The sequence below is a fragment of the Escherichia sp. HH26CH genome (assembly GCF_009820205.1).
GTDB classification, from domain to species: Bacteria; Pseudomonadota; Gammaproteobacteria; order Enterobacterales; family Enterobacteriaceae; genus Escherichia; species Escherichia coli_F.
This window is the reverse complement of sequence record NZ_VNXM01000064.1, coordinates 112,435-170,105: the sequence shown is the minus strand read 5'-3', so window position 1 is coordinate 170,105 and position 57,671 is coordinate 112,435. Positions and strand designations below refer to the sequence as shown.

48 protein-coding genes, 1 tRNA gene and 2 pseudogenes (2 of these 51 only partly in view) are annotated in these 57,671 nt (G+C 46.2%); 27 read left to right on the top strand and 24 right to left on the bottom strand.

The annotated features are described in order from the left end of the window. Positions 1-15, bottom strand: the 5' portion of a protein-coding gene (locus FQ015_RS20345) for a RidA family protein (RefSeq protein ID WP_039021195.1). Its footprint begins 381 nt before the window's first position; the window shows 15 of its 396 coding nt (coding positions 1-15); its start codon is at positions 13-15; the stop codon falls past the left edge of the window. Positions 16-145: 130 nt separating this feature from the next. Further along, complete coding sequence (gene bdcA, locus FQ015_RS20340; protein ID WP_032185781.1) at positions 146-859, bottom strand: SDR family oxidoreductase; 714 nt, start codon at positions 857-859, stop codon at positions 146-148. Positions 860-929: 70 nt separating this feature from the next. Here bdcA and FQ015_RS20335 point away from each other — a divergent pair, with 70 nt between their 5' ends. The 3 genes from FQ015_RS20335 to FQ015_RS20325 all read left to right on the top strand — a co-directional run bounded on the left by FQ015_RS20335 (position 930) and on the right by FQ015_RS20325 (position 3,841). Beyond that, positions 930-1,523: a TetR/AcrR family transcriptional regulator gene (locus FQ015_RS20335; RefSeq protein ID WP_160524426.1), complete on the top strand. Its 594-nt coding sequence runs from the start codon at positions 930-932 to the stop codon at positions 1,521-1,523. A gap of 144 nt (positions 1,524-1,667) precedes the next feature. Further along, positions 1,668-2,120 (top strand): toxin-antitoxin biofilm protein TabA, encoded by a 453-nt coding sequence (tabA, locus tag FQ015_RS20330; RefSeq protein ID WP_001315168.1) that lies wholly within the window; start codon positions 1,668-1,670, stop codon positions 2,118-2,120. A 122-nt stretch (positions 2,121-2,242) separates the two neighbouring features. After that, positions 2,243-3,841 (top strand): DNA-binding protein, encoded by a 1,599-nt coding sequence (locus FQ015_RS20325; RefSeq protein WP_160524425.1) that lies wholly within the window; start codon positions 2,243-2,245, stop codon positions 3,839-3,841. 57 nt (positions 3,842-3,898) lie between these two features. Here the strand turns inward: FQ015_RS20325 and argF are convergent, their stop codons facing one another. Continuing rightward, the gene (argF, locus tag FQ015_RS20320) at positions 3,899-4,903 is read right to left on the bottom strand and encodes an ornithine carbamoyltransferase (RefSeq protein ID WP_000012907.1); all 1,005 of its coding nucleotides are present in this window, start codon (positions 4,901-4,903) and stop codon (positions 3,899-3,901) included. Between the two features lie 161 nt (positions 4,904-5,064). Here argF and rraB point away from each other — a divergent pair, with 161 nt between their 5' ends. Next, complete coding sequence (gene rraB, locus FQ015_RS20315) at positions 5,065-5,481, top strand: ribonuclease E inhibitor RraB (RefSeq protein WP_000002953.1); 417 nt, start codon at positions 5,065-5,067, stop codon at positions 5,479-5,481. Between the two features lie 146 nt (positions 5,482-5,627). On the opposite strand, the gene FQ015_RS20310 is transcribed toward rraB, so the two are convergent. Continuing rightward, positions 5,628-6,131: a GNAT family N-acetyltransferase gene (locus FQ015_RS20310; protein ID WP_001059402.1), complete on the bottom strand. Its 504-nt coding sequence runs from the start codon at positions 6,129-6,131 to the stop codon at positions 5,628-5,630. Positions 6,132-6,323: 192 nt separating this feature from the next. On the opposite strand from FQ015_RS20310, the gene FQ015_RS20305 reads away from it, so the two are divergent. After that, positions 6,324-7,520, top strand: a complete 1,197-nt coding sequence (locus tag FQ015_RS20305; RefSeq protein ID WP_000079650.1) for a YjgN family protein — start codon at positions 6,324-6,326, stop codon at positions 7,518-7,520. Between the two features lie 53 nt (positions 7,521-7,573). Here the strand turns inward: FQ015_RS20305 and valS are convergent, their stop codons facing one another. The 3 genes from valS to pepA form a co-directional block, all read right to left on the bottom strand. After that, on the bottom strand, positions 7,574-10,429 hold the full coding sequence (valS, locus tag FQ015_RS20300; protein WP_160524424.1) for a valine--tRNA ligase: 2,856 nt from the start codon (positions 10,427-10,429) through the stop codon (positions 7,574-7,576). Further along, on the bottom strand, positions 10,429-10,872 hold the full coding sequence (holC, locus tag FQ015_RS20295; RefSeq protein ID WP_000786399.1) for a DNA polymerase III subunit chi: 444 nt from the start codon (positions 10,870-10,872) through the stop codon (positions 10,429-10,431). Before holC ends, valS begins: the two co-directional genes overlap by 1 nt. Before the next feature lie 259 nt (positions 10,873-11,131). Then, positions 11,132-12,643 carry a leucyl aminopeptidase gene (gene pepA, locus FQ015_RS20290; RefSeq protein WP_000397144.1) on the bottom strand — a complete coding sequence of 504 codons (1,512 nt, stop codon included), beginning with the start codon at positions 12,641-12,643 and terminating at the stop codon, positions 11,132-11,134. Between the two features lie 153 nt (positions 12,644-12,796). Between pepA and ytgA the strand changes: the two genes are divergently transcribed. The 3 genes from ytgA (at position 12,797) to lptG (ending at position 15,092) form a co-directional block, all read left to right on the top strand. Beyond that, a complete protein-coding gene (gene ytgA / locus FQ015_RS24395; protein WP_211180521.1) occupies positions 12,797-12,847 on the top strand; it encodes a protein YtgA in 51 nt (16 codons plus the stop codon). 62 nt (positions 12,848-12,909) lie between these two features. Further along, the gene (gene lptF / locus FQ015_RS20285) at positions 12,910-14,010 is read left to right on the top strand and encodes an LPS export ABC transporter permease LptF (RefSeq protein ID WP_000584114.1); all 1,101 of its coding nucleotides are present in this window, start codon (positions 12,910-12,912) and stop codon (positions 14,008-14,010) included. Continuing rightward, positions 14,010-15,092 carry an LPS export ABC transporter permease LptG gene (lptG, locus tag FQ015_RS20280; protein ID WP_001295681.1) on the top strand — a complete coding sequence of 361 codons (1,083 nt, stop codon included), beginning with the start codon at positions 14,010-14,012 and terminating at the stop codon, positions 15,090-15,092. The genes lptF and lptG overlap by 1 nt, the downstream gene beginning before the upstream one ends. Before the next feature lie 160 nt (positions 15,093-15,252). Here lptG and FQ015_RS20275 read toward each other — a convergent pair whose 3' ends face one another. From FQ015_RS20275 to idnD, 5 genes are all read right to left on the bottom strand, one after another. Next, complete coding sequence (locus FQ015_RS20275; RefSeq protein WP_160524423.1) at positions 15,253-16,755, bottom strand: helicase HerA-like C-terminal domain-containing protein; 1,503 nt, start codon at positions 16,753-16,755, stop codon at positions 15,253-15,255. A 77-nt stretch (positions 16,756-16,832) separates the two neighbouring features. Next, a complete protein-coding gene (gene idnR / locus FQ015_RS20270) occupies positions 16,833-17,831 on the bottom strand; it encodes a DNA-binding transcriptional regulator IdnR (protein ID WP_001422765.1) in 999 nt (332 codons plus the stop codon). Between the two features lie 66 nt (positions 17,832-17,897). Next, the gene (gene idnT / locus FQ015_RS20265) at positions 17,898-19,217 is read right to left on the bottom strand and encodes a gnt-II system L-idonate transporter (protein ID WP_001128336.1); all 1,320 of its coding nucleotides are present in this window, start codon (positions 19,215-19,217) and stop codon (positions 17,898-17,900) included. Positions 19,218-19,281: 64 nt separating this feature from the next. Then, the gene (gene idnO, locus FQ015_RS20260; RefSeq protein ID WP_000998700.1) at positions 19,282-20,046 is read right to left on the bottom strand and encodes a gluconate 5-dehydrogenase; all 765 of its coding nucleotides are present in this window, start codon (positions 20,044-20,046) and stop codon (positions 19,282-19,284) included. A 23-nt stretch (positions 20,047-20,069) separates the two neighbouring features. Beyond that, on the bottom strand, positions 20,070-21,101 hold the full coding sequence (gene idnD / locus FQ015_RS20255; RefSeq protein ID WP_001197418.1) for an L-idonate 5-dehydrogenase: 1,032 nt from the start codon (positions 21,099-21,101) through the stop codon (positions 20,070-20,072). Between the two features lie 216 nt (positions 21,102-21,317). Here idnD and idnK point away from each other — a divergent pair, with 216 nt between their 5' ends. Further along, a complete protein-coding gene (gene idnK / locus FQ015_RS20250) occupies positions 21,318-21,881 on the top strand; it encodes a gluconokinase (RefSeq protein ID WP_000896738.1) in 564 nt (187 codons plus the stop codon). A gap of 3 nt (positions 21,882-21,884) precedes the next feature. On the opposite strand, the gene ahr is transcribed toward idnK, so the two are convergent. Continuing rightward, positions 21,885-22,904, bottom strand: a complete 1,020-nt coding sequence (ahr, locus tag FQ015_RS20245; RefSeq protein ID WP_015364387.1) for an NADPH-dependent aldehyde reductase Ahr — start codon at positions 22,902-22,904, stop codon at positions 21,885-21,887. A 195-nt stretch (positions 22,905-23,099) separates the two neighbouring features. On the opposite strand from ahr, the gene FQ015_RS20240 reads away from it, so the two are divergent. Together FQ015_RS20240 and FQ015_RS20235 are read left to right on the top strand one after the other, a co-directional pair. Continuing rightward, positions 23,100-23,184 (top strand) — tRNA-Leu (locus FQ015_RS20240). A gap of 200 nt (positions 23,185-23,384) precedes the next feature. Beyond that, positions 23,385-24,653, top strand: coding sequence for a tyrosine-type recombinase/integrase (locus FQ015_RS20235; RefSeq protein WP_105279024.1), 1,269 nt, complete (start codon positions 23,385-23,387; stop codon positions 24,651-24,653). A gap of 369 nt (positions 24,654-25,022) precedes the next feature. Here the strand turns inward: FQ015_RS20235 and FQ015_RS20230 are convergent, their stop codons facing one another. From FQ015_RS20230 to FQ015_RS20210, 5 genes are all read right to left on the bottom strand, one after another. Next, a complete protein-coding gene (locus tag FQ015_RS20230; RefSeq protein WP_233991484.1) occupies positions 25,023-26,288 on the bottom strand; it encodes a hypothetical protein in 1,266 nt (421 codons plus the stop codon). Between the two features lie 152 nt (positions 26,289-26,440). After that, a complete protein-coding gene (locus tag FQ015_RS20225) occupies positions 26,441-29,722 on the bottom strand; it encodes a DEAD/DEAH box helicase (RefSeq protein ID WP_160524422.1) in 3,282 nt (1,093 codons plus the stop codon). A gap of 6 nt (positions 29,723-29,728) precedes the next feature. Continuing rightward, a complete protein-coding gene (locus tag FQ015_RS24655) occupies positions 29,729-30,901 on the bottom strand; it encodes a restriction endonuclease subunit S (RefSeq protein WP_105275530.1) in 1,173 nt (390 codons plus the stop codon). Then, on the bottom strand, positions 30,898-32,532 hold the full coding sequence (locus tag FQ015_RS20215; RefSeq protein WP_105279022.1) for a type I restriction-modification system subunit M: 1,635 nt from the start codon (positions 32,530-32,532) through the stop codon (positions 30,898-30,900). Before FQ015_RS20215 ends, FQ015_RS24655 begins: the two co-directional genes overlap by 4 nt. A gap of 63 nt (positions 32,533-32,595) precedes the next feature. Next, positions 32,596-36,009 carry a DEAD/DEAH box helicase family protein gene (locus FQ015_RS20210; protein ID WP_160524421.1) on the bottom strand — a complete coding sequence of 1,138 codons (3,414 nt, stop codon included), beginning with the start codon at positions 36,007-36,009 and terminating at the stop codon, positions 32,596-32,598. Between the two features lie 575 nt (positions 36,010-36,584). Between FQ015_RS20210 and FQ015_RS20205 the strand changes: the two genes are divergently transcribed. Genes FQ015_RS20205 through FQ015_RS20195 form a run of 3 tightly spaced genes read left to right on the top strand, consistent with a single transcriptional unit; the run spans position 36,585 to position 39,118 of the window. Next, the gene (locus FQ015_RS20205) at positions 36,585-37,268 is read left to right on the top strand and encodes a WYL domain-containing protein (RefSeq protein ID WP_105279020.1); all 684 of its coding nucleotides are present in this window, start codon (positions 36,585-36,587) and stop codon (positions 37,266-37,268) included. A gap of 38 nt (positions 37,269-37,306) precedes the next feature. After that, the gene (locus FQ015_RS20200) at positions 37,307-38,320 is read left to right on the top strand and encodes a GTPase family protein (RefSeq protein ID WP_160524420.1); all 1,014 of its coding nucleotides are present in this window, start codon (positions 37,307-37,309) and stop codon (positions 38,318-38,320) included. Positions 38,321-38,332: 12 nt separating this feature from the next. Further along, positions 38,333-39,118 carry a hypothetical protein gene (locus FQ015_RS20195; protein ID WP_032161349.1) on the top strand — a complete coding sequence of 262 codons (786 nt, stop codon included), beginning with the start codon at positions 38,333-38,335 and terminating at the stop codon, positions 39,116-39,118. 202 nt (positions 39,119-39,320) lie between these two features. Here FQ015_RS20195 and FQ015_RS20190 read toward each other — a convergent pair whose 3' ends face one another. After that, the gene (locus FQ015_RS20190) at positions 39,321-39,539 is read right to left on the bottom strand and encodes a helix-turn-helix transcriptional regulator (protein ID WP_001064742.1); all 219 of its coding nucleotides are present in this window, start codon (positions 39,537-39,539) and stop codon (positions 39,321-39,323) included. Between the two features lie 117 nt (positions 39,540-39,656). After that, the gene (locus FQ015_RS20185; protein ID WP_000772910.1) at positions 39,657-40,271 is read right to left on the bottom strand and encodes an inovirus Gp2 family protein; all 615 of its coding nucleotides are present in this window, start codon (positions 40,269-40,271) and stop codon (positions 39,657-39,659) included. A 592-nt stretch (positions 40,272-40,863) separates the two neighbouring features. Between FQ015_RS20185 and FQ015_RS20180 the strand changes: the two genes are divergently transcribed. From FQ015_RS20180 to yjhR, 9 genes are all read left to right on the top strand, one after another. After that, positions 40,864-41,817: a hypothetical protein gene (locus FQ015_RS20180; protein ID WP_105279017.1), complete on the top strand. Its 954-nt coding sequence runs from the start codon at positions 40,864-40,866 to the stop codon at positions 41,815-41,817. Positions 41,818-42,052: 235 nt separating this feature from the next. Beyond that, positions 42,053-42,871 (top strand): DUF932 domain-containing protein, encoded by an 819-nt coding sequence (locus FQ015_RS20175; protein ID WP_105279016.1) that lies wholly within the window; start codon positions 42,053-42,055, stop codon positions 42,869-42,871. A 29-nt stretch (positions 42,872-42,900) separates the two neighbouring features. After that, positions 42,901-43,374, top strand: a complete 474-nt coding sequence (gene radC, locus FQ015_RS20170) for a RadC family protein (protein WP_105279015.1) — start codon at positions 42,901-42,903, stop codon at positions 43,372-43,374. Next, positions 43,374-43,709, top strand: coding sequence for a type IV toxin-antitoxin system YeeU family antitoxin (locus FQ015_RS20165; RefSeq protein ID WP_000939437.1), 336 nt, complete (start codon positions 43,374-43,376; stop codon positions 43,707-43,709). The genes radC and FQ015_RS20165 overlap by 1 nt, the downstream gene beginning before the upstream one ends. A 30-nt stretch (positions 43,710-43,739) precedes the next feature. Further along, positions 43,740-44,081, top strand: coding sequence for a TA system toxin CbtA family protein (locus tag FQ015_RS20160; RefSeq protein ID WP_086629380.1), 342 nt, complete (start codon positions 43,740-43,742; stop codon positions 44,079-44,081). Between the two features lie 114 nt (positions 44,082-44,195). Further along, a complete protein-coding gene (locus tag FQ015_RS20155) occupies positions 44,196-45,029 on the top strand; it encodes a DUF4942 domain-containing protein (protein WP_105279014.1) in 834 nt (277 codons plus the stop codon). Between the two features lie 69 nt (positions 45,030-45,098). After that, a complete protein-coding gene (locus FQ015_RS20150) occupies positions 45,099-45,494 on the top strand; it encodes a DUF6088 family protein (protein WP_000152739.1) in 396 nt (131 codons plus the stop codon). After that, positions 45,487-46,434 carry a nucleotidyl transferase AbiEii/AbiGii toxin family protein gene (locus FQ015_RS20145; protein ID WP_059327950.1) on the top strand — a complete coding sequence of 316 codons (948 nt, stop codon included), beginning with the start codon at positions 45,487-45,489 and terminating at the stop codon, positions 46,432-46,434. Before FQ015_RS20150 ends, FQ015_RS20145 begins: the two co-directional genes overlap by 8 nt. 498 nt (positions 46,435-46,932) lie before the next feature. Beyond that, positions 46,933-50,448: a helicase YjhR gene (yjhR, locus tag FQ015_RS20140; RefSeq protein WP_105279013.1), complete on the top strand. Its 3,516-nt coding sequence runs from the start codon at positions 46,933-46,935 to the stop codon at positions 50,446-50,448. Positions 50,449-50,715: 267 nt separating this feature from the next. Here yjhR and FQ015_RS24380 read toward each other — a convergent pair. Further along, a pseudogene (locus FQ015_RS24380) lies at positions 50,716-50,921 on the bottom strand (phosphorothioated DNA-binding restriction endonuclease); the annotation flags it as partial. Between the two features lie 92 nt (positions 50,922-51,013). Here FQ015_RS24380 and FQ015_RS24775 point away from each other — a divergent pair. Beyond that, on the top strand, positions 51,014-51,112 hold the full coding sequence (locus FQ015_RS24775) for a hypothetical protein (protein ID WP_420106935.1): 99 nt from the start codon (positions 51,014-51,016) through the stop codon (positions 51,110-51,112). Positions 51,113-51,444: 332 nt separating this feature from the next. Here the strand turns inward: FQ015_RS24775 and FQ015_RS24770 are convergent. The 3 genes and pseudogenes from FQ015_RS24770 to nanC form a co-directional block, all read right to left on the bottom strand. Next, positions 51,445-51,789: pseudogene (locus tag FQ015_RS24770) on the bottom strand (sialate O-acetylesterase); the annotation flags it as partial. 286 nt (positions 51,790-52,075) lie between these two features. Continuing rightward, positions 52,076-53,182 (bottom strand): N-acetylneuraminate epimerase, encoded by a 1,107-nt coding sequence (gene nanM, locus FQ015_RS20130; RefSeq protein ID WP_105279011.1) that lies wholly within the window; start codon positions 53,180-53,182, stop codon positions 52,076-52,078. Positions 53,183-53,201: 19 nt separating this feature from the next. Continuing rightward, a complete protein-coding gene (gene nanC, locus FQ015_RS20125) occupies positions 53,202-53,918 on the bottom strand; it encodes an N-acetylneuraminic acid outer membrane channel NanC (RefSeq protein ID WP_001295734.1) in 717 nt (238 codons plus the stop codon). Positions 53,919-55,347: 1,429 nt separating this feature from the next. Between nanC and fimB the strand changes: the two genes are divergently transcribed. The 3 genes from fimB to fimA all read left to right on the top strand — a co-directional run. Next, the gene (fimB, locus tag FQ015_RS20120; RefSeq protein ID WP_000790582.1) at positions 55,348-55,950 is read left to right on the top strand and encodes a type 1 fimbria switch DNA invertase FimB; all 603 of its coding nucleotides are present in this window, start codon (positions 55,348-55,350) and stop codon (positions 55,948-55,950) included. Between the two features lie 477 nt (positions 55,951-56,427). Continuing rightward, entirely contained in the window at positions 56,428-57,024 is a 597-nt protein-coding gene (fimE, locus tag FQ015_RS20115; protein ID WP_000044721.1) for a type 1 fimbria switch DNA invertase FimE, read from the top strand. 479 nt (positions 57,025-57,503) lie between these two features. Further along, a protein-coding gene (gene fimA, locus FQ015_RS20110) for a type 1 fimbrial major subunit FimA (protein WP_160524419.1) crosses the window boundary here: on the top strand, positions 57,504-57,671 show its beginning. 381 nt of this gene lie beyond the right edge of the window; the window shows 168 of its 549 coding nt (coding positions 1-168); it begins with the start codon at positions 57,504-57,506; the stop codon falls past the right edge of the window.

The window sequence follows — 57,671 nt, the reverse complement described above, 5'->3', positions numbered from 1 at the left end:
GATTCTTTCTACCATTTGGTTATCCTCAAGATTTACGACATGAACAGAAGATTTATATTTACCGGGAGCCGCTTTTAGGGGACGACGTGAGTAAACAAAACCCAGACATCATGGATAATGGCTGGGCTTAATTGAGCGTAGTCGGTTATGCGCCAAACGCGCCATCAATGGTATGCATCGCACCGGTAACAAAACTGGCTTCTGACCCTGCTAACCATGCGACCATACCAGCGACCTCTTCCGGTTGCCCATGTCTTTTGATAGCCATAAAACCATGCAACATATCGCGCATTGGCCCGTTGGCGGGATTCGCGTCGGTATCAATTGGCCCTGGCTGGACGACGTTGATGGTGATCCCACGCGGTCCAAAATCACGGGCCAGCCCGCGCGCCATACCTTGCAGGGCAGATTTACTGGCGGCATAAGCAGCCATGCCTGCAACAGGCATACGATCGCCATTCACGGAGCCGATGATTAAGATGCGCCCGCCTTCGGGCATCTGCCGGGCGGCTTCAACAGAGGCATGGTAAGGAGCATGAATATTGATTTTGAAAAGGCGATCAATATCGTCGGCATTTAATTCCAGGGCATCGCCAAAGACGCCAATACCTGCATTTACCACCAGGATATCCAATGCGCCGCTCTTACGAACGACATCAATGACAGCGTCTCTGTCAGCACTATCTGTGAATACTGCTGTCGCTCCCGTCTCTTGTGCCAGGCGTTCAGCGGCATCTTTCGACCCCGCATAGGTGAATCGTACATTGGCCCCATCGGTGACGAAACGACGTACGATAGCAGCACCGATTCCACGACTGCCACCGAGGATGAGAACTGTCTTACCTGTAAAAGCGCCCATAAGGACTCCTTGATTTATTATGTAACATGCATTACAAAACTGTTTTAACTTTCTGTCAACAAGTTTTGTAATGGTCACTAAAAAACAATCTCGTGTTCCTGGTCGTCCCAGACGTTTCGCTCCTGAGCAGGCAGTCTCTGCGGCAAAAGTGCTTTTTCACCAAAAAAGTTTCGATGCTGTCAGTGTTGCTGAAATCACTGATTATCTTGGTATTAACCCCCCGAGCCTCTACGCGGCTTTTGGCAGTAAGGCTGGGTTATTTAGCCGTGTACTCAATGAATATGTCGGTACGGAAGCTATTCCGCTTGCCGATATTCTTCGTGATGATCGTCCGGTAGGCGAGTGCCTGGTTGAGGTATTAAAAGAAGCGGCGCGCAGATATAGCCAAAACGGCGGCTGCGCTGGCTGTATGGTTCTTGAAGGTATTCATAGTCATGATCCACAAGCGCGTGATATTGCCGTTCAATATTATCACGCCGCAGAAACAACCATTTATGACTATATCGCCAGGCGGCATCCACAAAGCGCACAATGTGTGACTGATTTTATGAGTACCGTGATGTCAGGGCTTTCTGCGAAGGCACGAGAGGGGCACTCCATCGAACAACTCTGTGCAACAGCTGCCCTGGCGGGGGGAGCGATAAAAACTCTTCTCAAGGAGTGATGCTGGCCTTGATCCGAAAGGCGGGAACGCGCCTGCCGATAAGTTGTGATAAGACAATAATTCACGCGTTAAGGCTGGCGGAATTGATCATCTTTTCGTATAACGATAGAAATGAAACATTGTTTTAATTAAGGAGTGGAAAAGATGATCATCGGAAATATTCATAATCTTCAGCCGTGGCTACCCCAGGAGTTACGCCAGGCGATTGAGCATATCAAAGCAAACGTTACGGCAGAAACGCCCAAGGGCAAGCACGATATCGAAGGCAATCGTCTGTTTTATCTTATCTCGGAAGATATGACCGAGCCGTACGAAGCTCGCCGTGCGGAGTACCATGCCCGCTATCTCGACATTCAGATTGTGTTAAAAGGTCAGGAAGGCATGACCTTCAGCACGCAACCTGCAGGCACCCCGGATACCGACTGGTTAGCAGACAAAGACATCGCATTTTTGCCGGAAGGCGTTGATGAGAAAACAGTTATCCTTAATGAAGGTGATTTTGTTGTGTTTTATCCGGGGGAAGTGCATAAACCGCTGTGCGCAGTGGGCGCGCCAGCCCAGGTTCGCAAAGCAGTAGTGAAGATGCTGATGGCGTGATGACTTTTCGCCGTAAATAACTCCAGGTTTACGGCGAGTTTGTGAAAAGAGCGTTTTTTGATATTTTTTTGTGAGTAAAATTTGTAATGCTTAGACGTTCTTATTAACTCAAGGAGTTCGTCATGAGCAAAATATCGCATTCGGATTATTTTCACTACGTTGCTTCCTGCAGGAATTTTAAACCAAAACATGATGTTTTAAATAGCTGGTGTGTGGGAATCAATAATTTTTCCCGTATTGCCGAGGGGCAGCATAACAAAAGAAATATCCTTTCTCCTAAGGCATTTTTGGAGTTTCTGGCATGGATATTTACCTTGGGACATGTAGATTTTAGTGAAAGCCGCAATGAAGCGGGAAGAAAAATGATGGGTAATATAAAATCCTCATCTTATTTAAAAAAAGATGATGGTAGTGAAATAATGCGATTTTACATGAATAATCCTGAAGGGTGGGAAGATGATATACGCCCGGTTATTTTAGAAGTTAGACTTACCCCTCCCTCTGTGAATGGGGCTCGTCAAGGGCGTACAGCCATTATATTTGATGATGTAACAGAATCTGGTAAGTCAATTTTTCGTTTTGAAGGGACGGATTTTGAAACAAAAGATGAGAGTTCATTACTACTGATTACTAATAAAGTTCTGGCGTGTTACCAGCGTGAAATTAACAACGAAATAGCACTTCAGTTAAATAATAACCAGATGAATTGGCAAGCCCAGGACTATAAAGATTTTTTTAAAGATGCCTTGGCTACAACATTGTCAACAATAAAGCAAGAGCATCTGCTAATAATGCCTCATGTATGTAATGAAATTATTCCAGACTTACTGGGCGAAGAAGGCATACTTGAAGAGATAGATAATCTCAGCGCGTCTGACGATGCCTTTACTAATAATAAAAAAAGTAATGATGAAATTAATAAGATCAAAATTGATCTATCGCATATTCTTATTGATTCCTTAGATGATGCGCCGGTTGACCTCTCACCGGTCATCCGTTCGATGTTAGAAACTTTTTTAAAATCGCCATATATGAGTGATGTAAAAATACTGGAGTGGTGTTTTAATAAAAGTATCGAATATTTTAATGCTGCTGCAAAGATAGATTATGCATGCGACGTGATAAAAAATATTAAGTCTGGTTGTGATCAGTCTAAAAGAGCTGAGGCATTATTTTCCCTTCTCGATAAAGAACCCTATAAAAATAGCCGTAAATTACAGGAATTTATTTGGGATAAGTTGGTTGCATATGTCAATGATTTTAACTTAAGCAATCAAGAAAAATCACGCTTAATACTAAAGTTATTTGATGATGTTAAGTTGCTATTTAATGAAGTGCCTGTCAGCATTTTAGTAAATGATATTTTTTTGAAGGGTTTTTTCATGAAGCAACCTGATTTTGCTAAGTGGTACTTCTATCAATTACTTAAGTGTTATGAGGGCGAACAGCTGTATCTTAATGAGTTAGGATATGTTTATGGTGATGAAGAAAAAACAAAAGAAATTGTAAATAAACTTCCGGGTTATGTCGTTAAGATTTTTGAAGAAAAGATGGTTAATGAATTAAAAATTAGAACAAGAATGATGGAAGTCCTCCGGGATGGGAAAATCAATATATATAATTATATTAATGAAAAACAGTTAGAAAAATTAAATCCTCCGGAAAATTTACGAACAGTAATAGAAAAATGGGGGTGGAAGAATAGAACTCACACTGCATAAAATAATATGATGCCGGGATATTTTTTGTATTTCCCGGCATCTTTATAGAGATGTCAATTATTTACTGAGCGTCGCGACCATCACCGCTTTGATGGTATGCATGCGGTTTTCCGCCTGATCAAATACAATGCTGGCGGCAGATTCGAAGACCTCATCAGTCACTTCCATTCCGCCATGTAGGCCAAACTCTTCCGCCATTTTTTTGCCAAGCGTCGTTTGGTCGTCATGAAACGCGGGCAGGCAGTGGAGGAATTTGACCTCCGGGTTACCGGTCAACTGCATCATCTTGCTGTTCACCTGATAATCACGCAGTAATGCAATGCGTTCAGCCCATTTTTCTTTTGCTTCACCCATCGACACCCATACATCGGTATAGATAAAGTCAGCACCTTCAACTCCTTTAGCTACATCTTCCGTCAGCGTAATATTCCCGCCATTTTGTTGTGCCAGGGCGCGGCATTCCGTAACCAGCGCAGCTTCTGGCCAGCACGCCTGTGGCGCGACCAGACGCAAATCCAGACCGGTAAGCGCTGCAGCTTCGAGCATCGAATTGCCCATGTTGTTACGTGCGTCACCTGCATAGACCAGCGTCATTTCGTTGAACGCTTTGCCGGGCAAATGCTCCTGCATGGTGAGGAGATCCGCCAGCAGCTGCGTGGGGTGAAACTCATTGGTCAGGCCGTTCCATACCGGCACGCCAGCGTATTCCGCCAGTGTTTCGACAATCTCCTGACCATAGCCGCGATACTGAATACCGTCATACATGCGACCAAGCACGCGGGCAGTGTCTTTAATCGACTCTTTATGACCAATTTGGCTGCCGCTTGGACCGAGATAAGTAACGCGAGCACCCTGGTCATATGCGGCAACTTCGAAAGAGCATCGGGTACGGGTCGAGTCTTTTTCGAAGATGAGCGCGATGTTTTTACCAGTGAGTTTGGCTTCTTCTTTACCGCTTTTCTTATCGGCTTTCAGCTTCGCGGCTAACTGCAGCAGGCTGTTAAGTTCAGCTGGCGTGAAATCGAGTAATTTCAGGAAATGCTTATGATAAAACCCGGACATAGATCCCTCCTGTGGCTAACGCCTAAATGAATTAAAATTCAATTTATATGTATGGTTATTCATTTGCAAGTCTAAAGCATAAATCTTTATCACAAAGGTGGAGGCAATGTCAGTGGTGTGTGACAATAAGAGTATCGGCAGGACATTAAGAGGAATGAGCCATGGCAAACCCGGAACAACTGGAAGAACAGCGTGAAGAAACACGTTTGATTATTGAAGAATTACTGGAAGATGGCAGCGATCCGGACGCGCTGTACACCATCGAACACCATCTTTCCGCAGACGATCTGGAAACTCTGGAAAAAGCGGCAGTTGAAGCGTTTAAACTCGGTTACGAAGTGACCGATCCAGAAGAGCTGGAAGTTGAAGATGGTGATATCGTGATTTGCTGCGACATCCTCAGCGAGTGCGCGTTGAATGCCGATCTGATCGATGCCCAGGTTGAACAACTGATGACGCTGGCGGAGAAATTTGACGTTGAGTACGACGGTTGGGGCACTTACTTTGAAGATCCTAACGGCGAAGATGGCGACGATGAAGATTTTGTCGATGAAGACGATGACGGAGTTCGCCACTAATTAAGCGTAGCGCATCAGGCCCAGGTAGTTCCTGCAACCTGGTGAATTTGTTGCCCGGATAAGGCATTCATGTCACATCCGGCATAAACAAAACGTACGTTGTTAATGTTCGAATGCCCGCGAGTTGAACACGCGGGCATTTTTTTTTAGAGTTCGCGCAACATCCGCACTTCACAATCGACATGGCCCGTGCAGCCAAGCGCATAGTCGATATGCTCAAAGCCCAAATGCTCATAAAGCGCAATGGCTTCCTTTAAAAAAGCTGTCGTTTCCAGATAGCAGCGTTTGAAACCCATCTCTCGCGCCTGCTCCATCGCCATTAAGGCCAGTTTTTTTGCCAGCCCTTTGCCGCGGATAGCCGGAAGAAAATACATCTTTTGCAGTTCGCAAATGTCCGACTCACTCCCGGTTAATGGCGCTATCCCACCGCCGCCGACCACTTCACCCTCGTACTCAACTACCCAATATGCATGGCCAGGCTGACTATACACTTGATACAGCTCGTCAAGATTCGGATCGGCGACGGTGTAGCCTTTATCAGCGGTAAGACCGTATTCGGCGGATACCTGACGAATGACGCGGGCGATAGCAGGATTATCCTGCAGCGTCAGGCGACGCATTACAGGTGATTGCGGCGCAATGTTATTCATAGTTTAACCCAATAAAAATAAAGTAATTATACATTTGTTTAATACCACTCTCTTCTTACGTGCGCAAGCGACTTATAAAGTAATAAAGTTTTTGCCAGCCTATTACTGATAAGAGTATTGTAACGTGGCAGAACATTTTACTGTCTGTATATATAAGTTATATCAATGGATTTTTTAATTCAGGGATTTTTTATGGCTCAAGTTATTAATGAAATGGATGTTCCGTCCCATTCGTTTGTTTTTCATGGTACAGGTGAGAGGTATTTTCTTATTTGTGTGGTGAATGTGTTGTTAACGATTATAACGTTAGGTATCTATTTACCATGGGCGTTAATGAAATGTAAGCGTTATCTTTATGCTAATATGGAAGTTAACGGACAACGATTTTCTTATGGAATTACCGGTGGGAATGTTTTTGTTAGTTGTCTTGTTTTTGTTTTTTTCTATTTCGCAATCTTAATGACAGTGTCAGCAGATATGCCGCTTGTTGGTTGTGTTTTGACTTTGTTACTGTTGGTTTTGCTTATATTTATGGCAGCAAAAGGACTGCGTCATCAGGCCTTAATGACCAGCCTCAACGGCGTAAGATTTAGTTTTAATTGCTCTATGAAAGGGTTCTGGTGGGTGACCTTTTTCTTGCCGATTTTAATGGCCGTTGGGATGGGGACTGTTTTCTTTATCTCGACAAAGATGCTACATGCCAATAGTTCAAGTAGTGTTATTATATCTATGGTTCTGATGGCAATAGTTGGTATTGTTTCCATTGGTATTTTTAATGGTACTTTATATAGTCTGGTAATGAGTTTTCTCTGGAGCAATACCAGTTTCGGTATACATCGTTTCAAGGTGAAATTAGATACTACGTATTGTATAAAATATGCCATTCTCGCATTTTTAGCTTTATTGCCTTTTCTCGCTGTTGCTGGTTATATTATCTTCGATCAAATATTAAATGCGTATGATAGTTCTGTATATGCAAATGATGACATTGAGAATTTACAGCAATTTATGGAAATGCAACGTAAAATGATAATCGCGCAGTTAATCTATTATTTTGGGATTGCTGTTAGCACCAGTTATTTAACGGTGTCGTTGCGAAACCATTTTATGAGCAACCTGTCACTGAATGATGGGCGTATTCGTTTTCGCTCAACTTTAACGTACCACGGTATGCTTTATCGCATGTGTGCGTTGGTGGTGATATCCGGGATTACGGGCGGTCTGGCTTATCCACTGTTGAAAATATGGATGATTGACTGGCAGGCAAAAAATACGTATTTGCTGGGCGATTTGGATGACCTTCCTTTAATTAATAAAGAAGAACAACCAGATAAAGGCTTCTTAGCCAGTATTTCTCGGGGAGTTATGCCTTCTTTACCATTTCTGTAAGAGATAAAAAAGGCCGGAGCATGCGCCGGCCTTCGTTTTCATCACTGTGTTGATTACAGCGCAGCGATAACCGCCTGCTGTTCAATCAGCTTGGCTTTCGCTTCTGCATAGCCTTCCAGCTTCTCACGCTCTTTCGCGATGACCGCTTCCGGTGCGCGGGCGACAAAGCCTTCGTTCGCCAGTTTGTTCTCGATACGGCTGATTTCACCTTCAATCTTCGCCACTTCTTTCGCCAGACGCGCCAGCTCATCTTCTTTGTTGATGAGGCCAGCCATCGGGATCAGCAGCTCTGCACCGTCGATGATCTTCGTAACGGAAACCGGACCTTTGTCATCGGCAGGCAGCACGGTGATACTTTCCAGACGCGCCAGCGTTTGCAGGAAGCCACGGTTTTCATTTACGCGACGTTCTGCATCCGCGCTGCAACCACGAAGCAACAGTTCCAGCGGTTTGCCCGGCGCGATGTTCATTTCTGCACGGATGTTACGTACCGCAACGATCGCCTGTTTCAGCCATTCGGTGTCGGCCAGTGCGGCTTCATCAACCTGAGATGCATCGTACTGCGGGAACGGCTGCAGCATGATGGTGTCGGCAGTGATACCGCAAATTACTTTCACACGCTGCCAGATGGTTTCGGTGATGAACGGAATGATCGGATGCGCGAGGCGCAGCAGACCTTCCAGTACAGTCACCAGCGTATGGCGAGTACCGCACAGTTCGGCTTCTGTTCCACCGTTCATTACCGGCTTGGTCAGCTCCAGATACCAGTCACAGAACTGGTTCCAGGTGAACTCATACAAAATGCCTGCGGCGATATCGAAGCGGAAGCTGTCCAGCGCTTCGCGGTACGCTTTGATGGTCTGGTTGAACTCCGCCAGAATCCAGCGGTCCGCCAGCGACAGCGTCATTTCGCCGCCGTTGAAGCCGCAATCCTGACCTTCTGTGTTCATCAGCACAAAGCGGCTGGCGTTCCACAGCTTGTTACAGAAGTTACGGTAGCCTTCCAGACGCTTCATATCCCAGTTGATGTCACGACCGGTAGAAGCCAGCGCCGCCAGGGTGAAGCGCAGCGCGTCAGTACCGTGCGGCTCAATGCCGTTCGGGAACTGCTTCTCGGTGCGCTTACGGATTTTGTCCGCCAGCTGCGGCTGCATCATATTACCGGTACGTTTTTCCAGCAGTTCCGGCAGCGAAATACCGTCAACCATATCCAGCGGGTCGATAACGTTACCCTTGGATTTGGACATCTTCTGGCCTTCGTCATCACGAATCAGGCCGGTCATGTAAACGGTGTGGAACGGCACCTGCGGTTTGCCATTTTCATCTTTGATGAAGTGCATGGTCATCATGATCATGCGGGCAATCCAGAAGAAGATGATGTCGAAGCCGGATACCATCACGCTGGTTGGGTGGAACTGGCGCAGTGCGTCGGTGTTTTCCGGCCAGCCGAGCGTGGAGAAGGTCCACAGCGCGGAGGAGAACCAGGTGTCGAGAACGTCTTCGTCCTGACGCAGGGCAACGTCGGCACCGAGGTTATTTTCTTTACGCACTTCGTCTTCGTTGCGGCCAACATAAACGTTACCCGCGTCGTCGTACCATGCCGGGATACGGTGACCCCACCACAGCTGACGAGAGATACACCAGTCCTGAATATCGCGCATCCAGGAGAAGTACATGTTTTCGTACTGCTTCGGTACGAACTGAATGTCGCCGTTCTCAACCGCTTCAACTGCCGGTTTCGCCAGTACATCGGCACGCACGTACCACTGGTCGGTCAGCATCGGTTCGATAACTACGCCGCCACGGTCGCCGTAAGGAACGGTCAGGTCGTGCGGTTTAATTTCTTCCAGCAGGCCGAGTGCATCAACCGCAGCAACGACGGCTTTACGCGCGGCAAAACGCTCCAGTTTCTGGAACTCTGCCGGGATCTCGCTGGAATAAACGTCAGATTCGTTACCTTTGGTATCGAACACCTGGGCGCTTTCACGGATATCGCCGTCAAAGGTCAGGATGTTGATCATCGGCAGGGCGTGACGTTTACCGACTTCATAGTCGTTAAAGTCGTGCGCCGGAGTGATCTTCACGCAGCCGGTGCCTTTTTCCATATCGGCGTGTTCGTCGCCAACAATCGGAATACGACGGTTAACCAGCGGCAGAATGACATATTTGCCAATCAGATCTTTGTAACGCGGATCTTCCGGGTTAACGGCTACGCCGGTATCGCCCAGTAGGGTTTCCGGACGGGTAGTCGCAACCACCAGATAATCTTTACCATCTGCGGTTTTCGCGCCGTCAGCCAGCGGATAGCGGATGTGCCACATCGAACCTTTCGATTCGCGGTTTTCCACTTCCAGGTCAGAGATAGCGGTGCGCAGTTTCGGGTCCCAGTTTACCAGGCGCTTGCCACGGTAAATCAGGTCTTCTTTATACAGACGAACGAAAACTTCTTTCACCGCATTGGACAGACCTTCGTCCATGGTGAAGCGTTCACGCTCCCAGTCCACGGAGTTGCCGAGACGGCGCATCTGACGGGTAATGGTGCCGCCGGATTCCGCTTTCCATTCCCAGATTTTGTCGATGAAAGCTTCGCGGCCGTAGTCGTGACGGGTTTTACCTTCTTCTGCGGCAATCTTGCGCTCAACGACCATCTGGGTAGCGATCCCTGCGTGGTCAGTACCGACCTGCCACAGGGTGTTTTTGCCCTGCATGCGCTGATAGCGGATCATGGTATCCATGATGGTTTGCTGGAAGGCGTGACCCATATGCAAACTGCCGGTGACGTTCGGCGGCGGGATCATGATGCAGAAACTTTCCTGGCTTTCATCGCCATTAGGCTTAAAGTAGCCCTGCTTTTCCCAGTGCTCGTAAAGCGGCTGTTCGATATCTTGTGGGTTGTATGTCTTTTCCATTATTTCCAGGTTGCCGTATTCAGGTTGAAACCAGCCACGCGGTAGGCTTTATAGCGTTCGCGCGCCAGTTGTTTCAGAGAATCTTCATAAGGAACGAAGTCTACCACTTCTGTGAAAGCGGTGGCAAAATCTGCAAAGCTTGTTCGCAGACTAATCAATATATCGCGCGGGCTGCTGCTGCGTTTTTGCGGCCAGGCGATCTCCACCGGCGCGCCGCCGCGCGGTCCTTCTCCCGCTAAATTATGCGGAACAAAGCTTTCTGCCGGACGCGCCCACAGGGCTTCATCCAGTCGGTAAGCCTGCTTTTCATCTTCACAGGCGATGAGTACGCGCTTACCACTGCGCCAACGTTCTGCGGCAATTTCACACACCAGTTGCTCAACGGCGCTTAAGCCATCGACGGTTGTGTCATTGTCCAGAAGGTAGAACGTCGCGTTTTTCATAAATGGGGCTTCTTGTGGTGGATTTAAATACACATCAGATAAACGCCGAATTGCCTGATGCGACGCTGTCGCGTCTTATCAGGCCTATGGGTCCGGTACTCTGTGTAGGTCGGATAAGGCATTCACGCCGCATCCGACAATAACAACATTGCCAGATGCGACGCTGTCGCGTCTTATCAGGCCTACGGGTCCGGTGCTCTGTGTAGGTCGGATAAGGCGTTCACGCCGCATCCGACAATAACAACACAGCCTGATGCAATTACTCTTCGCCGTTAAACCCGGCGCGGTTTAACAGGAACTGTGCCAGCAACGCCACCGGGCGACCGGTTGCGCCTTTCGCCTTACCAGAACGCCAGGCGGTACCGGCGATATCCAGGTGTGCCCAGTTGTACTTACGGGTAAAGCGCGACAGGAAGCAACCTGCGGTAATCGCCCCGCCAGGACGACCGCCAATGTTCGCCATATCGGCAAAATTGGACTCCAGCTGTTCCTGATACTCGTCACCCAGCGGCAAACGCCATGCGCGGTCACCGGATTGTTCAGACGCGGCAATCAGCTCATGGGCCAGTGGGTTATGGTTCGCCATCAGGCCGGTAATGTGATGACCCAGCGCGATAACGCAGGCACCGGTCAACGTCGCCACATCAATCACCGCTTCCGGCTCAAAACGCTCAACGTAAGTTAACACGTCGCACAGTACCAGACGGCCTTCGGCGTCGGTGTTCAGCACTTCAACGGTTTGACCGGACATGGTGGTTAACACATCGCCCGGACGATAGGCACGTCCGCCAGGCATGTTTTCGCAGCCTGCCAGCACGCCAATAACGTTAATCGGCAGTTGCAGCTCCGCGACCATACGCATCACGCCGTAAACCGCCGCCGCGCCGCACATATCGTACTTCATCTCATCCATGCCTTCTGAAGGCTTGATGGAGATACCGCCGGAGTCGAAGGTTAAACCTTTACCCACCAGCACGATTGGGCGAGCATCTTCCGACGCGTTGCCTTTGTACTCAATCACCGACATCAGCGATTCGTTCTGCGAACCCTGACCGACCGCCAGATAGGAATGCATCCCCAGCTCTTTCATCTGCTGTTCGCCGATAACGCGGGTGATGACATTCTTGCTGTAGCTGTCAGCCAGCTGGCGCGCCTGAGAGGCGAGATAAGCGGCGTTACAGATATTCGGCGGCATATTACCGAGATCTTTCGCTGCTTTTATCCCGGCGGCAATCGCCAGACCGTGCTGGATCGCGCGCTCACCGCTAGTCAGTTCACGGCGGGTCGGCACGTTGAACACCATCTTACGCAGCGGGCGACGCGGTTCGCTCTTATTCGTTTTCAACTGATCGAAACTGTAGAGCGTCTCTTTTGCTGTCTCGACAGCTTGACGCACTTTCCAGTAGTTGTTACGGCCTTTAACGTGCAGTTCAGTCAGAAAGCAGACCGCTTCCATCGAGCCAGTATCATTCAGCGTATTAATGGTTTTCTGAATAACCTGCTTGTACTGACGCTCATCCAGTTCACGTTCTTTGCCGCAACCAATAAGGAGAATTCGTTCGGAAAGTACATTCGGAACATGGTGCAGCAACAGTGTCTGCCCCGGTTTTCCTTCCAGTTCGCCCCGACGCAGCAGGGCGCTGATGTACCCATCGCTGATTTTATCGAGCTGTTCTGCAATCGGAGAAAGGCGACGTGGTTCGAAGACGCCCACGACGATGCAGGCACTCCGCTGTTTCTCCGGGCTACCGCTTTTTACACTAAACTCCATGCACTACGCTCCTGAATCTTAAAGACAACGGCGGTGGCTACAGATAGAATTGCAAGCTTTCGTAACTCATGTCCGCTGTTGCGATGACTTCGTGTTAATCTTAACGTTATTACGGCATTGGCACGTCAGAACAAAATCTGAGAGGTGAATCCGTTGAGTATAATTATCTTAGCGACGATTTCGACGACTCAAGAGAATAAATGACGTTTAAGCCATGAAACAAGCTAAAATCCTGCAAAAGACGAGTTTTTACGGGCGTATTTAAAGTGATAATCATAAGATATCTGGTGCGGGAGACGCTCAAAAGCCAGCTGGCGATACTCTTCATCTTGCTTTTGATCTTCTTCTGTCAAAAGTTAGTGAGGATCCTCGGCGCAGCGGTTGACGGCGATATTCCGGCGAATCTGGTGCTCTCCCTTCTCGGGTTGGGCGTGCCGGAAATGGCGCAGCTTATCCTGCCATTAAGCCTGTTCCTCGGGCTGCTGATGACGCTGGGCAAACTGTATACCGAAAGTGAAATTACGGTAATGCATGCCTGCGGCTTGAGCAAAGCGGTTCTGGTGAAAGCGGCAATGATCCTTGCGGTATTCACGGCAATCGTCGCGGCGGTTAACGTGATGTGGGCGGGACCGTGGTCATCGCGTCATCAGGATGAAGTGTTAGCAGAAGCGAAAGCGAACCCTGGCATGGCGGCGCTGGCGCAAGGGCAATTCCAGCAAGCGACTAATGGCAGCTCGGTGCTGTTCATCGAAAGCGTTGACGGCAGCGATTTCAAAGATGTGTTCCTCGCGCAAATTCGACCAAAAGGTAATGCACGTCCTTCTGTGGTGGTGGCCGATTCCGGACATTTAACCCAGCTGCGTGACGGCTCCCAGGTCGTCACTCTCAACCAGGGAACGCGCTTCGAAGGCACTGCACTGTTACGCGATTTCCGCATTACGGACTTCCAGGATTATCAGGCGATCATTGGTCACCAGGCGGTGGCGCTCGACCCGAACGATACCGACCAGATGGACATGCGCACATTGTGGAACACTGACACCGATCGTGCCCGCGCAGAACTGAACTGGCGTATCACGCTGGTATTCACCGTGTTTATGATGGCGCTTATGGTCGTTCCGCTGAGCGTGGTTAACCCGCGTCAGGGGCGCGTACTGTCGATGCTGCCAGCCATGCTGCTGTATCTGTTGTTCTTCCTGATCCAGACCTCCCTGAAATCGAACGGCGGTAAAGGTAAGCTGGACCCGACGCTGTGGATGTGGACCGTAAACCTGATTTATCTGGCTTTGGCGATTGTTCTCAACCTTTGGGACACCGTGCCGGTCCGCCGCCTGCGCGCCAGTTTTTCGCGTAAAGGAGCAGTGTGATGCAACCTTTTGGCGTACTTGACCGCTATATCGGTAAAACTATTTTCACCACCATCATGATGACGCTGTTCATGCTGGTGTCGCTGTCGGGCATTATCAAGTTTGTCGATCAGCTGAAAAAAGCCGGGCAGGGGAGTTACGACGCGTTAGGCGCAGGAATGTATACTTTGCTGAGCGTGCCGAAAGATGTGCAAATCTTCTTCCCGATGGCGGCCCTGCTGGGCGCATTACTTGGGTTGGGGATGCTGGCACAGCGCAGCGAACTGGTGGTCATGCAGGCTTCTGGTTTTACCCGTATGCAGGTGGCGCTGTCGGTGATGAAAACCGCCATTCCGCTGGTCTTGTTGACGATGGCGATTGGCGAATGGGTCGCACCGCAGGGTGAGCAGATGGCGCGTAACTACCGCGCGCAGGCGATGTACGGTGGCTCGTTGCTCTCTACCCAGCAAGGTTTATGGGCAAAAGATGGCAACAACTTCGTCTACATTGAGCGGGTTAAAGGTGACGAAGAGTTAGGTGGCATCAGTATCTATGCCTTTAATGAGAATCGTCGTCTGCAATCTGTACGCTATGCCGCTACCGCGAAGTTTGACCCGGAACATAAAGTCTGGCGTCTGTCGCAGGTTGATGAATCTGATCTGACCAATCCGAAACAGATCACTGGTTCACAGACGGTGAGCGGTACCTGGAAAACCAACCTCACGCCGGACAAACTGGGCGTGGTGGCACTGGACCCGGATGCCCTCTCCATCAGTGGTTTGCACAACTATGTGAAGTATCTGAAGTCGAGCGGTCAGGATGCCGGACGTTATCAGCTCAACATGTGGAGCAAAATCTTCCAGCCGCTATCCGTGGCGGTGATGATGCTGATGGCGCTGTCGTTTATCTTTGGCCCACTGCGTAGCGTACCGATGGGCGTGCGTGTGGTCACCGGTATCAGCTTCGGTTTTGTCTTCTACGTACTGGACCAGATCTTCGGCCCGCTGACGTTGGTTTACGGCATCCCGCCGATTATCGGCGCGTTGCTGCCAAGCGCCAGCTTCTTCTTAATCAGCCTGTGGCTGTTAATGAGAAAATCGTAACCTGATGAACGAATAAAGGGAGCGAAAGCTCCCTTTATTATTGTTAGCAAAGTGTGCTTTGTTCATGCCTGCAAAATCATGCAAATTCAATATATTGCAGTGGTGTAGGTATGATAAGACGCGCCAGCGTCGCATCAGGCAAAGACAAATCGCACCTGGCTTACCTTTTTCTTCCCCCCAGCAAACTCCCCAACATCCCGCGTACAATCTGATTCGTCACCTGGCGGGCGGCGCTTTTCGCCATTGTCTGCACCACTCCATCTTTCTTCCCGCCGCGCGGTCCGGTAGTGCCAAACAAAATATCCTTCAATCCACCAAGAATACCGTCATCCACCGCCACCTCTTTCCCTTTCGCGGGAGGATTATTTTGCTGCTCGGTACTGGCCTGAAAGCCTTTTTGCAACATCTCATAGGCGGATTCCCGGTCCACGTCATCCTCGTACTTGCCATACACCGGGGAGTGATTAATCAGGCCGTTACGCTCATCTTCCGTCACCGGCCCCATTCGCGAACAAGGCGCGATAACCATCGCCCGTTCCACCACTGAAGGACTTCCTTTCACATCGAGAAACGAGATTAACGCCTCGCCGGTCCCCAGTTCCTGGATTGCCTTTTCGGTATCAAACGCCGGATTGGCCCGCATGGTTTGCGCTGCCGCTTTTACCGCTTTCTGATCTTTAGGCGTAAAAGCACGCAAAGCATGTTGAACACGATTACCGAGCTGCCCGAGCACATTATCCGGAATATCCGACGGGTTTTGCGAAACGAACCAGACCCCAACGCCTTTTGAGCGAATAAGCCTTATCACCTGCTCAATCTTATCCAGCAGTACCTGCGGTGCATCGTTAAACAGCAGATGTGCTTCGTCGAAGAAAAACACCAGTTTCGGTTTTTCCAGATCGCCTACTTCCGGCAATTGTTCATACAACTCTGAAAGCATCCACAGCAGGCTGGCGGCATACAGTTTCGGCATCTGGTAGAGCTTCTCGGCGCTGAGGATATTGATAACCCCTTTACCATTGGCATCGGTGCGCATCCAGTCTTTGATATCCAGCATCGGCTCACCAAAGAAGTGTGCTGCGCCTTGTTGTTCCAGCGATAACAGCCCGCGCTGGATGGCACCAACCGATGCGCTACTGATATTACCGTACTGATTCTGGAAGGATTTGGCGTTATCGCCGATGTACTGGGTAATCGCCCGCAAATCTTTAAAGTCGAGCAGCAACAATCCCTGATCGTCCGCAATGCGGAAGATAATATTCAGCACGCCAGATTGCACATCGTTGAGATTCAACAGTCGCGCCAGCAGCAGCGGCCCCAGGTCTGAAACCGTCGCCCGCACCGGATGGCCTTTCTCGCCAAAGATATCCCACACCACCACCGGATTAGCATGTGATTGCCAGTCATTGACGCCGATATTTTTAAGCCTTGCGAGCAGTTTTTCCGAAGATGTACCTTCCTCCGCTACTCCCGTTAAATCACCTTTCACATCGGCCATAAACACCGGAACACCGATTTCCGACAATGACTCTGCCAGTTTTTGCAGCGTAACGGTTTTACCCGTCCCCGTTGCGCCAGTAATCAGCCCGTGACGGTTAGCCATTCCCGGCAGTAAAAACAGTTCTGTGTCCGGCGTGCGGGCAATTAACAGGGGTTCGCTCATGAGATTTCCTCCAGTTTCCTGCCTGGAGTATAGGCAACGTCCGGCAAAGAGAATACGTGTAATGAAGAGAAAATAACCTAAAGCGTGTTACCGTGATAAATCTGATACCCGAGGTCAACAGTGTTGTGGTTGTGATCGTTATTTTTAATTTTGCTCAGCAACATTTGGGCGGCCATCCGACCAATATCAAAACGGGGAGTAATTACGCTGGCGAGGCTTGGGATCATTTGCCTGCCAATCTCCAGCCCATGAAAACCCGCAATGGAAATTTGTTCTGGCACGGCGAGGTTTCGCTCGCGGCACAGCAGAAGCGCACCCATCGCAATATCGTCATTGGTGCAAAATACACCGTCTAAATCCGGGTTTGCGCTAAGGGCATCACGCATTAATTGCATTCCTAAATGAATGGATGAGATGGCGCGTGGATTCATGCGTAACGGGGAAAGATTATGCAGCATCATCGCATCGCAATACCCCTGATAACGCTGTTCATCGCGGGTGTCATCTTTGGAACCGAGATACAGAATTTTGCGCCTGACTCGCTTATCCAGCATGGTACACACCATGTCAAAAGCGGCCTGCCGATTATCAAAACCGACCTCCATATCCAGCCGTTCTCCCTGTACATCCATCAATTCCACGACCGGAATGGTGGCTGAACGCAGAAATTTCACCGTCCTGATGGTGTGATATTTTTCCGAAAGAATAATCCCGTCAATGTTATAAGAGAGCAGGTTAATCACCGACTCTTCTTCGGAATCGCGATCGTAATTGTAATTAGCAATAAGGGTCTGATAATTATGCTCAGAGGTGACGGATTCTATTCCCGCGAGAATGTCAGCGAAGAGTTGATTTTGAAATGACGGAATCAAGATACCGAGGGTATAACTTTGTGCATTCAACAACATGCCGGGAGCGCGATTAGGGATATAATTGATCTCTTCCATAATTTTGGCGATGCGCTCGCCTGTTTCCTTTGCCACCTTTTTCGGCGAGCGGATATAACGACTCACGGTCATTTTTGTTACGCCAGCCAGCGTAGCGATATCCTGTAAAGAAATTCTGTGATTGCGCATAACTTCTCCCAACGTCGGGGGAATCTTCAATCTTCCCCCGAAACTACATCACAATATTTTATTCTTTCAGTGCAATACGGCGTTAATGGCTAACACGCCCAGCAAACCCATAATAGAAATAAGGGTTTCCATCACCGTCCAGGTACGCAACGTTTCACCAACCGTCAGATTAAAATACCCTTTAAATAGCCAGAAACCAGGGTCGTTTACGTGTGACGCGATCACGCTGCCCGCACCGGTTGCCAGTACCATTAAAGCGGGATCGGCATGGGTAACGTTGATAATCGGCAACACCACACCCGCGGTGGTAATGGCCGCGACGGTGGCAGAGCCCAGAGCGATACGCAACAGCGCCGCAACAGTCCAGCACATCAATAACGGCGAAAGCGTAGTTCCGGTCATTAAGTGTGAAATATACTGCCCGACACCGCTATCTACTAATACCTGCTTAAACGCGCCGCCGCCAGCGATAATAAACACAATCATCGCGATAGCGCCTATAGAATCCCCAATGATATCCATGATTTGCTCGATGGTGCGTCCATTACGTCGGCCCAGTGTGAAAATCGCAATAACAATGGCAATAAACAGCGCAACGGCAGGGTTACCGACAAATTCAAAGAAGAGGCGCACGGTGTTAGTTTTCGGTAACGTAATTTCACAAACGGCGGCGATAGCCATCAGGATGACCGGGATCACGGCAGCGAAAATACTGTTCCAGAAGGAGGGCATCTCCTCTTCGCTAAACAGATGAGGATTAAATAAGCCTTCCGGTGGTGCTTTCTCAAAGCGAGTTAGCAGTTTAGAAAACAGCGGTCCTGCGACAATAACTGTCGGAATGGTAATGATAAATCCATACAGTAGAGTCGTTCCGAGATTAGCCTCAAAGATAGTCGCGATGGCAGTAGGACCAGGATGTGGCGGCAGAAAACAGTGGGTTACAGAGAGCGCTGCTACCATTGGTACGCCAACATACAACAGGGGTAATCCTGATGATGCTACGATGGTAAATACCAACGGCAACAGCAGGACAAAGCCCACTTCAAAAAACATGGCGAGGCCCACAACCAGACCGGTGATCACTAGCGCCCATTGCACGCGTTTTTTACCAAAAGTAGCAATCAGCGTAGTGGCGATACGTTGTGCCGCGCCCGTATCAGAAATCAGCTTGCCTAACATGGCCCCGAAACCGAGGATCATTGCCAGCCCGCCGAGCGTGCTGCCGATACCATTTTGTATAGAGTGCAGGACGGCCTGTGCATCCATCCCTTCGGCAAATCCGACGACGGCAGCTACCAGAACGAGGGCAATAAAGCCGTTAACTTTAAAGCCGATCATCAGGATAAGAAGCAGCGCGACGCCTGCCGCAATAATGATTAATGGCATAGTCTTTATCTCTTATTAGTGCCAGAAAAGCAGCGCTTTCGCGCTGCACGCAGGGTAGTGGCTGTTAAACAGCCACCAACATGCCGCCATCAACAAACAACAGGTGGCCGTTTACGAAATCAGAGGCTTTTGAAGAAAGGAATACCGCAGCACCAATCAGTTCCTGCGGATCGCCCCAGCGTGCGGCGGGGGTCCGTTTGCACAACCAGGCGGTGAAGGCTTCGTCCTCAACCAGTGCTTTAGTCATTTCTGTTTTGAAATAGCCCGGCGCAATACCGTTGACCTGAATATTGTGGCGCGCCAGCTCGACGCACATGCCGCGGGTGAGCATTTTTACCGCTCCTTTCGATGCGGCATAAGGGGTGATGGTGTCACGTCCCAGTTCGCTTTGCATCGAGCAAATATTAATAACTTTACCCGCCTTGCGTTCAACCATGTGACGAGTTACCGCTTGCGACACCAGGAACACGGCGGTCTGGTTTACTGCGATCACATCATTCCACTCTTGTTCAGGGAACTCAGTAAAAGGATGACGGCGCTGGATACCGGCGTTATTCACCAGCACATCAATGGGGCCGATGTCCTTTTCGATATGTTCAACGGCGGTATCAATTTCATGTTTATGGGTAACATTAAAAGGTGCGGCAACGGCCCGAATACCCTCCTGGCGGAGTTTTTCTACAGCAAGTTCTGCGCGTTCGGCAGTAATATCATTAATAATTATTTGTGCGCCATATTTACCCAGGCCGGTTGCCAGTAAAAAGCCAATGCCCTGTGCTGAACCGGTAATCAAGATATTTTTTCCTGCCAGTGAAAATAGATCGTTCATTGTATTATTCCTTTATTTATCTCTTAGAAAACAAGCTGGACTTTTGCTGCCTGGGTTTTATCACCGGCGAAACGTAGCGCCTCTTCCAGGTCAGTGAAGGGATATTCAGCACTCAGTAAAGGCAGTGGATTGATAACGCCATTCGCCAGCCATGACACTGCGGTATTAAATTCGCTGGTAAAACGGAAAGAGCCTTTGAGTGAAATCTCCTTACCAATCAACGTCATCATTGGGAATTCTGCCATCGCGCCTCCCATACCTACCTGCACCATTACGCCGCGTGCACGAGTGACCTCCAGACAGGTATTCACTGATGAAGGATGACCGGACACTTCAAAGCTGACATCGAAATAGCCTTTTTCCGCTTTCCAGTGATCCATGTCGTCGTTTTGTGGGTTTACGAGCACATCCGCCCCCATCTCTTTGGCCAGCAAAAGGGAACGGGGACTCACATCGGCACAGACAATTTCCGAGGCCCCCAGTGTTTTCACAGCACTGACAATCAGGCAGCCAATGGGCCCAACACCGGAAATAAATACTCGCTTGCCCTGTAACTCGCCGGCCTGATGTGCGGCATGAATCGCGACGGCTAAAGGTTCGGCAAAAGCCATAACCTTTTCGTCAGCTTTGGCCGGATAAGGGACACATTGCGACGTTTCGACCATTTTATAACGGGTAAAGCCACCATCAACATGAGGGAAATACATGGCACTGCCAAAAAAACGCATCTCTGTACACTGATTCTCGTTATGTTCAATGCAGTATTTGCAGTGACCGCAAGGTTTAGACGGATTAATGGCTACCGTTTGCCCTTCATGTAATTCTGATGAGTCGCTATGAATAACTTTACCGATAACTTCATGACCTAACACCATCGGTGCCTTTATCATGAAATTACCTACTTTTCCTTCCTGATAATAATGTAAATCGGAACCGCAAATTCCACCTCGGGTTATTTGTACTAATGTTCCATTATTATTCCAATCTATCGTCTGCTCGGTAACGGCAACAGTTTTCTTGCCCGCAACAACGCAGGACTGTGTTTTCACTTGCATAAATTCCTCACTGGTCAGGTAGACACCTCGGAAGCATTTAAGCGGTTTTAATTGTCATTATTTGTGATGAAGATCACGTCAGAAAATTGTTACATTACTATGTTACGCATAACGTGATGTGCCTTGTAATTCTTATCAACAGAAATAAAAAAACGTGAAATTATTATGCCGCCAGGCGTAGTATCGCCGCAGGTAAGATGATTCAGGAGATTTTAAATGGCGGGTGAAAGCTTTATTTTGATGGGCGTATCAGGGAGTGGTAAAACATTAATTGGTAGCAAGGTTGCCGCGTTATTGTCTGCGAAATTTATTGATGGTGACGATCTTCATCCAGCCAAAAATATAGATAAAATGTCGCAAGGCATTCCATTATCTGATGAAGATCGACTTCCCTGGCTGGAACGCTTAAATGATGCTTCATACAGTCTTTATAAAAAGAATGAAACAGGATTTATTGTCTGTTCATCATTAAAAAAACAGTATCGTGATATTTTACGCAAGGGTAGCCCCCATGTTCATTTCCTCTGGTTAGATGGCGATTATGAAACTATTCTCGCGCGAATGCAGCGTCGGGCTGGGCATTTTATGCCGGTAGCGTTACTAAAAAGTCAGTTTGAGGCGCTGGAGCGACCACAAGCAGATGAACAGGATATTGTGCGCATTGATATCAACCATGATATTGCCAATGTCACCGAACAATGTCGGCAGGCTGTGCTGGCGATAAGACAAAACAGAATATGTGCGAAAGAGGGCAGCGCCTCAGATCAGCGCTGCGAATGATTTTCAAAAATCTGCTTTCAACACCACGCGGTAGCGCGCTTTACCATCGCGTACATGCTGAATGGCGTCGTTAATTTTCGACATCGGGAACAGTTCGGTAGTCGGCGCAACCTTGCTGCGGGCGGCAAAGCGCATCAGCTTACGCAGCTCATGAGGTGTACCGGTTGCTGAACCAGAGACGCTGCGGTCGCCCGCAATTAACGTAAAGGCCGGAACAGACAGCGGCGTGAGGACCGCGCCGACTGTATGGAAATTACCGCCATACGTCAGCGCCTCAAAATAAGGCTGCCAGTCGAGGCTGACGTTGACGGTGTTGATAATGAGATCAAACTGCCCCGCCAGAGCCTTCAGTGCCTGCGGATCGCGGCTATTCACCACTTTATCGGCACCCATCGCCAGCACCTCCTGCTCTTTCGCCGGATTCGAACTAAAGGCCGTCACCTCGCATCCCATTGCGTGCAGAAGTTTTATAGCGATATGCCCCAGCCCGCCAATACCAATTACCCCAACGCGGCTGGTGGCAGTGATATGGTGCATCAACAGTGGTTTAAAGACCGTGATACCGCCGCACAACAGTGGCCCGGCAGATTCAATGTCGATATTTTCTGGCAGTGGAATCACCCATTGCCAGTCCGCACGCAACTTCTCAGCAAAGCCGCCACGATTCATAATCGTCGGCACCGCACCTTGCTCACAGTTGATCTGATTACCGCTAATACAGGCGTCGCAGTGACCACAGCTACGCGCCGTCCAGCCAATCCCGACACGCTGACCGACCTGCAAACCTTTATCCTGCGCGGCGCTCCCGAGCGCCACCACGCGCCCAATCACCTCATGCCCGGCAACCAGCGGATACTGTGAAAATCCCCATTCGTTGTCGATCATCGACAGATCGGAATGGCAGATCCCGCAGTAATCCACCTGCACTTCGACATCTTGTGGTTTCAGTTCACCGGGATCGTACTCATAAACTTCCAGTTTGCCGCCAGCCTCTTTTGCGGCATAGCTTTTTATCATCGACATATTTTTGTCCTTCTCTGGTGTTGTCTGGGAAGTGTAGAGCATGGTAGGGCGGGGTGCCTGGAGTGTGACAAAGGTTACACATCACGGTATGCAATGCTGAAAATTTCAGCACTTAGCGAGGTGCGAGCAAGCTGGCGCTTGCATGGTGGCGTGCGACAGGTATAATCCACAACGTTTTCCGCATACCTCTTCAGTGCCGAAGTGGCGAAATCGGTAGACGCAGTTGATTCAAAATCAACCGTAGAAATACGTGCCGGTTCGAGTCCGGCCTTCGGCACCAAAAGTATGTAAATAGACCTCAACTGAGGTCTTTTTTTATGCCTGAAATCCGCGCCACACAAGGCTTTTCCAGCTTTTCTCCTCAACTGAAGTCAACCTGACTCAACCCACATCAACAGGCTTGTGAGTATACTAATGAGTATATTTGCCGATTCGATATTGCTTGTATACTCACGAGATACCAATGGAAGGAAGACCATTATGGCCCTAACGGATACTAAAGTTCGCTCTGCGAAACCTGAGGAGAAAGAGTATTCACTTGTTGACGGCGACGGCATGTCCTTACTTGTAAAACCTGGCGGTTCAAAGTATTGGCGATTTCGTTTCCGTTTTGGTGGTAAACAACATTTGATGGCGTTCGGCGTTTACCCGGAAGTTTCGCTGGCGGATGCCAGGAAGAAAAGGGAAGAGGCCAGAAAGCTGGTAGCTGCTGGTATCGATCCTCGTGAGCATAAGCGTGCTGTGAAAGAAGAGCAGGCGAAAGAGATTATTACTTTCGAGAAGGTTGCCAAAGAGTGGCTCGTAACCAACCAAAAATGGTCGGAAGATCATGCTAATCGTGTAAAAAAGAGCCTGGAGGACAATATCTTCCCGGCAATTGGTGCTCGCAATATTGCTGAACTGGGCACCCGCGATCTGTTAATTCCTATTAAAGCCGTGGAGAAATCCGGGCGTCTTGAAGTGGCTTCCCGCCTTCAACAGCGCACCACGGCCATCATGCGTTATGCAGTGCAAAGCGGGTTAATTGATTACAATCCGGCGCAAGAGATGGCGGGGGCGGTTGCTTCCAGTAATCGACAGCATCGTCCGGCGCTGGAGTTAAAGCGCATCCCTGAGTTACTTGAGAAAATAGACAGCTATACCGGCAGGCCGCTAACTCGCTGGGCAACGGAACTTACTCTGCTTATCTTTATTCGGTCCAGTGAGCTGCGTTTTGCTCGCTGGTCAGAGATCGATTTTGAAACATCAATGTGGACCATCCCTCCTGAGCGAGAACCGATTCCCGGCGTGAAACATTCTCAGCGAGGAACAAAGATGCGTACACCTCATCTGGTGCCGCTTTCAAAGCAGGCGCTAGCGATCCTGAAGCAGATAAAACAGTTCTGTGGCGAACATGAGCTGATTTTTATTGGCGATCACGATCCGCGTAAGCCCATGAGCGAGAACACGGTAAACAGTGCGCTACGGGTGATGGGTTATGACACTAAGGTTGAAGTTTGCGGCCACGGCTTCCGCACAATGGCCTGTAGTTCGTTAATTGAGTCAGGACTATGGTCGAAGGATGCGGTGGAAAGGCAGATGAGCCATATGGAACGCAATTCGGTGAGGGCGGCGTATATCCATAAAGCGGAACATCTGGATGAGCGCAAGCTGATGTTGCAGTGGTGGGCGGATTTTCTGGATGCGAATCGGGAGAGAGCGATTACGCCGTTTGACTATGCGAAGATCAACCGGGGGAATGGCGAGTGAGTTGAATGCTATATCGGTTTAATTAAAGTTAATCGGCTAGCCTTAATGGGATGGCTGGTTGGTCATTTTTCCCAATGGCATTATCACCAAGAGCAATACATTCATTGATTTTATCGGCAAGAGCGATCCACGAATTCTTTTAATAAGTGGATAATTAATAAGATTACTGAGCTCTACGCTCAATTAGTCATGGATGCTATTGTATAAACGGTTGAGTACAAAACACTATTGCCGCTAGTGTGAATCCCCAGGGTAGATTCAGATGTATCATCTAATGTAAACTACAAGGGTACAGGAGAAAGTACCCCTTGCTCTTTATTCATTCAACACAAAAAAAGACCTTCAATTGAGTGTTTGTCACTATTCTATTTAAGTATCATGCTTAATTTTCTTCAATCTTTTGATATAATTGATCGTTGAAAAAAACACTTTCCGAAATAAGATGGCACATCTTATTAATGTACGCACAATAAAACCACATGTTTTTAGAAGGATGAATTTAACTCTATGTTTCTCAGTTATGAGACGATTCTCTACATTACCTATTTTTGTCATTACATTGGCAATTTTCCCACCAATAAAAAAAGACATAGCAATAAACCACATCCATCTATAATGAGGGGCATTTTTACTTAAGGATAAACGAGCTTGTTCTTTTAATAAAACTTGGCGGTACCTTAATAATGATGTGGTTACACACTCATTGGCGACAGCGAAACGGTCTGACATGTCTGTTTTATATTTTCCCTCTTGAATGGCATTGCAGTAAGCTGGGGGTGGGGTCTGACACCATCGAGAAGGTGATGGCAATTGTGTTATTGTTTTGGAAAGAGATTTATTTGGGCATAGTTTTTTATTGAAGTCTTGGAATTCCTGTCTGATTTTATCTGGAGATACTTGATTGCTATAGTACTCAGGAATTCGGTAGAAGGTGTCAAGATTTTCAGGTATTACATATTCAATAACAGATGATTTTGTACTAGCAATATTTTCTAGCGTTTCTTGAATGTACGATGCCCACTGACAAGATGACATATCGGTAAGCCCGTTATTGTCACACATGCGGCTGTAGTCTTTCACCTGAAAAAGAAGGTATTTGGCTGCATCATTAATTTCCGTAATTGTTTTCTCATATGCGGTTTTACCGACAGTCACCTCTCTGTCTGATACCCAGAAAATACCGTTACCAACTGCTGTCAGTATTAGGAAAATATCTGTCCACTGTCTGAATTTCTCTCCTGTAGCAAAAATATCACTAATGATTACTGCCAAAACCCAACCACTCAATAGCCCTATGAAGCTAAGACTTCCGAGTCCAGCTGCGTTACCCGTTGCACCTGTACCTCCTATTTCATAGGTCAATGGCAACCACTGGATAGCAGGAAGAAGGTGACAGAGCGATAACAGGCCAGGGGTTATAAGAAGAACAAAACAAATGATGAGTCCCTTTTTTCTGGCAAGTATCCATGAGCTCAAGAAAACAAAGGGTAATAATAAGATAAAGAGCTCAAGAAAACATCCTCCTAAGACTACAGCAACTTTATTGGGAGACCAGTAACTGCTCAAAAGAGCACCCTGTGCGTTCATTTCTACAAAGTTGGTACTAATCACACCCATCCCATCCAGTGTTTGCAATAAAGCGTATCCAGCGCTATAGCAAAGCATTATGTAGGGATAAAAGAATAGGATCATAATTTACTCTCTTTTCTTGCTTTTTCCATCATTTTTATAGCATATTCAATTCGTTGTTTAATATTGCTAAAGTCGAATGTTGTCAATTTTTCGTCCTATTTAGAACCAATAACAACTAAATCTGCTATCGTTGTTTTCTTGATAAATAAGGCCGTACTGCCAAGTAGCTTAAGGCCTTCTTCATTAATTTTACTTACTCTAAGCCCTGGTTGAACAATAACAACTTGGAATTTAAGAGGTGTGATTCTGGAGCGCTCTTTCATAGCAGCAAGGTCTTTTATAGTGCCTTTCAGAAAGCGAGAATGACCACGCGATCGCCACTGTTCCTCGCGACGCTTAATGTGGTGGTATAAATAGGAAAGATTCAGGTGTTTCCAACGAATGCATCTCTGTGCCTGCCCACATACTTCGTAAAGGTCTTTAAGTCTGGCTCCTGCTTCTTCTGAACCTGAATATTTGCAATGGATTAAGGAGAGAACAATACAGTCATCAACTATTCTCAACCCCACTAAATCTGCTGACTCACCTTTCCCATCATCATTAATAATGACATCGTAATTATCTTTAATTTCACAGTACCAACGCCATTGGATGGATGATGGATCACGAAAATAGCCCATTGATTCCACTCGAACATCAGTTCCATTCCAATCAAAAGCTACAATTTCGTCTTTGTCATAAAGGCCAATATTTTGGCTTACATGAACTATATGAGCGTTGTAAGAAAATGAGCCATCGGAGTAATGAATCATTACTGGATCAATTTCCATATATTCTGATAATGATACAGGTTCAGATTCACCACGCTGTACAAAGACTTCAGGGCCGGAAATCAACTGATAGACATAACCTTTTGCTGTAGTACTACCTGTAAGACATAATTTATATTCAGATGAAGTTTCATCTGTAGAAAAAATGAGCCGCACATTGCCATCGTCAAACTTTCCAGCAGTCTTCACCTCTACTAAATATAAGTGAGCTGATATAGCATCAAAATGAAAAATAACTTTATCTTCGAACGCAGTAAGCAAATGCTCACCCCATTGAGCTGATATTGGATATTCATGATAGGGTTCAAGTAATGGAACAGGGCGTAAAAAGTTACGCGTAAGATTGTTTGGATCTGGTTCCGAACTAAAAATTTTGTCCCAGGCTTTCTTAACCCAGTTGCACCAATCAGCAATGCTGCCACCTTTTTGTGGTGACCAGACTTTACCTTTGCGTTGCGAGCATCCCCAGATTACACGGTTTCCGGATTCATAACCTAATGCAGCAATATTGCTTAAGCTTGATTGAGACGCTTCAATTAATGATAGCCCCTCAGTGACATTTGGGCCAAAGTATTGGGTAAAGCTGATTGCTCCAATTTGGGATGCGCCTAAATTTCTTGCCAAAGGATATTCAATACCATTAAATACATTAAAGACTTTTTCACCACTGACAACTTCAAATTTATCATCACAAATAGCACTGACTAGATGCTCAACTCGAAATGCATTATAGTCATTTGAGAATACAAACAAGGCGGATCTGTCTTGATCCCAATGAGCAATTAGAATTTTATAATTGGTATCTTTAAGATCTTTGTAGTTTCCCCACCGGACTGAAGTTGCCTGGATAGCTAGCACAACAAGCAAATTCTCATCTTCTGCTATTGCATGCCAGGATTCATCGAATCTGGGCAGCTTTTCCTTGTATCTTTCAGGCTCCCAATTGTCACAGTATGTTTGAAATAACATGACAGAGCAGCTTGGCTCAAGATTCCAGAGCGAAATCTGATCGTGTAAATCACCTTTTCTTTTTAAGGCATCCACGACTTCTTGCAATCTAATCTCTCTCGCAATTCGTCCTTCAGAGAGTCTCCTTAATACATTATCCCAATCGGCATCTGTTGAATATAGATGCTGTAATTCACCTTCAACATTAGGGTCTGCAACATTCATGACTACACTGGCTTGACCGATTTTTTTTGCTTTATTGACACGAGTAAAACGGCCAATGAACTGCAAAGTTACTGCAAGAGACTTATGATGATCATGCAAAGCGGCAATTTTCAGGTTGGGTAGATCATAGCCTTCTCCCAACATGTCTACGCAAATAACGATTCTTGATTGTCTTGATAATAATTTATCAAGACGTTTTTTTATTTCCGTTTTAGGATAATCAGAATGAACAACGATTGGATTAAAGTTCGGTACAGTTTTCTGATAAATAGTCAGTATTTCTTCTGCTCGCTGCTTATTGCTAGTACGGGCCATAAGCAAATGATCAAGGCCATTATTTAAGTCTTTACGCAGTTGACCAATAGCTGTCTCTGCGATTGCATGATCCATAAGATCAGAGTAATACTCTTCTACAGGCAGCAAATTTACATTTGTAAAATAGCCTGCTCGTTGGGCTTCCCCCATAGTGTAATTATAGATAATTTTCCCACCAAGGGACTTCTTATCATTCCTAAAGGGGGTAGCTGTAAACTGCACAACACGTTTGTCTTTAAATCGTTCGCGAATTGTCTGCCATGATGAGGCTGAGATATGATGAGCCTCATCAACAAAAAGATGGCTACATGACTCGCAAAGTGCATTTAATGCTGTTTCGGAGCATGCAGACAAAACACTGGTCGTAGCAACCAAGACATTTGATTCACAAGTTAATTGCTCAGCTTCTTCCGCTACCTGAATTCCCTTCTTAATAATAGCGACATTAGGGAGTGCAATGTTAGGCGGAACGACTGTTAACTCTGGCAAACATCCCAACTCAATGAATTTTTTGGATATTTGTGTTCGGAGAGAGTCAGATGGGACTATGAGCAAAATTCGCTCGCATCGCTGGTATATCATGGTAGCCAGCATTGTTTCCGTTTTTCCCGTTCCAGTGGGCAGTACGACAGTAGCCGGTTCTACCTGCAAATCAGTAGCGAAATAGCCTGCAATTGCATGAAGTGCACCCAGTTGGGGTTTTCTGAGACCAGGAGAATAGCGCTCTGGATCGTCCTCTCTAAACTGAAATTGATGATGCCATTGTTCATTAATTTCATCAGATGAAGTGCTAAATACCTGCTCTGGAAATTGCTCCCAGCTTAACTCAGTATCTTCTCGCCATTTTTCGAATGTAAATGGTTCCTTAGCTTTAAGGGAAGCTACACCATCTGCGCATTTCCCCCTAGAATTTGGATCTTTCAGATAGATACAGTCTAGAGGAGGCTTTAGACCCGTAACAAGTTCAAAATATCCTTGGAAACGTGCATTTCTTACTTGAGCCGATACTGTTGTTGATCGGCAAAGTAATTTATGAACATAATTCCCCCCCACTTTTCTTAAAGGGGCAGCTTTCGCGGGCAAGGTAAATTTAATTGTTAACAGGTCAAATAAGTCCATATGTACTTACCTCTTAAGATGTCCTGAAAAAGCCTGCTGACTTAACTTAGAGAAGAGGGCGTCGCTATCAATATCGCCTGACGCCATTTTATTTAAGCTATTGTTGATTATTGATACAATCGAATGAAAATTAACCATGAGTTCGTCGGGCGGAATTAGAACTTCAAAATTTTTAAGTTCAACAGGAGAGATATGTGGCACCGTTGTTTCTGTTGGGCAGCAATGCTTTTCGAAAGCTGGCGATTTAATACAACTGTAAATATAGTTTGTGTAAGATTCGCAACGAGGTCGTAACCTAGCTACACGCTGAACTAAGTACGTTTCTCGCTGATTTTCAGGGAATATGCATACTTTTAACCCGCTTGATATCCACGGACGGTCCATAGCAAGGATAATATCACCTGCCTTAATTAAATAATTATCTAGTTTTTCCAGTTTGTTTTTTGGCCAGAATTTTGTATCAGCCCAATCTAAATATCCCGTAAGCGTATTTGCCCCTCTGCAAAGCCGTACCGCTTCAGACGAATCACTAATGTACTCATTACTTTTGAATGCAAAACCTGTAATGACATCTGCCAATTCAGTAATGGGGGATTTTTTAAATTTTTTTGGATTTTCAACAGGGTCACCAAACATCTCCAAAAATGTAGCACGCAAAAAATCATCAGCCAGTTTGATAGTTTGTTCTCGTTTTTTGCGTATGGCATCAGATAAATCAAGAACAGAAGCAATTTTCACTTGCTCATTTAAAGAGGGTAAATATATTTTTAGCTTTGCTAAGTCATCCTTATTAAACCCAGCTTGAGCGGCTCGAGTAGAAACATTTTTTATAAATTCTTGAAATACTACACTGTTTAAAAAATGCCATAAAAATCTCTTGTTTATTTTTTTTAAATCAGGGATGGCTTTAACCAAAGCAACGTTATATGCTCCTGATAACCCAGAGAGAATTTTTCCAATAGATGCTCCATATCTACCTATTAGAATATCATCGTCATTACATTTTTTCAGAGTATGCCTATCCTTAATATAAACAGTTTTATCCTCTCTTTTAAAATCTTGGATTTGTAAAAGCCTTATATATCCATCTTTTTTTTCATAAACAAACTCGTCCTTTGGAGGCTGAGTTCCTCCTTGGATATCACATACTTCAATAAAGGAATATTCTTTCCTGCTCACAGCATCCCCTCCAGCTCATCCAAATCCGCCAGAATCTCTTTTTCCAGATCCTTCAACCGTTTCAATATCACCTTAGGATCTTCATACTCCTCCGCCTGATACACCACCTCTTTATAACGATTGATAGAGAGATCGTATTTCTGCGCAGCAATATCCGCTTTCGGCACCACAAACGCCGCCTGCGTGCGATCTTTAAAATCAACGCCAGCATCAATCCCTTCTGGGTACTGCTGTTTCAGCAACGAGGCTAACTTCTCACCCATAAAGTTATCAACCGGTAGCCCGCGTAAAGTACGGTAATGCTTCCAACTTGCCAGCAGATGCGGCAGATCGTTCTCTTTTATCGGGTTACGCTTGTCATCTAGGCTGTAGCCGTCATTTTGTAGATCGTAGAACCAGACCTCATCCGTTTGACCGCCTTTGGTAAAAATCAGGATCGCCGTCGCCACGCCAGCGTAAGGTTTAAATACGCCGGAAGGCAGATTGATCACCGCTTCCAGTTGGTTATCTTCCACCAGCGTTTTGCGAAGTGACTGGTGCGCCTTACTGGAGCCAAACAGCACGCCCTGCGGCACGATAGTGGCACTGCGTCCGCCAACTTTCAGCATTTGCAGAATACGTGCCAGGAACAGCAGCTCAGTTTTCTTGGTTTTCACCATTGCCGACAGCGTGGAGTCGATATCTTCCTCGTCCAGTGAACCGGTAAACGGCGGGTTTGCCAGAATCAGGTTGAAAGCGTTTTTACTGGCCTGCGGGAAGTTTGTGCTAAAACTCTGGCTCATGGTGTCCTGATAGTGGATATCAGGCGCTTCCACACCGTGCATAATCAGGTTCATAGCGGCGATACGCAGCATGGTGGTGTCAAAGTCGTAACCGTGGAACATATTGTTATCTACATGGTTACGCCACGGTGTCAGCAGATCGCCGGTAAAGATTTTTTGTTCTTCCAGCTCGCCACGTTCGTTGGTGCCAATCTCGGTATGAATGGATTCCAGCGAGCTGTACTTCTCCAGCAGATATTCATAGCTGGTTGCCAGAAAACCACCGGTGCCACAGGCTGGATCGCAAATCGTCTCGCCGCGGGCCGGGTTCGGTTCCATCATTTCAACCATTGTGCGGATAATGTGGCGCGGCGTGCGGAACTGGCCGTTGATTCCGGCAGTGGTCAGCTTGCTTAACAGGTATTCGTAAAGGTCGCCTTTGGTATCGCCGCGATCCAATGGCAGGTTTTTGATCACCTCAACCGCTTTGGTAAGCAATGACGGCTTAACAATCTCCAGACGAGCATCTTTCATAAAGTTGCCCAGCAGCGTCACCTTCGATGCATCGGCCTGGCCGAGCTGACGAAAATGCTGGAATACGCCATCGCGCACCACTTCCATCATCTCATCCGAGCCAAGATTGCTATAGTGACTGAAACGGAACTCCTGCTGTTCTGGCGTAAAACGCGGTTTAAAATCAATACCCGCGATTTGTTTACGCTTCTCGTCGCGTTGTTCCTGAGTATCCAGCATCCGGGAATACATTAGATAGGTGATCTGTTCGATTACGGTCAGCGGGTTAGTGATACCACCCACCCAGAAATCTTCCCATAGTCCGTCGATTTTACTTTTTAAGTCACCAGTGATCATTGTTAGCGTTTATATCCTGTTTTAAATACAAAAGCCCCGCTGCCGGGGCTTGTCATGCGTGTATTATACCGTCGCTGCGTCGGTCACAACACCCAGCTCTTCGACTATCTTTTGCAAGCGGGCGATCTGCTCTATATCAGGGAACACACCGGTAACGCCTTCGTTGTGGATATGCGTAAAAGGCTGTTCAAAGAGCTGCCGCATTTCAATGGTGCCGTAATCGCGAATGTGGTTTTTCAGCAATGACAGGAAGCGCAGTTGTTGGCTGGTCAGACTGTTATCAGCGGCGAACTGGGCAAAGCGCACTTCCACCGCGTCGCTGTCCATCCCGATGATGGTACGCAAAAGTTTATCCAGGCTGGCAGTTGCCTGCGGATAGAACTCTTTCAGCGCACGAATATCAACGTTGGGGTTCTGGATCAGCACAAGCTTCGCCAGCTCATCCAGCTCGTTTTGCGTGACTGGCTCGCCGCTGCGGATTTTCTTCAGCACCGGATTTTGCTGGAACAGCGGCTCCAGTGCCCCCTGAACCTGCTGGCGATAGAGTTTGAAATCAATCGAGCGGATATTAGTTTTGCGGGTTTCTGTCTGGATGAGGTTCGCATCTTCGGTAATATCCACCTGTATCGAACCAAATTTTGGCGTCGCGTCTTTTTCCATCAGGTGCATGATCCCACGCAGATGAATGCGAATATCCTCCAGCTCTTCCAGGCTGGCTTGCTTCCACCAGCCTAGATCACGAAGCTGATTGATTCGTTGTCCCTGTTGCTGCACCTGCGCCAAATGCGGCGGCAGGCGCTCCACTTTTTCGACGATGACCGGCCAGAGCACATCCAGCTCTTCCGGGTTGGTATAACGGGCAGTTTGCGCCGCCAGAATATCCATATCGAAACGCATAGCATCGCTTTGCCCGCGCACGTCCAGCCACTGCATCAGCGGGGCCAGAATAGATAGCAGATCCTGCTGTGTTTTCGGAGAAAGCTGGCGCAGCACCTTTTCATCACTGTACTGCGCTTTTTGCTGCCACTTTTCCTGTACGGCAATCGACTTTTCATCCAGTGCGTTGATTTGCTCGCGAAGCTGGTGAGCAACTAAATCCACCGCCTGTTTGTCGAATTTACGCTGCGCAGCGGCCCCCAGCATAACCCACGCTTCGAAGCGTTTTTGCGCAAGCGATTTTGTCGCTGTGACTTCGGCCTCTTCGGTATGCAGTTCGTGATACTCAAAATTGCCCCAGTGATCGAAAATGCGGAATTTCTGTTTATCCAGCGGTTTGCCGTTATCGTCGTAACCGTACAACCCCGGACAGAGGCGCGTACCACGGCCAATCATCTGCCAGAACTTCACTTTTGATTTGACCGGTTTGGCAAAGACCAGATTCACAATTTCCGGGACATCAATACCGGTATCGAGCATGTCAACGGAGATAGCGATGGTTAGCTCTTTGTTAGTGCTTTCATCCAGCCCTTTAAAATCATCAATCAGTTGCTCGGCGCGGGGATCGTAGTTGTCGATGACCTGGCAGAAGCGTCCGGCAAACTGCGGATACATATCGTCGAACAATTCATTCAACAGCAGCGCGTGTTTGTGGTTACGGGCGAAAATGATGGTTTTACCAGGCAACTGGCCGTCCCGATCTTTCAGGCCATTTTCCATCAGGTTACGCAGGATATAGCGGTTGGTGTCTTTGTTGTAGATCGCCTCATCCAGCGCCTTACCATCAAACTCCAGCGTATTGGGATCTATGCCTTGTTCTTCCAGTTCGCGGATTTGTGCGTCGCTTAATTTCTCCCGTTTGATGCCTTCGCGCAGGAATTCTGTGGTGTGCGTGACAACCTCATAGGGAACCAGATTGTTATCGGCGATGGCATCTTCCAGGCTGTAGTTGGCGGTAGGAATACGTCCTTCACAACCAAACAGGCCGAAAGTGGTTTTACTCACCATGTCAATCGGCGTGGCCGTCAGGCCAATCTGGAGGGCATCAAAATACTTAAACAGATCGCCGTAGACGTTGTAGATAGAGCGGTGGGATTCATCGGCGATAATCAAATCGAAATAACCGACATCGAAATGGTCCATGATTTTCATCATACCGGGATAGGTGGCAATGTAGATCCTGGCGTTCTGCCTGTCTGCTTTTTTCGATTTCCCGACCACATACAGCGGCTCATTGGTGAATTGATTAAAGGCATTCGCCGCCTGTTTACGTAGTTCCTTGCGGTCGCAAAGAAACAGGACGCGTTTTACCCAGCGGGCATCAATCATCAGTTTGCTCAGTGCAATAGCCACGCGGGTTTTACCTGTACCGGTAGCCTGAACAATCAACGACTGGCGATACTTGTTGGTGAAACGTTCGCTGACGCGGGCAATGGTTTCAAGCTGATATAGACGTCCGGCAACTGCTTTGCCTTCATTGTCCTTAACGTGCGGCACGCTGTTGAGCGGCAGACGGGTTTCACGCTGCTGAATAAGATATTGCAGGCTTTCCTTGCTGTAGAAGCCAAATACCCGACGCGGCGGATAACCATGAGTTTTATGGTCATCCCACAGCCAGATATCGTAGCCGTTGGTGTAGAAGATGACCGGATGCTGACCATATTCTTTTTCCAGCCAGTCTGCATACAGCCGAGCCTGAATTCGTCCTTGCTCGGCATTGACGCTGGTTTTTTTTGCTTCCACCACCGCCAGCGGTTTGTGTGCCTCATCCCACAAGACATAGTCCGCATAACCGTCACCGGTCGCAGTAGGTTGTTCTTTAACTGGGTGTTCCTGCGTAACCTGATCGGTATTATTAAGTTCTTCGCCTACATTCCAGTCAGCAGCAAGCAGGCGAGAGTCAATCAGGCGACGGCGGGTTTCCGCTTCATCAATAGAGAGAATATCGGCAACATGCTGGTTACGCGCTCTGGCTTCATTCAGGCGTTGAGTGAGGTGTTCGGCCTTTTCCTGTTCTTGTTGTAGTGCGCGTTGTAGCGCCAGTTCGCGCTCACGGCTTTCATCCTGAGCCTTGATTGCATCTTCCAGACGTTTTTCATCTGCACGACCTGAAGATGGTGTTAATGGAGGGAGAGTGAATTTGGGGCAGTCATCAACATTACCGTGGGCGTAGCGAACATACAGCCAAATTCCCAACAAATACGCTTCTTTGAGCAGCCAGTAAGTATCTTTAGCTTTGATACGTCCGCCGTGCGCGGCACGGTTGCCATGGATACGCAGCGCATCCATTTTCATGATGATGGCTTCCGGCATCATGCTGGTAAAGACATCAGCATTCATTAAATCGTAAAGATTAGCCTTAATACCTTCCGGCAACCGCTCCTGACGATACAACCAGCGCACCATCAATTCGGTGTAGTTGCGCAGCTTGACCAGACAGCTTTCCGGATCGGAGTGAACATAGCGTTCCGCCATGCACGCGAGTTCAGCCAGTTCCGGCCACTGGCTGCGCAACATTTCAAAATTGAGAGACTGCTCCATCAATCATCGCCTTATGTTGTGGATACAACAGAAATTCTGAAAAGAATATCACACTAATTTGGCCGACGAAGTGAGTCGGATGGCATATGGTGGTGATGTGTTTAACGACATAATAGCTCTAACGGCCAGAACCTTGGTTTTCGCCCATCAATGGGCGTCTTCAGCCATGGCTACTCAAGGGATACCTTGCTTACTAACGAGGGTATGGCTGATCATCTATGGGATATGTTTTTTGAGCCAATAAAACACCGGGCTCGTTAACATAGCCTGGGCGTTACTCCGTAATACTTGTCTATTTATTGGCTTATAAATATTTTCAGCACTAAATCATTTTAGTAAGTAGCAGATATCTTTTCCCGGCTAACACAAAATACGACAGGTCGTGTCGTATTTTGATGGCGCTTTTACCAAAGATTGTGATTAGTTCATTTTATTTCAATGAATTAATCAACGCTTCGCTTCTTCGCCATTTTTTCTATCCACTCCCCTTTGGTACGACATAATGTGTCGTACCTGTACGGCATAATCTCCCGTATCAATACCATGATATTTGGGAGAACAGGACTGTCCCCACTATGAAAACACAGCATGATCATTATGACCGTCTGTCGGTCAGGCTATCAGTCATTATTACCCGCTTACTGGCTGGCGAATCTCTGGAGCTTAAAGCGTTAGCTGATGAATTTGGTGTCTCAGAACGCACCCTACAGAGGGATTTTCAGCAACGCCTGATCCATCTGGATCTCGAACATTCCAGCGGAAGCTACCGACTTACCCGCCGAACGGGCCGGGAGCACTCACCCAACACATTTGCGTTCATCCGTAATTCCGGGATTTCAGGGATTATTCCGGCTCAGAATCGCAGGTTAATTCGACTGATTACCAGTAACTCCGGAAGCTCACCGTGCCTTATAGGGCATGGAGGGCTGCCATCTCCAGTTACACAAACCGCCTGTTTTCTGAAACTGGCGGAAGCTATCCGCGACTACCGCGCCGTTACATTATTGGTTAACGGTAAAAGCTACGAAGCAGTAGCTCCCCGCCGTCTGATATTTCAGTCCAAAAACTGGTTTCTTGTTGCTACCCGCACCAGAAATTTACAGGTGTTTCGGATGGAAGACGTTAACGCCGTAACCGTTCTGGATACCTCTTTCCGCAGAAAGCCTGAACTTGATGCTCTGACTGCCAGTGAAGAGTTCATTTCAGCCCTCCCTCACTTTCGTTTCATAAGTGACGTAATTCAGACCTTCAGAGAGTAACAGACAACGTTCATTTCAAATTAAAAAGGAGACATCGTATGGATGACCCGGTAAAGGGCGAAGGCCGGATGATTACTGATGCCAGTGGCGTCACCATAAGGGAAGGCGGGATTTTTGGAATGTGGGGCAATATATTTCCAGAACGTAATGGTAGCAACGAGCAAAAAGGTGATAGCACACCGCACATACCCGACATCAGAGATATTCTTGATATTTTCCCTCAGCCACTGCGGGAAAAGCTGTTGAACAAAATCAGTGAAGCCATCGACTATGAACCCGTGATTGGTGTCATGGGAAAAACAGGCGCGGGGAAAAGCAGCGTATGTAATGCGCTGTTTAAAGGGGAAGTTTGTGCAGTTAGCGACGTTGAGGCATGTACTCGAGAAGTTCAGGAATTGCGTATACGCTTCGGCAAACGTTCGCTAAAGATCATTGATATACCTGGTGTCGGTGAGAATGCCCGGCGGGATAAGGAGTATGAAGATTTATACCGCAATTTGCTTCCCTCCCTGGATCTTATCCTGTGGGTAATAAAAGGAGACGATCGGGCCTTTTCTGCGGATGAGCATTTCTACAACAATGTTCTGCTCCCTGCTGGTGGGGGTGAGCGCGTTTTATTCGTCCTTAACCAGGTTGATAAAATTGAGCCATTCCGCGAGTGGGATACTCATCTGCATCAGCCATCTCCTGCACAGCGCATCAACATCGAAAAGAAAGAAGCCTACATTACTGAACGATTTGGTTTTACGCACTATCCGGTGACACCTGTCTCCGCCGATGAGGGCTACAACATTCTTCGTCTGGTAGAGACTATTATTCGGGCTTTGCCTGATCGGGCTAAAAGTAGCACGGCTTCGCAGGTTAAGGATGAGTTCAAAACCGACGAAGTAAAGACGGAAGCAAAAAACGGCTTTGGCAGCGTAATCTCCGGGATACTCGACGACGTTATTGATTCTTTTCCGTTACCAAAGCCTGTCAAAGAGCTTACCCGAAAGGGGAAAGACAAACTTATCGAGTGGGCTGGTAATGCCTGTGACCATTTTTTTGGATAGGGAAAGTGCTTAATGAAACCAATCATTATACCTGTATTGTTTGTATCTTTATTTGCATTCCACCCTGCTTATGCTGTCGGGGCCTATGACCTGCAATGTCTGCTTGATAACGGTGAGCAAATGACACTCAGCCACGTCAGCAATACCGTTTATATCAGTTTTGAAACGCCAGGTGGTGACTCCGAAGAAGGTGGTTCCGTTATCAAACTGGATATTCCTTCCGGCGAAGCGAAACAGACTCTGGCGGCTAATCCGGGAGCAGGAACTGCTTCTTTCACATTACGTGGAGAAAATGAAGATATCGAAGGCGCGGTTGCCGTCAATTACTCAGAATATGATGGTACAGGTGATGCTTATTACACTGCCATGAATGCAATGGGGCAGGAAACCAGCACAGTATCATGCAAGCCGGGTACCATTAAGGTTTCCAGGAGCCTCCTTCAGAATGGCATTAATGGCGTTGGTAGCCAGCAGGCTAATAAACCTGCTCCCTCTCAACAACAGCAGGCACAGCAATCTACGACACCACCATTTAAAGTTCAGTTCGGCAGCTCTGTCAGCAATGAAGGCTGGAATACCAGATATGGTGTTATTCAGCTCACTATCACTGATGACAACGTGGTGCTGAAATCCATTCGGGTAAACAGAGGGAACTGTAAAATGGAGAGCGTCGGTAACAGAACCCTGCCAGCTAAATATAAATTCGGTGATGTGGCTACGTTCAAATATATGAAGTGTGACCGTATCATTGAAGCTGACATTGTGACCGATACGGGTAGCTGGACATTTAATTCCTAATTTTATCTGTGGCTGTATCCGGGGAATTCCTGCTAAATAAGCAGGCTATTCCCCGGTTAATTATTTCCCGACAATGTTAAACGAAACGTATTTTATCCGGGTATAATGAAGCTACGCGTCGATAGATGCACAGCAACGACCCTGTCAGGCGTTTACTGATATAGCGTTATGGGTAAAGCGTGTAGAGATAGTGTCAGGGGGATTAATAGCGGGATTCTGCAATACGTTCCGTCAGCCAGCGTTTAACTTCACTTTCCCGCCAGCGGGAACTACGCCCCAGTTTGATAGGCTTTGGAAACTTTCCTTCACTAATCAGTTTATAAAACCATTTGTCGGTCAGGCCAGTAAACGTGGTAATAAATGCCATCGTTACCAGTTTGTCATTCATCAGGTCAGTATCGGTATTCGGTTGATTGTTCATGACGATTGTCCTTCTGTCTTTACGTTGATAAAAGACAGGAGCAGCAACACTAACCCGTTGATTTAAGATGATGTTGCATACTCCGCCATTACAATCACTTCTCCGGTAATAAATTACTTATCCCTGACTACAACCAAAGTTACGTTCACCGTCATCGTGGTTTTTGGTGTACTCCTTCGCCAGATAACTGATGTGGTATATGTAGCTGCGGAAAAAGTCCGTATTTGTGCCATTTCTGCGATCAAGTTCATAAGAGACGCCTGGTAAATGAAAGGGGACTTTATTTGCCATATCTCCGGTACGCCTAAGCGCCACAGCCCATGCACGCGCCACCATTCCCACCAGCAATCCGCGAGGTTGCGCTGAATTCTCCGTATTCAGCATGGTGTTTCTGAATACTTCCCGATTAACCAACAACAGCATGTGATAATGCTTGTTGCCATTCAGTTCACCAAATTCTCTTACCCATGCATATCGCAGCTTACAGGGATAAACACGTTTACCGTCTCTCCTGCGTCGTTGTAAATATGCGGCTATCTGCGCTTTCAGTGAGGCTATAAAACGGGTAATAACCGCTGAGTCATACCCTTTATGGCTATTATCCACTGGCAGTAATAAATCCACTCTGAAAGCCAGTATTCTGGCGTAATCATCCATCGCATAACGGGTAATCTCTTCCAGACGTTTCATATAGTGTGCATTAGGCTTGCCATATCGTTCATTCAGTTTCATGCTTCAGTTCCTTGTGGTTGGTTACATATCCATAAGTGCTGTAGTAACTTTTCACTGAGCTATGCCGATCTGGATTACTTTTCCCTGTCTTTGGTGTCATCCCTCTATATGCTGAATCTAATGAATGAGTGATAAACATAATATTAATACCGGCAATGTTGATTCATAAAGAAAGGGTGATAAAAAGAGTAGAAGCCCGGTATTTACTGGTGTTCGTAGTTAATTATCTGTTCTTGAAGACAAAGAGTTTTACTCTTAAGTTATAATTAATACATTGACCTAATCTATTGGTTGCAGTCATAAATGATATCTTCCAGATGTCAACTCGTTATCCTGGGAGGTTTCACCCGTAAAGCCACCAGGGCTATACGTGGAAAAGTTTAAGACTATCCAGCCGTTTTCTACAGGTGGGATCTGTGAGTATGGTAATAAATAAAAAACTACGTTAATGGTACTCTATTACTATGGGATAACACGATATTACTACTTGTTTTCCACTTTTATTGATTTATTGCTACGGTTTTACTTCGAAAACACGTCATAATTACGCTATTGCTTTTTGCTGATTTAACAAGGATGACGAGGTAGAACAATGGCCGTTAATGTGCGCTCATCAATAGCAGTGAAGGACATCCGAACCAGCAGGTTCCTCTTCTGGTACATCAGGAAAAACATTCAGGGAGCAAATCAATTTGCGTTTGACGGGAACAATCCAGATACATCTCTTTCGGAGAGAATTATTAATACAGCCCTCGAGGCCGGGTATCCCGATCCCATTCAGCGAAGTGATTTTATTCGCTCACTGGAGCTGTCGATTAATACGACGCTTCTGCCGGAGAAATATTTTAGTTGGTTAAAAGAAAATGAAAGAGCGACGTTCTGGCTATGGGGCGTGATGTGTCTTGATTACCGCTGTATGGAGTCAATTAACGAAAAGCTGGGCACAAATTTAAACACTAACTGGTATCAGAAAGCTGGAATAACAGATTCTCCTGCAAGCCATAACGAAAGATACTCAATCATCGTTGCATTACTGGACTATATCAATATTGAGACTAATCAGGCACCGTTGATGAGACAGTGGCTATATGAGAGGCTTGTATTCTGGAGGAGAAATGAACATCAGAGAATAAAATTACGCTGGCTTAATGAGGATAATAACGATGTCTATACATGGGCTTATAATTATATTAATAAATTCCAGAAAGAGCACGGTGGTAATACAGGAAACCATTTAGACCCCTTTCAGATTCCGGAACCACTGAATAGTGTAGAAACCTATCATGCCATTTATGCCATGCTGGATTTATGGTCAGCGGATGATGACCTCCAGCAGAAAGCGGTAAAGAAAATAAATAAAGCGTTTTACCAAAAAAACTTCAGACGTAAACTTTCTGAAAAACGGGAACAGGAGTCTATCAGTGATACGCATAAAGAACGTCTGGATTTTCTGGTTAAATTTTACAAGTCAGATAAAATATCTGTTATTGAAAGGCTAATAGACGAAAGGGTTCAGGGAATAGAAACAAGATTATCCCGTGGTTGAGGTGTTATTTCAAACTTAAATTCTCCCGGTGATAATCACCGGGAGAATTCAGATATGTATTATTTCAGCACTATATCACGCTCATATATGTACTGCCGGAATGTAATTTAATATCTGCTCGCACCTGTTATTTTATCCCACCTATACTACCGTCCGTTTTAATCACGCATTAAATTAGCCGCAATTTTTCAGAAGATGCGGCCTGTTTTTTATATTCTTTATTAAGGAATTTACTATGAAATTAGCCAGCCGCTTTGGTCGCGTAAATCAAATCCGTCGCGATCGCCCATTAACGCATGACGAACTGATGCAGTATGTCCCCAGCGTATTCGGGGAAAATAAGCACGAATCACGCAGCGAACGCTATACCTACATTCCCACCATTACCCTGCTCGATAACCTCCAGCGTGAAGGATTTCATCCTTTCTTTGCCTGCCAGACCCGCGTTCGTGATGTGGGTAAACGTGAGCATACAAAACACATGCTGCGTCTGCGCCGGGAAGACCAGATCAATCACAACCAGGTGCCGGAAATTATTCTGCTCAACAGCCATGACGGTTCCAGTTCTTATCAGATGCTGCCAGGGCTGTTCCGTTCTGTTTGTTGTAACGGGCTGGTCTGCGGCGAGTCGTTTGGTGAAGTACGGGTACCGCATAAAGGCAATGTTGTGGAGAAAGTGATTGAAGGCGCTTATGAAGTCCTCAGTGTTTTTGACCAGGTTGAAGAGAAACGCGATGCCATGCAGTCGCTGATGCTGCCTCCCCCTGCGCAACAGGCGCTGGCAAAGGCGGCGCTGACTTACCGCTTTGGCGAAGAGCACCAGCCGGTGACGGAATCCCAGTTGCTGGCTCCCCGCCGCTGGCAGGATGAATCCGGCGATCTGTGGACGACCTACCAGCGTATTCAGGAGAACCTGATCAAAGGTGGTTTAAACGGGCGCACGGCAAAAGGTGGTCGCACGCACACCCGCGCCATTAAAGGCATCGACGGCGATGTCAGGCTCAACCGCGCCCTGTGGGTGATGGCTGAAAACATGTTGCAACTGGCCTCATAAATAACGCTATTAATGGTAAAGGAAACACGATGTCTGAACTGATGCTAACACCGGTATTTTCGGTGAGTGAACAACGCATTATCCGCCGTGCGATGCGTCTGCTGGAGAAATATCAACGCAATCCTGGCGAATCTTTTCTTTCCTCTGACGCCACAAAAACCTGGCTGCAGCTGCATCTGGCACGACAGGAGCGGGAAATGTTTGTTGTGCTTTACCTCGATAACCAGAACCGACTGCTGGAACACGAAACGCTATTTCTCGGCACGATTAACAGTACAGAAGTACATCCCCGTGAGATTGTGAAATCTGCGCTACGGCACAATGCCGCAGCAGTAATCCTTGCGCATAACCATCCCTCCGGCGTGGCGGAACCCAGTCGGGCCGACAGACTTATTACAACGAATATTGTTAAGACACTGGATTTGGTGAAAGTGAGGGTGCTGGATCATTTCATTATTGGGGCGGGGGATGTCCTCTCTTTTGCCGAACGGGGCTGGCTGTAATGCTGCAAAAGGACAAGGTCATGCAACAAGAATGGGGGCTTCCCTGTACCGTAACACCACGCTTCACTGCTCGACTGGTACAGGAAAGACATAACCTGCATTACCTGGCTGATCGGGCCGCAATCACCGGGAAATTCAGCTCCCCGGATCTGCTGCATATCGACCAGGCTTTTCCGGTGTTGATGAAACAACTGGAGCTGAAACTGGCTGACGGTGAACTCTCCCCCTGCCAACAACGTACCGTCACGCTATACGCCAAAGGACTAACCTGCGAAGCCGATACGCTGGGTTCCTGTGGTTACGTCTATATCGCTATTTATCCCACTCAACGCTGAGTTTTAACCTCCTTAATACGGAACATCGTTATGAAAATTATTCCTGCAACGACGCTGCGGGCGACGACGTCATATCTGTCGCCCGTCGTGGTCTGGCAAACATTACTGGCCCGCCTGCTGGAGCAGCACTACGGACTGAACCTTAATGACACACCATTCAACAATGAAAAGGTGATTCAGGAACACATAGACGCCGGGATCACTCTGGTTGATGCCATCAATTTTCTGGTGGAGAAGTACGAATTGATCCGTATCGACAGGAAAGGATTTAGCTGGCAGGAACAGACGCCTTATCTTCGTGCGGTCGATATTTTGCGGGCGCGGCAGGCTACAGGTCTGCTGCGTCGCTGCCATAACACCACGGCACGGTGAATCTGCGAGTCTCCTTCCCGATTTACATCGCCAAAATTACTTCCCTCATAACTCCCTGCATAATGCGCCTGCTGTTCATGGCTGGCGCATTTGCTTTTATACGGACAAAAGATTATGCAAACAGAAGCTGAAGTCTTAACCGATCATAACGAGCTAATTTGCTCGACCAGTGTTGAGCGTATCGTCACAGGACGTGATAGTGCACTGAACCAGATAGCGACGTTAATCCAAAAACTTCATGATATCTCCAGCCTGACATCCAGTATTGGCGGTGATGTGGCTGGAACCTGGGCAATGCGTAATGGATATGCCTTTGACTGCTGGCTAATGCAACCAACCGACAAAGCGATGCCGGTGATCACCCGCAATATCGATCGCAGCATCTGGCGCGATCTCATGCTGAAGTCCGGGATGTTGACTCTGATGGATGCCGAAGCCCGCAGTCAGTGGGCAAAGAACCTGGAGGAGGGCGATCTCCCGGCGATTAGCGAAGCCAACATCCTGAGTACCTTTGAACAACTCCACCACAATAAGCAGGACGTTTTCGAACGTGGGATTATCAATGTATTTAAGGGATTGAGCTGGGATTACAAAACCAATAATCCCTGTTATTTCGGTAAGAAGATTATCGTTAACAATCTGGTGAAGCATGACAGATGGGGCTACAGCCTGAACTGGGGCTGGCGGAGAGATCAGCTTGCCGATCTGGAACGGATGTTCTACCTGCTGGATGGGAAGACCATTCCCGATAACCGGCATGATGTCTCCATCCGGTTTATGGGTTTTGTGCGCGATAATCCGCATCAGCAGATTTTCGAAGATGATTTGTTCATTATTCGCTACTTTCAGAAGGGCAGTGGGCATATCACTTTCAAACGCCTGGATTTGGTGGAGAAGATGAATGATATCGTGGCGAAGCACTTTCCGTCAGCGTTATCAGCAAAATGAATGTCGTATGTTTGCTATCTAAAATGTCGTATTTTTGCTACTCTTTATGCAATGACTCAGGAGGCGAATATGACGATAAAAGCACGCATTCAGTCACGACTGAAACGTTCTAAACGTTACGTATTCACTCGTGACGACTTTAAAGATATTGCAGGCTACGATCAGGTTGGTCGGGTATTGCGCGATCTTGTCAGGGAAGGGCAACTGTTGAAGGTTGGTTATGGCGTGTATACCAAAGCACGGCGGAACGGTATTACAGGCAAGGTAATGCCAGCGGCTCCCGGAGGCTCTTCAGCGGTGATTGTCGAAACGCTGGAACGCCTGAAAGTACGCTATCGTTTTGCTGGCGCAACGCAGGCATACAATAGCGGTACTTCTACGCAGATCCCAGCTTCACCCGAGATAAAAACCCCCCGGCGTTTTAAACGCGTATTATCTGTAGGGAACAGCAGATTAAATGGATGATTTAACCACTCTTTTTTCTGAAGTGGCTGACGCGCTTGGTATTGAGTCTGTCGCAATTGTGGAAAAAGATCACTATATCGTTGAGCTTTTGCAATTGCTTAAACCTCTGGTGTTCGATACTCATCAGTTGGTGTTTGCCGGAGGAACCGCTCTGGCAAAATCAGGTGTCGCACTTAATCGCATGTCGGAAGATGTGGATATCAAACTGGTGCCTAAGGATGCATTTCAGGCACTTTCCCGCACTCAGCGAAAAAATACCCGTAAAGAAATTGTTCAGGCAGTTTCCAGTGCAATAGCTTCATCGGGTGTGTTCAATTTTGATGATGATTATCCAAAAGTGACGCGGGATGAATATCGTTATAATGACATACCTGTTCGTTATCCACAGCGAGTGGTGCAGGCACCTTGTTTGCGTCCTTTTATCCGACTGGAACTGATGGAAGCGAAGTTACTGGAGCCCTCTGAATTACGGGATATTCATTCACTGGTAACAGGGATCACGGGAAAAGCGGCTATTGTTTCAGCGTTTCCATGCGCAACTATCATTAGCACACAGGCTGAAAAGCTGGTGGCGATGTTACGTCGTACTGCGGCAGTTGTGCGAGATGTTGAGCGATTTGATGATGCATCGCTGGTACGTCATATCTACGATACAAACTGTATTGTTGAGACGAGTCATGTTGATATGAGTCTGCTCGTTGATTTTGTTCAACAAACTATTGAGCAAGACATTCAGCGTTACGGCAACCAGTACCCGCAGTTTTGCGCGTCTCCAGTTGATGAGCTAAAAATGGGACTGGATGAGTTGGCGAACAATCCTCTCTACCAGATGCGCTATCAGCAGTTTGTTTCTCCAATGGTGTATGGAGAGCGGAAGATCACATGGGATGAGGCTTACTCCAGGTTTAGGAGCTTAGCGTTATCCATCCTGAATGCTTGATATGCAGCATTTGTCTTTACTTGAAATTCCGATAAACATTGTGAAGCGTTAAAGTACCGACTGATTATTCAGGTTGTTGATTTCTCAGAGAATCGCGCTGAGTATACATGTGAGTATACAAAGTGATTTTTGGGTTAATAAATCACATTAATTTCAATGAATTATGTTTGAAAGAGCGGTGCGGCCTTCGCACCAAAAGTATGTAAATAGACCTCAATTGAGGTCTTTTTTTATGCCTGAAATCCGCGCCACACAAATCTTTTCCACTGTTTTTTTCAACTAACGTCAACCTGGTTCAATCCATATTAAATCCCTTAAGAATACCGAACCAAGTATGTACGCGTTTATCTATTAAGGATTTAGCTCTTTCAGAAAATCTAATCCATCCTCCAGGCACAATATTTATTGCGATCGCGCTCGCATCGTGGACAATGTTTAATCATAAGTAATATTTACATCAATGAAATCAATGATTTCTATTATGTCACGGAATGAGAAATGGACAGCAATACATTGGGATTCACTTCATACTGGCGCAACTCCTTAGCTGACGCCGAATCTGGCAAAGGAACGTTTTCACGTAAAGATACAGAATCATTCATTCGGTGGATAAATATCACCGCAGGGCAGTTGGATGACGAAACTATTCGGGCATTTTTTGACGGTGAAGGGGAGTCTGTAAAAAACGTTGAAGTCGTGTTACGGCCCCAGGTATGGAACCGCATTGTAAAGCATGGCAAAGAGCAAACGGCAGGTGCACCCGCAATTATTACGCCACTGGTTACCTCCGCTCTTCTTAATAGGGAAGGTTTTTTGTTTCCTGCCGCTTCAGCCACTATTCCCCGCGATCTGCTTGAACCTCTCCCTTCCGGTCATTTTTCTATTGGTGAGTTGGTGCAATATGACAAATACAAAACTACGCATAACACAGCCACCATTAATGAAGGTCAACCAGAACATTACGAAGAAACTGACGAAGAGAAAGCGGAACGCCATGCCAGGTATCGTCAGCATTGGCAAAATTATCTTCAACAGTCAGATAACCTTTTAAGAAACGTCGCTGGAAATTGGGTCGCTACATCTGAGCCATACGAACGGGCTGGATACGGTTATATTGTTAAAGCTAGCCAGCATGTAGGGGCCAGTGTTCATATCCTGCCTTTGTATGACCATCTGCTGATGAGCCAGGTTAAGGTTCCTCTATTAACGCGTTTTGCCTCAAATGAAATGGTTCCACTAGAGCCACTTCTCGCTAAGAATGCTATGTTCTGCGAACGTCTGGGGCATTCCGGCGATAAGTTTCCGCTGGCAGTGGCGCAGCGCGATGCCCTGAGCCATTATCTGACTCAACAGCAGGGGGATATGCTCGCTGTTAACGGTCCTCCGGGAACGGGTAAAACTACGCTGGTGCTTTCTATTATCGCCACCGAATGGACTAGAGCCGCACTTAATCAAGCTGAACCTCCTGTAATTATTGCCACATCAACTAACAATCAGGCCGTCACCAATATTATTGAAGCCTTTGGAAAAGATTTCTCTACTGGTTTTGGCGTAATGGCTGGTCGTTGGTTGCCGGAGGTAATAAGCTATGGCGCTTATTTTCCGTCTAAAAGCCGTCAGGTTGAGGCTGCGAAGAAATACCAGACTGAAGATTTTTTTAACCACGTTGAATCCCAGGAATATCTGGAAAAAGCCCGGGCATTTTACCTTGAAAAAGCGGAGGTGGCGTTTGGAGCTGGAGAGTGCAATTCACCAGAGCATGTAGTGACGCTTTTGCATGAACGTTTAACTTCACAGTTTATTCAACTTCAGCAAATCGAACCCGCATGGCGCAGGCTTAATGATATCCGCCATGAACAGCGAGCCATCAGTGAGAATCTCGACCAGTATCTTCAGGACGAAAACACACGTCTTCTCAATATTGGCAATGAAATTTCACTTTTAACCAGAGGTAAAAAGCAGTGGCAGCAATACCGTGCTGATGAGTCGCTAGTGTATGCGGTTTTGTCATGGCTTCCTGCTGTTCGTACTAAACGCCATTACCAGATTAACCTCTTCCTGGACTCTACGTTTGGCACAAGAATGACATCGTTCCAGGGAAATTATCCCGAAGATATTGATGAATTTATTGATAGTTTGATTGCTAAAACGCAAAAGGAGCAGGATGAGTGCCAACAGAACATCAACTATGCGAAGGATATAGCCCGACGCGAAATAGAAGCTGCAAAACAATGGCGTGAGTTGACTTATGCTTTGGGTTACAGAGGTGACGATGAATTGAATCTTTCAGGAGCGGATGAACTTGCCGATACTCAGATTCGTTTTCCAGCGTTCTTGGTAGCGACCCATTATTGGGAGGGGCGTTGGCTGATTGATATGGCAGCTATAGATAATTTGCAAAAAGAAAAAGGAATTACCGGGATAACTATCGCCGAGGCTCGTTGGCTAAGAAGAATGAAACTTACTCCTTGTGTGGTGATGACCTGCTACATGTTGCCTTACCATATGAACAGAAGAAAATCTTTTGGTGGCGATAGAACATCGGATAATAATTATTTATATAACTTTGCTGATTTACTGATTGTCGATGAAGCCGGGCAGGTACTCCCGGAGGTTGCTGCAGCTTCCTTTGCATTGGCGAAGAAAGCGCTGGTGATTGGCGATACGGAGCAAATAGCTCCAATCTGGAATTGTCTACCCGTCACTGATATGGGCAATATGCTTGAGGAGAATATTATTTCTGGTGGCACTCAGGAAGAGTTAATAAATACATATACTCACGTGTGTGGGTCTGGAAAAAGTGCAGCATCTGGCAGCGTAATGCAGGTAGCCCAGTTTAACTCTCACTACCAGTATGATCCCAAGTTCGAGCGCGGAATGTATCTGTATGAGCATCGTCGCTGTTTCAATAACATCATCGGCTACTGTAACTCACTTTGCTATCACGGTAAGTTGCAGCCTAAAAGAGGGATGGAAAAAGGGACGATTTTCCCCGCAATGGGATATTTACATATTGATGGTAGAGGCATGAAGCCAAATGGGGGGAGCCGTTATAACCCTCTTGAAGCTGAAACAATAGCAGCATGGCTGGTGGCACATAAGGATGATATAGAGCGCCATTACGGGGAACCACTGTACAAAGTTGTTGGTGTTGTGACGCCATTTTCGGCGCAGGTTAATGCTATCAAAACGTCATTGCGTAAGCTGGAAATTAATGGCAAAGACGAGGAGGGTTCACTGACAGTGGGGACTGTGCACTCCTTGCAGGGGGCAGAAAGGGCGATTGTTCTCTTTTCTCCAGTCTACTCAAAACATGAAGATGGCAGGTTTCTTGATAGCAACAGCAGTATCCTCAATGTTGCTGTCTCACGCGCTAAAGATAGTTTTCTGGTATTTGGCGATATGGACCTTATCGAGATGCAGCCCGCATTTTCGCCGCGAGGGTTATTGGCAAAATATCTCTTTTCTTCAGATAATAATGCGTTGCAATTTGAGTTTCATAAACGACAGGATTTAATTTCCGCACATACACAAATTTCAACGCTGCATGGCGTGGAGCAGCATGATGAATTTTTGAACAAGACTCTTGCCGGAGCTCAAAAGAAAATAACGATTATTTCCCCTTGGTTATCCTGGCAAAAAATGGAGCAAACGGGATTTCTGGCATCAATGGCTTTGGCCCGTTCCCGGGGCATTGATATTACTGTGGTGACGGATAAAAACTGCAATATAGCGCATGTCGATGATGATAAGCGTCAGGAGAAAAAACATCTGCTGAATGATGCTGTTGAAAAGCTCAATAAGATGGGTATCGCTACGAAATTGGTTAATCGTGTCCACAGCAAAATTGTGATTGAGGATGAAGAACTGCTGTGTGTCGGATCTTTTAACTGGTTCAGTGCTGCACGGGAAGATAAGTATCAACGATACGATACGTCTTTGGTGTACCGTGGCGAAAGCGTAAAAAATGAAATAAAGGCAATATATAGCAGTCTGGATCAACGTCAGCTTTAAATGTGATGAGCCGTTCATGATACAGGAGTAGTAAAGGGCATATTTTACCAATGTTAAGGCGACTTTGCGTTTTATTGCGAGTCGCCTTTCCTGATTATAAATCTTATTGTTTACCTAATCATTTTCCTTTGCATAATGCGCCTGGGATTAATGGCGGGTGCTTTTGGGAATGAAAGAAAATGCAAGCAATAATATAATGATGGCCTAATTTCTTTGAACATCATTAAGCATATTATCATCGTCTATTTGCCAGAATCCGTCGCCTTATAATCGCCAGAACGGCATATCAGGTCGGTACTGTGAACGCTGTGGTCCAAAACGTTCCAGTAAACTGTGCAGAGATTCGTAGATTTCCGAGCCATAATCGAAAAGGCGCGGATGTCTATTAAGGCATCCGGCTAATCTGTAAGCAATAACAACGGTTTATGCGGTGCGCGTTTTTCACCCTTGTGCCAGATTATTATATTGGCAATTGCCTGCTGTTCGAGCCTGCAAGTGAAGAGATATTACCTTGATCTCATTTGTTTTTTGTTGCCTGTTTTGGGAACGGACAAGGACATCCCCCATGAATAAACTCCCCGCTCACCTTTCGCGCCAAAACTGCAAAATTGCTTCTACAAATCTGTCAGAAATAATCCCCCGACGGGCTGCTGAGCTGAAATGACTGCTTCGCAGTGACGTCGTCCAGTTCTCCGCTGACCGGTACGCTGAACCGAAATATCCCGTGCTTAAATCGTCTGGATCTTCATCAGGCGCGTTCGTCAGTCCTCTTTCACCTTGTTGCTGGAAGTCGACGAAAATAATATTGGCTAAAACATTATTTTGATAATTGCCATAAATAGCTTCATACGCATGAGGGAAATTTTCTTTCCAGTACCAGGTGGTATCGCCGCAAAACCACGGCGCGTCAGTAATTTTATTAAGCTGAGAATGGTATTGTTTTAGATCCCTACGAAAGGCTTCAACCATATGATTAAAGTGTTGAGGGTGTGACGCGTAGTCACTGGTCATTAGGTCAAATTCGCCTTGCATCCAGCATACGCCGAGGAATTTGTTCTGCGGATTTTTTGCCAGTGCGGCTCGCGTTCGGCTGACTAAATCCTGATACAGCGGAGTATCCGTTCCCCAACGACAAGCATCATGGCTGGCTCCGTGCTGTTCTGAATATGTCCCTTCGCTGCCCGCAGTAAAAGCCGATCCGCCACGGCAACACGGAACGATGAGAACCCCTGCATTATCAGGAATAAAGGGCAGTAATTTCCGTGCAATATGCAGTGCCTGGCCAACGGTGCCGTACTGTGTTTGATGATTCGTTGCCAGAGGATGGTGATAACCCTGCATATCCTGAACATCGTGTGGGCAGTGAGTCAGTGGAATAATGTCGTTAAAGTGACATGACGGGCCTCCGGGATGCGTATGCGCAAATCTCGCTAATTGTTTAATTCTGGGATGAGGCGCATCTTCCCTGTCCGGTAATGGCAGTCCTTCGCCATACGCCATGGCATTAGACTGACCAGCAACGGTAAGAACATAGTAATAATCGGGCGATATTATTGCGTTCATATAATTTTCGCGTAATTGAAATGATAAATTGATAGCAGGGCCCCTTTACTGGGGCCCTGAAGCATTAGTTTTGTACTGTGACTTTATTATCCTTCACAGAGATCAAAACTGAATCCGTCACCGCTTTGCCGCCTGCAGTTTCACCGCCAATAATTAATAAACTATTATTCCAGGGCAATGATACTCCGTAGGCCCGACCTTGCGATAATTCGCCAGATTTATCCCATTTCCCGTTATGCCAAAGATGAATATCAGCGCTATATGATTTTTTCAGGCCTTCATGCGCATAGTTCTTACCGTTCTGGTAATTTTCTCGTGAACCTTTGAATCCGGCCCCTCCGGCAAATATAAGTGAGTCATTGCTCATGCCTGCAAAACCGCCAGCGACGCCATCTGGTGATGAGACGGGAGCAAGTTTATTCCATTTTAAATTATTACCGGTGAAATCAAGTTCAAATACGGCATCCGTTCGTAGTCCTGGTTTGGCTTCACCATTAATAAGCCAGGTTTTATCGCCTTTATTCACAACCGCTGCACCAGCCGTCCCGTACCAGGGAGATTCGCCAGCGTAACTCCATTGCTGTGTTGAGGGATCAAAAGACAACAGAAACTTATTGAAGAAATAATCTTCTGCTTTTTTGTCAAAATAGTGGGCGTTGATTTTATCTATAGCGGTTGAATCTTTTCCAGCTTCGTTGAGATCTTCAAAATAGCCATTGAAGATATTCTGGTTAACACCGCCAGTAACATAAGCCTTGCCGTTGTGTACAAAAGTCACATGGCCCGCCATGCCCATCGGCGCGTGCGACATCAATTTAACCCAGCTATTGGTTTTGGGGTTGTATTTGTGTACGTCATTAAATACCTGAGTCAAGCCTTCGCTGTTTTTGCCAATGCCGCCAAATACGTACAGATTGCCATCAATAAATGCAGAGGTTGCTTGATCTCTCGCCCCACCAGGGAATGCAGCTAACGCTATCCATTTTTTATCTTTGGCCTGTGTATCCAGCTTGTACCATGCCGTACCTGCGCTACCTAAACCAATGTAGACAGTGTCGTTATCAATTGCTCCGGTACCACTTTTAAATGGCACAGGAGTTTCCGGTAATACAGACGCGTTTGCGGCAAATGAAGCCATTATGATAGTAAGCGCCGTTATTGTTTTATTCATTGTGACTGTCTCCTGTCTACTACAGTTTAAATGACACACCAATGCGATAACTGTTTTCCGATAAATTATCTCTGCCGTTATAAACACCCTGACGGTCAAGGTAGTCATATTCTATGTATGGCGTAATATCGGGCGTCATATGGTATTGTAGAACAAATGCATTTTCTGTCGCCCATTTCTTGTGGTTTGCATAGCGATAATCGTTTTGTTTGCTGTATAGCGTCGTTTGCCATGCGAAGGTGAAATCACTATTAATATGGTAAGTGACATATCCATCCCAACGATGAACGTTATCACGAGACATATCACCGGATAAGTCTTGTTGTCGGTAAGCTTTCCAGTCGTAACGATAGCGAATGCCAAAATTAAGATCTTTTGTCGCGTCCCAGGACAATTTTACGTAGGGTCCGTAGCGTGTGCCGTTACTGCTAAAATGCGTTAACATTCCCGGGCGCACCGTCCATTGATCATCAAGTTTAATCGCGTAATTAACTTCAACCTGAACATCATTGAGTGCGGCATTTTCCTTTTTATTATCATGAATGGTATTCCAGGTATTACTTTCCATACTTGCCCACCATCCATTTTGCCATCCCTCACTGACTTTGAGTCGAGTCTCATAGGCGTGGCTTCCACTACGATATCCACCACGTACGTCCAGTGTCGCAGCCTGGGAAATTAGTGGTGACGAAAAGCACAGTAATAATACGCCAGAAAGTATTTTAGCCTTTTTCATATATTTCACTCATTTGTAGGATACAGAAAGCAATACAAAGCCCGCATAAACAATTAGCATTTATGTTGTGTAATATTTTTTGCCAGGCTTATAGTGTCTTTGGCAACGAGTAGCTGTATTTTATATTTTTTGTATAAGGTCTCCTGTGAAAATTCTCTTTCCACATTATTTAAATAAACAGAGAACCAGATTAAATACCTGAGTATAAAATCTCTTCTGATGTTTAATTGATTTGAATGTTCGTAAGCTATATCACTTACTCAATCCATTTTATCCAGAGTCATAAAATAGAGTGTCTGTTGATCTCATTTTCATATTCCTTTCAGACTGAAGTGATGTTTGTCATAGATTGCGAGATGCTCAGTCTCATTGACTACTGCGGTACACCTTTATACCTGTTATACCAGATCAAAAATCACTCAATCCATATAACAAAACCAGATTTGCAATTCGCGTCACAAAATATGTCTATATTTTTCTATGAAGAAGATGCCATTTGAAGTCAGACGAACACTTACGATGGCCTTCACAAATCAAAGATATTTGATTAACTATTTGTTTTGTATGTTATTTATTTGCACTCTAAACAAGGGGAGCTTTGCTGGCTAACTCAGTGAGCGTGGTGAAAATAAGTGTTTACCCGCCATCAGGCTGATCATAATTCTCATCATGAAATATGTTTCCTGATTTGTGGCTTGTAACTGGTCACTTCTGAAGTCGATCAGGAGAGGCTTGTTGATGTTCAGTACGCATTGGTGTTTTCAGGATGATGCTTCACTTAGTTTGTTTGCCGTATCGCCCGGCGAATAGCTGTGATTGAAGAAGGTTTAAGACGTAGTGACCAAAGCTATATTTACCAATGAATGTAGATGAAAAAGCGTCGCCTGCGTTCCCCCATATCTCCAGGATAAAAAGGAATGTAGCAATCTCATGGCGTAAGCTGACGAACCAGGCAGGAATAATCGCTAGGGACCTAAGAATTAGCATGATAATAGACGCTAAGAAATTACTGCGTTCCATGAAATAGCCATTTTGTGGCAAATGCAGTTGACTAATAATGTCATATGTGAGACGGCTAGTTGAACGAATATTAAATTTTGCTGAATTTTTTATGTTGATTTTACTTGTTACAGAACATATCACATGATATATAGATAAGATTAGTTGCATTAATGATGAGGGTTATTATTAGATTCGTATCAGATTGATAAATATATAAAGGTACATAGCATGCAAGAGCATGGCGTTTGTATGGCAAAGTTATTATAAGTAACTATCGCTACTCCATTTAAGTTCACTCAGAAGAACTGGTCCACTTACGTTAGTTATTAAGCAAACGTTCGCTTTTATAAACATAATCAGGATTAAAATGTTGGATTATTGCTAACCCAGCACAGCTAGTGCGCGTCTGTAATTATAAGGGAAAACGATGAAGAATAAGGCTGATAACAAAAAAAGGAACTTCCTTACCCATAGTGAAATCGAGTCACTCCTTAAAGCAGCAAATACCGGGCCTCATGCAGCACGTAATTATTGTCTGACTTTGCTTTGTTTTATTCATGGTTTCCGGGCGAGTGAAATTTGCCGATTGAGGATTTCGGATATTGATCTTAAGGCAAAGTGTATCTATATCCATCGATTAAAAAAAGGCTTTTCAACGACGCACCCGCTATTGAACAAAGAAGTTCAGGCTTTAAAAAACTGGTTGAGTATACGTACTTCTTATCCGCATGCTGAGAGCGAGTGGGTATTTTTATCACGTAAGGGGAACCCGCTTTCTCGGCAACAGTTTTACCATATTATCTCGACTTCTGGTGGTAATGCTGGGTTATCACTGGAGATTCATCCGCATATGTTACGCCATTCGTGTGGTTTTGCTTTGGCGAATATGGGAATAGATACACGACTTATCCAGGATTATCTTGGGCATCGCAATATTCGTCATACTGTCTGGTATACCGCCAGCAATGCAGGGCGTTTTTACGGCATCTGGGATAGAGCCAGAGGACGACAGCATCACGCAGTTTTATAGAGATAGATGAGATACCAGGGATGGTGTTAAAAAATACATTATTCTTACGATATATCAAAAATGATTAACCATTTATTAATTGATGTTATTGTAAGTGTGATTCTTAATTATCATAATAAACATTAAGTTAACCATATCCATACAAAATACAATGGTTTATGTTCTTCAAAATAAATAAACAAAATCATTCATAAATTTACACATCACTCAAGTTCTCCTGTTTCTGCACTTTTTTCTTTATTTTTTAAGCAACTGGAAGTTAATCCGCTGCAATCTATTGTTATATTGAATCAAATCAATGAAAATAGATGTTGTCACATCAGTGATATTTTATTTTTGTATGATATTTAATGTAATTGACTGATAGTCACATAACTTCCTGTGTGGTTATCTTTTTATCTATTGGGCTAATTTTAACCGATCGAGGTTTCCTATAGGTATTCATTCAAATATATCTCAGTCAGGAGTACTACTATTGTGAGTAAACGTCGTTATCTTACCGGTAAAGAAGTGCAGGACATGATGCAGGCGGTTTGTTACGGGGCAACGGGAGCCAGAGATTATTGCCTAATTTTGTTGGCATATCGGCATGGGATGCGTATTAGTGAACTGCTTGATCTGCATTATCAGGATCTTGACCTTAACGAAGGTCGAATAAATATCCGCCGACTGAAGAACGGATTTTCTACCGTTCACCCGTTACGTTTTGATGAGCGTGAAGCTGTGGAGCGCTGGACCCAGGAACGTACTAACTGGAAAGGCGCTGACCAGACCGACGCCATATTTATTTCTCGCCGCGGGAGTCGACTTTCTCGCCAGCAGGCCTATCGCATTATTCGCGATGCCGGTATTGAAGCTGGAACCGTGACGCAGACTCATCCTCATATGTTAAGGCATGCTTGCGGTTATGAACTGGCGGAGCGTGGTGCAGATACCCGTTTAATTCAGGATTATCTCGGGCATCGAAATATTCGCCATACTGTGCGTTATACCGCCAGTAATGCTGCACGTTTTGCCGGATTATGGGAAAGAAATAATCTCATAAACGAAAAATTAAAAAGAGAAGATGCCTGATGTAACTTATTGATAATAATATGAAAAGATAAGGAAATATAAGACAATTGGGGCCAAACTGTCCATATCATAAAAAAGTTTTGTATTTGTTCTCAAGCATAAAAATATAAAAAAACGACATAAAGCAACTAACTGTTTGATATGTAAATTGTTTCTCTTATAAATTAATTTCACATCACCTCCGCTATAGGTAAAGCTAACGTTTCTGTGTCTCGAAGCAACTTCCTCATTCATCTCTCCAAACACCACCGTATTCAATATAAAAATCTATAAAATAATGTATTAATAGAATATAAATCCAAATAATAAACTAAGAAAGTTCGTGCGTAATGCTTTCCTCTATGAGTCAAAATGGCCCCAAATGTTTCATCTTTTGGGGGAAAACTGTGCAGTGTTGGCAGTCCAATTCGTTTCAAAACAAAGTGTACAGAACGACTGCCCATGTCGATTTAGAAACAGTTTTTTTAAAGGAAAGCAGCATGAAAATTAAAACTCTGGCAATCGTTGTTCTGTCGGCTCTGTCCCTCAGTTCCGCAGCGGCTCTGGCCGATACTACGACGGTAAATGGTGGGACCGTTCACTTCAAAGGGGAAGTTGTTAACGCCGCTTGCGCAGTTGATGCAGGCTCTGCTGATCAAACCGTTCAG

Excerpts from the sequence above, each read along its gene's own strand:
- FQ015_RS20210 (WP_160524421.1), bottom strand. The coding sequence starts at position 36,009 with ATGGAGCAGTCTCTCAATTTTGAAATGTTGCGCAGCCAGTGGCCGGAA.
- FQ015_RS20190 (WP_001064742.1), bottom strand. The coding sequence starts at position 39,539 with ATGAACAATCAACCGAATACCGATACTGACCTGATGAATGACAAACTG.
- FQ015_RS20235 (WP_105279024.1), top strand. The coding sequence starts at position 23,385 with ATGGCCCTAACGGATACTAAAGTTCGCTCTGCGAAACCTGAGGAGAAA.
- FQ015_RS20145 (WP_059327950.1), top strand. The coding sequence starts at position 45,487 with ATGGATGATTTAACCACTCTTTTTTCTGAAGTGGCTGACGCGCTTGGT.
- idnR (WP_001422765.1), bottom strand. The coding sequence starts at position 17,831 with ATGCGCAATCACAGAATTTCTTTACAGGATATCGCTACGCTGGCTGGC.
- FQ015_RS20215 (WP_105279022.1), bottom strand. The coding sequence starts at position 32,532 with ATGATCACTGGTGACTTAAAAAGTAAAATCGACGGACTATGGGAAGAT.
- holC (WP_000786399.1), bottom strand. The coding sequence starts at position 10,872 with ATGAAAAACGCGACGTTCTACCTTCTGGACAATGACACAACCGTCGAT.
- FQ015_RS20325 (WP_160524425.1), top strand. The coding sequence starts at position 2,243 with ATGAGCAAAATATCGCATTCGGATTATTTTCACTACGTTGCTTCCTGC.
- FQ015_RS20185 (WP_000772910.1), bottom strand. The coding sequence starts at position 40,271 with ATGAAACTGAATGAACGATATGGCAAGCCTAATGCACACTATATGAAA.
- fimB (WP_000790582.1), top strand. The coding sequence starts at position 55,348 with ATGAAGAATAAGGCTGATAACAAAAAAAGGAACTTCCTTACCCATAGT.
- FQ015_RS20180 (WP_105279017.1), top strand. The coding sequence starts at position 40,864 with ATGGCCGTTAATGTGCGCTCATCAATAGCAGTGAAGGACATCCGAACC.
- nanC (WP_001295734.1), bottom strand. The coding sequence starts at position 53,918 with ATGAAAAAGGCTAAAATACTTTCTGGCGTATTATTACTGTGCTTTTCG.
- radC (WP_105279015.1), top strand. The coding sequence starts at position 42,901 with ATGTCTGAACTGATGCTAACACCGGTATTTTCGGTGAGTGAACAACGC.
- FQ015_RS20205 (WP_105279020.1), top strand. The coding sequence starts at position 36,585 with ATGAAAACACAGCATGATCATTATGACCGTCTGTCGGTCAGGCTATCA.
- FQ015_RS20305 (WP_000079650.1), top strand. The coding sequence starts at position 6,324 with ATGGCTCAAGTTATTAATGAAATGGATGTTCCGTCCCATTCGTTTGTT.
- idnD (WP_001197418.1), bottom strand. The coding sequence starts at position 21,101 with ATGCAAGTGAAAACACAGTCCTGCGTTGTTGCGGGCAAGAAAACTGTT.
- idnT (WP_001128336.1), bottom strand. The coding sequence starts at position 19,217 with ATGCCATTAATCATTATTGCGGCAGGCGTCGCGCTGCTTCTTATCCTG.
- FQ015_RS20200 (WP_160524420.1), top strand. The coding sequence starts at position 37,307 with ATGGATGACCCGGTAAAGGGCGAAGGCCGGATGATTACTGATGCCAGT.
- ahr (WP_015364387.1), bottom strand. The coding sequence starts at position 22,904 with ATGTCGATGATAAAAAGCTATGCCGCAAAAGAGGCTGGCGGCAAACTG.
- FQ015_RS20150 (WP_000152739.1), top strand. The coding sequence starts at position 45,099 with ATGACGATAAAAGCACGCATTCAGTCACGACTGAAACGTTCTAAACGT.
- FQ015_RS24775 (WP_420106935.1), top strand. The coding sequence starts at position 51,014 with ATGAATAAACTCCCCGCTCACCTTTCGCGCCAAAACTGCAAAATTGCT.
- FQ015_RS20155 (WP_105279014.1), top strand. The coding sequence starts at position 44,196 with ATGCAAACAGAAGCTGAAGTCTTAACCGATCATAACGAGCTAATTTGC.
- FQ015_RS20165 (WP_000939437.1), top strand. The coding sequence starts at position 43,374 with ATGCTGCAAAAGGACAAGGTCATGCAACAAGAATGGGGGCTTCCCTGT.
- FQ015_RS20335 (WP_160524426.1), top strand. The coding sequence starts at position 930 with ATGGTCACTAAAAAACAATCTCGTGTTCCTGGTCGTCCCAGACGTTTC.
- argF (WP_000012907.1), bottom strand. The coding sequence starts at position 4,903 with ATGTCCGGGTTTTATCATAAGCATTTCCTGAAATTACTCGATTTCACG.
- valS (WP_160524424.1), bottom strand. The coding sequence starts at position 10,429 with ATGGAAAAGACATACAACCCACAAGATATCGAACAGCCGCTTTACGAG.
- idnO (WP_000998700.1), bottom strand. The coding sequence starts at position 20,046 with ATGAACGATCTATTTTCACTGGCAGGAAAAAATATCTTGATTACCGGT.
- yjhR (WP_105279013.1), top strand. The coding sequence starts at position 46,933 with ATGGACAGCAATACATTGGGATTCACTTCATACTGGCGCAACTCCTTA.
- rraB (WP_000002953.1), top strand. The coding sequence starts at position 5,065 with ATGGCAAACCCGGAACAACTGGAAGAACAGCGTGAAGAAACACGTTTG.
- pepA (WP_000397144.1), bottom strand. The coding sequence starts at position 12,643 with ATGGAGTTTAGTGTAAAAAGCGGTAGCCCGGAGAAACAGCGGAGTGCC.
- tabA (WP_001315168.1), top strand. The coding sequence starts at position 1,668 with ATGATCATCGGAAATATTCATAATCTTCAGCCGTGGCTACCCCAGGAG.
- nanM (WP_105279011.1), bottom strand. The coding sequence starts at position 53,182 with ATGAATAAAACAATAACGGCGCTTACTATCATAATGGCTTCATTTGCC.
- FQ015_RS20175 (WP_105279016.1), top strand. The coding sequence starts at position 42,053 with ATGAAATTAGCCAGCCGCTTTGGTCGCGTAAATCAAATCCGTCGCGAT.
- FQ015_RS20195 (WP_032161349.1), top strand. The coding sequence starts at position 38,333 with ATGAAACCAATCATTATACCTGTATTGTTTGTATCTTTATTTGCATTC.
- bdcA (WP_032185781.1), bottom strand. The coding sequence starts at position 859 with ATGGGCGCTTTTACAGGTAAGACAGTTCTCATCCTCGGTGGCAGTCGT.
- FQ015_RS20160 (WP_086629380.1), top strand. The coding sequence starts at position 43,740 with ATGAAAATTATTCCTGCAACGACGCTGCGGGCGACGACGTCATATCTG.
- FQ015_RS20275 (WP_160524423.1), bottom strand. The coding sequence starts at position 16,755 with ATGAGCGAACCCCTGTTAATTGCCCGCACGCCGGACACAGAACTGTTT.
- FQ015_RS20225 (WP_160524422.1), bottom strand. The coding sequence starts at position 29,722 with ATGGACTTATTTGACCTGTTAACAATTAAATTTACCTTGCCCGCGAAA.
- FQ015_RS20310 (WP_001059402.1), bottom strand. The coding sequence starts at position 6,131 with ATGAATAACATTGCGCCGCAATCACCTGTAATGCGTCGCCTGACGCTG.
- idnK (WP_000896738.1), top strand. The coding sequence starts at position 21,318 with ATGGCGGGTGAAAGCTTTATTTTGATGGGCGTATCAGGGAGTGGTAAA.
- lptG (WP_001295681.1), top strand. The coding sequence starts at position 14,010 with ATGCAACCTTTTGGCGTACTTGACCGCTATATCGGTAAAACTATTTTC.